The 54601-nt window shown below is 59.5% G+C and carries 58 protein-coding genes and 1 tRNA gene (2 of these 59 cut by a window edge); 29 read left to right on the top strand and 30 right to left on the bottom strand.

Annotated elements, in window-relative coordinates:
• Both ACYBHZ_RS13035 and ACYBHZ_RS13030 read right to left on the bottom strand, forming a co-directional pair.
• Positions 1–1357, bottom strand: the 5' portion of a protein-coding gene (locus tag ACYBHZ_RS13035; protein WP_460274720.1) for an ABC transporter ATP-binding protein. The gene continues 569 nt to the left of window position 1, outside the view; 1357 of the gene's 1926 nt are visible here — the first part of the coding sequence; its start codon is at positions 1355–1357; the stop codon falls past the left edge of the window.
• The gene (locus tag ACYBHZ_RS13030; protein ID WP_460274719.1) at positions 1354–2043 is read right to left on the bottom strand and encodes a phosphatase domain-containing protein; all 690 of its coding nucleotides are present in this window, start codon (positions 2041–2043) and stop codon (positions 1354–1356) included. The genes ACYBHZ_RS13035 and ACYBHZ_RS13030 overlap by 4 nt, the downstream gene beginning before the upstream one ends.
• Before the next feature lie 213 nt (positions 2044–2256).
• Here ACYBHZ_RS13030 and ACYBHZ_RS13025 point away from each other — a divergent pair, with 213 nt between their 5' ends.
• Positions 2257–3456, top strand: a complete 1200-nt coding sequence (locus ACYBHZ_RS13025; RefSeq protein WP_460274718.1) for a pyridoxal-phosphate-dependent aminotransferase family protein — start codon at positions 2257–2259, stop codon at positions 3454–3456.
• A gap of 75 nt (positions 3457–3531) precedes the next feature.
• Here ACYBHZ_RS13025 and ACYBHZ_RS13020 read toward each other — a convergent pair whose 3' ends face one another.
• Positions 3532–4635, bottom strand: a complete 1104-nt coding sequence (locus tag ACYBHZ_RS13020) for a pyridoxal phosphate-dependent aminotransferase (protein ID WP_460274717.1) — start codon at positions 4633–4635, stop codon at positions 3532–3534.
• 102 nt (positions 4636–4737) lie between these two features.
• Between ACYBHZ_RS13020 and ACYBHZ_RS13015 the strand changes: the two genes are divergently transcribed.
• Positions 4738–5520, top strand: coding sequence for a crotonase/enoyl-CoA hydratase family protein (locus ACYBHZ_RS13015; RefSeq protein WP_460274716.1), 783 nt, complete (start codon positions 4738–4740; stop codon positions 5518–5520).
• A gap of 80 nt (positions 5521–5600) precedes the next feature.
• Here ACYBHZ_RS13015 and ACYBHZ_RS13010 read toward each other — a convergent pair whose 3' ends face one another.
• Positions 5601–8729, bottom strand: coding sequence for a valine--tRNA ligase (locus ACYBHZ_RS13010; protein ID WP_460274715.1), 3129 nt, complete (start codon positions 8727–8729; stop codon positions 5601–5603).
• A gap of 232 nt (positions 8730–8961) precedes the next feature.
• Between ACYBHZ_RS13010 and ACYBHZ_RS13005 the strand changes: the two genes are divergently transcribed.
• Positions 8962–10110, top strand: a complete 1149-nt coding sequence (locus ACYBHZ_RS13005) for a serine hydrolase domain-containing protein (RefSeq protein ID WP_460274714.1) — start codon at positions 8962–8964, stop codon at positions 10108–10110.
• A gap of 18 nt (positions 10111–10128) precedes the next feature.
• On the opposite strand, the gene ACYBHZ_RS13000 is transcribed toward ACYBHZ_RS13005, so the two are convergent.
• Positions 10129–10560, bottom strand: coding sequence for an Lrp/AsnC family transcriptional regulator (locus ACYBHZ_RS13000; RefSeq protein WP_460274713.1), 432 nt, complete (start codon positions 10558–10560; stop codon positions 10129–10131).
• A 297-nt stretch (positions 10561–10857) separates the two neighbouring features.
• Here ACYBHZ_RS13000 and ACYBHZ_RS12995 point away from each other — a divergent pair, with 297 nt between their 5' ends.
• Both ACYBHZ_RS12995 and ACYBHZ_RS12990 read left to right on the top strand, forming a co-directional pair.
• Positions 10858–12000, top strand: a complete 1143-nt coding sequence (locus ACYBHZ_RS12995; RefSeq protein WP_460274712.1) for a type III PLP-dependent enzyme — start codon at positions 10858–10860, stop codon at positions 11998–12000.
• 144 nt (positions 12001–12144) lie between these two features.
• Complete coding sequence (locus ACYBHZ_RS12990; RefSeq protein WP_460274711.1) at positions 12145–13179, top strand: DUF2235 domain-containing protein; 1035 nt, start codon at positions 12145–12147, stop codon at positions 13177–13179.
• A gap of 5 nt (positions 13180–13184) precedes the next feature.
• Here ACYBHZ_RS12990 and metF read toward each other — a convergent pair whose 3' ends face one another.
• Entirely contained in the window at positions 13185–14018 is an 834-nt protein-coding gene (gene metF / locus ACYBHZ_RS12985; protein WP_460274710.1) for a methylenetetrahydrofolate reductase [NAD(P)H], read from the bottom strand.
• A 93-nt stretch (positions 14019–14111) separates the two neighbouring features.
• Between metF and ACYBHZ_RS12980 the strand changes: the two genes are divergently transcribed.
• A complete protein-coding gene (locus ACYBHZ_RS12980) occupies positions 14112–15017 on the top strand; it encodes a LysR family transcriptional regulator (RefSeq protein ID WP_460274768.1) in 906 nt (301 codons plus the stop codon).
• A 27-nt stretch (positions 15018–15044) separates the two neighbouring features.
• Here the strand turns inward: ACYBHZ_RS12980 and ACYBHZ_RS12975 are convergent, their stop codons facing one another.
• Positions 15045–15398: a DUF1428 domain-containing protein gene (locus ACYBHZ_RS12975; protein ID WP_460274709.1), complete on the bottom strand. Its 354-nt coding sequence runs from the start codon at positions 15396–15398 to the stop codon at positions 15045–15047.
• Positions 15399–15550: 152 nt separating this feature from the next.
• Between ACYBHZ_RS12975 and ACYBHZ_RS12970 the strand changes: the two genes are divergently transcribed.
• A complete protein-coding gene (locus ACYBHZ_RS12970; RefSeq protein WP_460274708.1) occupies positions 15551–16339 on the top strand; it encodes an inositol monophosphatase family protein in 789 nt (262 codons plus the stop codon).
• Between the two features lie 148 nt (positions 16340–16487).
• Positions 16488–16700, top strand: coding sequence for a hypothetical protein (locus ACYBHZ_RS12965; protein WP_460274707.1), 213 nt, complete (start codon positions 16488–16490; stop codon positions 16698–16700).
• Between the two features lie 95 nt (positions 16701–16795).
• On the opposite strand, the gene ACYBHZ_RS12960 is transcribed toward ACYBHZ_RS12965, so the two are convergent.
• A complete protein-coding gene (locus ACYBHZ_RS12960) occupies positions 16796–17542 on the bottom strand; it encodes a rhomboid family intramembrane serine protease (protein ID WP_460274706.1) in 747 nt (248 codons plus the stop codon).
• Between the two features lie 247 nt (positions 17543–17789).
• Here ACYBHZ_RS12960 and ACYBHZ_RS12955 point away from each other — a divergent pair, with 247 nt between their 5' ends.
• Positions 17790–18644: a glycosyl hydrolase gene (locus ACYBHZ_RS12955; RefSeq protein WP_460274705.1), complete on the top strand. Its 855-nt coding sequence runs from the start codon at positions 17790–17792 to the stop codon at positions 18642–18644.
• Positions 18645–18859: 215 nt separating this feature from the next.
• Positions 18860–18947 (top strand) — tRNA-Leu (locus ACYBHZ_RS12950).
• A 104-nt stretch (positions 18948–19051) separates the two neighbouring features.
• Here the strand turns inward: ACYBHZ_RS12950 and metG are convergent.
• Together metG and ACYBHZ_RS12940 are read right to left on the bottom strand one after the other, a co-directional pair.
• A complete protein-coding gene (gene metG / locus ACYBHZ_RS12945; protein WP_460274704.1) occupies positions 19052–20770 on the bottom strand; it encodes a methionine--tRNA ligase in 1719 nt (572 codons plus the stop codon).
• Positions 20771–20924: 154 nt separating this feature from the next.
• Entirely contained in the window at positions 20925–21680 is a 756-nt protein-coding gene (locus ACYBHZ_RS12940) for an SDR family NAD(P)-dependent oxidoreductase (protein ID WP_460274703.1), read from the bottom strand.
• 221 nt (positions 21681–21901) lie between these two features.
• On the opposite strand from ACYBHZ_RS12940, the gene ACYBHZ_RS12935 reads away from it, so the two are divergent.
• From ACYBHZ_RS12935 to ACYBHZ_RS12920, 4 genes are all read left to right on the top strand, one after another.
• Entirely contained in the window at positions 21902–22942 is a 1041-nt protein-coding gene (locus ACYBHZ_RS12935) for an aldo/keto reductase (RefSeq protein WP_460274702.1), read from the top strand.
• A 10-nt stretch (positions 22943–22952) separates the two neighbouring features.
• Positions 22953–23306 carry a hypothetical protein gene (locus ACYBHZ_RS12930; protein WP_460274701.1) on the top strand — a complete coding sequence of 118 codons (354 nt, stop codon included), beginning with the start codon at positions 22953–22955 and terminating at the stop codon, positions 23304–23306.
• Positions 23294–23791: a lipocalin family protein gene (locus ACYBHZ_RS12925; RefSeq protein ID WP_460274700.1), complete on the top strand. Its 498-nt coding sequence runs from the start codon at positions 23294–23296 to the stop codon at positions 23789–23791. Before ACYBHZ_RS12930 ends, ACYBHZ_RS12925 begins: the two co-directional genes overlap by 13 nt.
• Before the next feature lie 132 nt (positions 23792–23923).
• Entirely contained in the window at positions 23924–25285 is a 1362-nt protein-coding gene (locus tag ACYBHZ_RS12920) for an MATE family efflux transporter (protein WP_460274699.1), read from the top strand.
• Here ACYBHZ_RS12920 and ACYBHZ_RS12915 read toward each other — a convergent pair.
• Genes ACYBHZ_RS12915 through ACYBHZ_RS12905 form a run of 3 tightly spaced genes read right to left on the bottom strand, consistent with a single transcriptional unit; the run spans position 25282 to position 27256 of the window.
• Positions 25282–25686: a hypothetical protein gene (locus ACYBHZ_RS12915; RefSeq protein WP_460274698.1), complete on the bottom strand. Its 405-nt coding sequence runs from the start codon at positions 25684–25686 to the stop codon at positions 25282–25284. The two genes, ACYBHZ_RS12920 and ACYBHZ_RS12915, sit on opposite strands and share 4 nt — an antisense overlap.
• Positions 25683–26057: a VOC family protein gene (locus ACYBHZ_RS12910; protein WP_460274697.1), complete on the bottom strand. Its 375-nt coding sequence runs from the start codon at positions 26055–26057 to the stop codon at positions 25683–25685. Before ACYBHZ_RS12910 ends, ACYBHZ_RS12915 begins: the two co-directional genes overlap by 4 nt.
• Positions 26054–27256, bottom strand: coding sequence for a pyridoxal phosphate-dependent aminotransferase (locus tag ACYBHZ_RS12905; protein ID WP_460274696.1), 1203 nt, complete (start codon positions 27254–27256; stop codon positions 26054–26056). Before ACYBHZ_RS12905 ends, ACYBHZ_RS12910 begins: the two co-directional genes overlap by 4 nt.
• A 123-nt stretch (positions 27257–27379) precedes the next feature.
• On the opposite strand from ACYBHZ_RS12905, the gene ACYBHZ_RS12900 reads away from it, so the two are divergent.
• Both ACYBHZ_RS12900 and ACYBHZ_RS12895 read left to right on the top strand, forming a co-directional pair.
• Entirely contained in the window at positions 27380–27658 is a 279-nt protein-coding gene (locus ACYBHZ_RS12900) for a succinate dehydrogenase assembly factor 2 (RefSeq protein WP_460274695.1), read from the top strand.
• 152 nt (positions 27659–27810) lie between these two features.
• Complete coding sequence (locus ACYBHZ_RS12895) at positions 27811–28308, top strand: MarR family winged helix-turn-helix transcriptional regulator (RefSeq protein WP_460274694.1); 498 nt, start codon at positions 27811–27813, stop codon at positions 28306–28308.
• Positions 28309–28425: 117 nt separating this feature from the next.
• On the opposite strand, the gene ACYBHZ_RS12890 is transcribed toward ACYBHZ_RS12895, so the two are convergent.
• Positions 28426–28848, bottom strand: coding sequence for a VOC family protein (locus ACYBHZ_RS12890; RefSeq protein ID WP_460274693.1), 423 nt, complete (start codon positions 28846–28848; stop codon positions 28426–28428).
• Positions 28849–28992: 144 nt separating this feature from the next.
• Between ACYBHZ_RS12890 and ACYBHZ_RS12885 the strand changes: the two genes are divergently transcribed.
• The 4 genes from ACYBHZ_RS12885 to ACYBHZ_RS12870 all read left to right on the top strand — a co-directional run bounded on the left by ACYBHZ_RS12885 (position 28993) and on the right by ACYBHZ_RS12870 (position 30974).
• On the top strand, positions 28993–29787 hold the full coding sequence (locus tag ACYBHZ_RS12885) for a thymidylate synthase (protein ID WP_460274692.1): 795 nt from the start codon (positions 28993–28995) through the stop codon (positions 29785–29787).
• 10 nt (positions 29788–29797) lie between these two features.
• Entirely contained in the window at positions 29798–30271 is a 474-nt protein-coding gene (locus ACYBHZ_RS12880) for a dihydrofolate reductase (RefSeq protein ID WP_460274691.1), read from the top strand.
• Positions 30272–30379: 108 nt separating this feature from the next.
• A complete protein-coding gene (locus tag ACYBHZ_RS12875; protein WP_460274690.1) occupies positions 30380–30571 on the top strand; it encodes a hypothetical protein in 192 nt (63 codons plus the stop codon).
• Positions 30572–30641: 70 nt separating this feature from the next.
• Positions 30642–30974: a hypothetical protein gene (locus ACYBHZ_RS12870; RefSeq protein WP_460274689.1), complete on the top strand. Its 333-nt coding sequence runs from the start codon at positions 30642–30644 to the stop codon at positions 30972–30974.
• On the opposite strand, the gene ACYBHZ_RS12865 is transcribed toward ACYBHZ_RS12870, so the two are convergent.
• Both ACYBHZ_RS12865 and ACYBHZ_RS12860 read right to left on the bottom strand, forming a co-directional pair.
• A complete protein-coding gene (locus ACYBHZ_RS12865) occupies positions 30971–31606 on the bottom strand; it encodes a GDSL-type esterase/lipase family protein (protein ID WP_460274688.1) in 636 nt (211 codons plus the stop codon). The genes ACYBHZ_RS12870 and ACYBHZ_RS12865 overlap by 4 nt on opposite strands.
• An 82-nt stretch (positions 31607–31688) precedes the next feature.
• Positions 31689–31895: a cold-shock protein gene (locus tag ACYBHZ_RS12860; RefSeq protein WP_066704420.1), complete on the bottom strand. Its 207-nt coding sequence runs from the start codon at positions 31893–31895 to the stop codon at positions 31689–31691.
• Between the two features lie 243 nt (positions 31896–32138).
• On the opposite strand from ACYBHZ_RS12860, the gene ACYBHZ_RS12855 reads away from it, so the two are divergent.
• On the top strand, positions 32139–32450 hold the full coding sequence (locus ACYBHZ_RS12855; protein WP_460274687.1) for an arsenate reductase family protein: 312 nt from the start codon (positions 32139–32141) through the stop codon (positions 32448–32450).
• 51 nt (positions 32451–32501) lie between these two features.
• The gene (locus ACYBHZ_RS12850; RefSeq protein ID WP_460274686.1) at positions 32502–32870 is read left to right on the top strand and encodes a hypothetical protein; all 369 of its coding nucleotides are present in this window, start codon (positions 32502–32504) and stop codon (positions 32868–32870) included.
• An 89-nt stretch (positions 32871–32959) separates the two neighbouring features.
• Here ACYBHZ_RS12850 and thrS read toward each other — a convergent pair whose 3' ends face one another.
• Entirely contained in the window at positions 32960–34906 is a 1947-nt protein-coding gene (gene thrS, locus ACYBHZ_RS12845; protein WP_460274685.1) for a threonine--tRNA ligase, read from the bottom strand.
• Positions 34907–35096: 190 nt separating this feature from the next.
• Between thrS and ACYBHZ_RS12840 the strand changes: the two genes are divergently transcribed.
• The 3 genes from ACYBHZ_RS12840 (at position 35097) to ACYBHZ_RS12830 (ending at position 37369) form a co-directional block, all read left to right on the top strand.
• Positions 35097–35768 (top strand): DNA-3-methyladenine glycosylase I, encoded by a 672-nt coding sequence (locus ACYBHZ_RS12840; protein ID WP_460274684.1) that lies wholly within the window; start codon positions 35097–35099, stop codon positions 35766–35768.
• A gap of 74 nt (positions 35769–35842) precedes the next feature.
• Positions 35843–36586: an alpha/beta hydrolase gene (locus ACYBHZ_RS12835; RefSeq protein WP_460274683.1), complete on the top strand. Its 744-nt coding sequence runs from the start codon at positions 35843–35845 to the stop codon at positions 36584–36586.
• A gap of 69 nt (positions 36587–36655) precedes the next feature.
• Complete coding sequence (locus tag ACYBHZ_RS12830; protein WP_460274682.1) at positions 36656–37369, top strand: alpha/beta fold hydrolase; 714 nt, start codon at positions 36656–36658, stop codon at positions 37367–37369.
• 55 nt (positions 37370–37424) lie between these two features.
• On the opposite strand, the gene phaZ is transcribed toward ACYBHZ_RS12830, so the two are convergent.
• Positions 37425–38699, bottom strand: a complete 1275-nt coding sequence (phaZ, locus tag ACYBHZ_RS12825) for a polyhydroxyalkanoate depolymerase (RefSeq protein ID WP_460274681.1) — start codon at positions 38697–38699, stop codon at positions 37425–37427.
• Positions 38700–38876: 177 nt separating this feature from the next.
• Here phaZ and phaC point away from each other — a divergent pair, with 177 nt between their 5' ends.
• The 4 genes from phaC (at position 38877) to ACYBHZ_RS12805 (ending at position 43228) form a co-directional block, all read left to right on the top strand.
• Positions 38877–40694 carry a class I poly(R)-hydroxyalkanoic acid synthase gene (gene phaC, locus ACYBHZ_RS12820; protein ID WP_460274680.1) on the top strand — a complete coding sequence of 606 codons (1818 nt, stop codon included), beginning with the start codon at positions 38877–38879 and terminating at the stop codon, positions 40692–40694.
• A 175-nt stretch (positions 40695–40869) separates the two neighbouring features.
• Positions 40870–41313, top strand: a complete 444-nt coding sequence (locus ACYBHZ_RS12815; protein WP_460274679.1) for a phasin family protein — start codon at positions 40870–40872, stop codon at positions 41311–41313.
• Positions 41314–41630: 317 nt separating this feature from the next.
• A complete protein-coding gene (gene phaR / locus ACYBHZ_RS12810) occupies positions 41631–42170 on the top strand; it encodes a polyhydroxyalkanoate synthesis repressor PhaR (protein WP_460274678.1) in 540 nt (179 codons plus the stop codon).
• A 113-nt stretch (positions 42171–42283) separates the two neighbouring features.
• Entirely contained in the window at positions 42284–43228 is a 945-nt protein-coding gene (locus tag ACYBHZ_RS12805) for a LysR family transcriptional regulator (protein WP_460274677.1), read from the top strand.
• Positions 43229–43299: 71 nt separating this feature from the next.
• Here ACYBHZ_RS12805 and ACYBHZ_RS12800 read toward each other — a convergent pair whose 3' ends face one another.
• From ACYBHZ_RS12800 to ACYBHZ_RS12745, 12 genes are all read right to left on the bottom strand, one after another.
• On the bottom strand, positions 43300–44502 hold the full coding sequence (locus ACYBHZ_RS12800) for a DegT/DnrJ/EryC1/StrS family aminotransferase (RefSeq protein ID WP_460274676.1): 1203 nt from the start codon (positions 44500–44502) through the stop codon (positions 43300–43302).
• Positions 44503–44666: 164 nt separating this feature from the next.
• On the bottom strand, positions 44667–46022 hold the full coding sequence (locus ACYBHZ_RS12795) for a glutamine synthetase family protein (protein ID WP_460274767.1): 1356 nt from the start codon (positions 46020–46022) through the stop codon (positions 44667–44669).
• A complete protein-coding gene (locus ACYBHZ_RS12790; RefSeq protein WP_460274675.1) occupies positions 46022–46642 on the bottom strand; it encodes a type 1 glutamine amidotransferase in 621 nt (206 codons plus the stop codon). The genes ACYBHZ_RS12795 and ACYBHZ_RS12790 overlap by 1 nt, the downstream gene beginning before the upstream one ends.
• A gap of 179 nt (positions 46643–46821) precedes the next feature.
• Positions 46822–48165, bottom strand: a complete 1344-nt coding sequence (locus ACYBHZ_RS12785) for a glutamine synthetase family protein (RefSeq protein ID WP_460274674.1) — start codon at positions 48163–48165, stop codon at positions 46822–46824.
• 9 nt (positions 48166–48174) lie between these two features.
• Positions 48175–48981 carry an ABC transporter permease gene (locus ACYBHZ_RS12780; protein ID WP_460274673.1) on the bottom strand — a complete coding sequence of 269 codons (807 nt, stop codon included), beginning with the start codon at positions 48979–48981 and terminating at the stop codon, positions 48175–48177.
• A complete protein-coding gene (locus ACYBHZ_RS12775; protein WP_460274766.1) occupies positions 48978–49868 on the bottom strand; it encodes an ABC transporter permease in 891 nt (296 codons plus the stop codon). The genes ACYBHZ_RS12780 and ACYBHZ_RS12775 overlap by 4 nt, the downstream gene beginning before the upstream one ends.
• A gap of 83 nt (positions 49869–49951) precedes the next feature.
• Positions 49952–50668: a transporter substrate-binding domain-containing protein gene (locus ACYBHZ_RS12770; RefSeq protein WP_460274672.1), complete on the bottom strand. Its 717-nt coding sequence runs from the start codon at positions 50666–50668 to the stop codon at positions 49952–49954.
• Positions 50669–50700: 32 nt separating this feature from the next.
• On the bottom strand, positions 50701–51492 hold the full coding sequence (locus tag ACYBHZ_RS12765) for an ABC transporter ATP-binding protein (protein ID WP_460274671.1): 792 nt from the start codon (positions 51490–51492) through the stop codon (positions 50701–50703).
• A gap of 133 nt (positions 51493–51625) precedes the next feature.
• Positions 51626–52417, bottom strand: a complete 792-nt coding sequence (locus ACYBHZ_RS12760; RefSeq protein ID WP_460274670.1) for a phosphate/phosphite/phosphonate ABC transporter substrate-binding protein — start codon at positions 52415–52417, stop codon at positions 51626–51628.
• 12 nt (positions 52418–52429) lie between these two features.
• On the bottom strand, positions 52430–52870 hold the full coding sequence (locus ACYBHZ_RS12755; RefSeq protein ID WP_460274669.1) for a tellurite resistance TerB family protein: 441 nt from the start codon (positions 52868–52870) through the stop codon (positions 52430–52432).
• Positions 52871–53144: 274 nt separating this feature from the next.
• On the bottom strand, positions 53145–54056 hold the full coding sequence (gene ppk2 / locus ACYBHZ_RS12750) for a polyphosphate kinase 2 (RefSeq protein WP_460274668.1): 912 nt from the start codon (positions 54054–54056) through the stop codon (positions 53145–53147).
• A 92-nt stretch (positions 54057–54148) separates the two neighbouring features.
• Positions 54149–54601 carry the 3' portion of a LysE family translocator gene (locus ACYBHZ_RS12745; RefSeq protein ID WP_460274667.1) on the bottom strand. It continues 141 nt past the right edge of the window, so only the last 453 of its 594 coding nucleotides appear in the window; its start codon lies off the right edge, out of view — the gene reads right to left on this strand; its stop codon occupies positions 54149–54151.

Genomic DNA, 54601 nt, shown 5'->3' with positions numbered 1-54601 from the left:
TGGAGCCCATCAACACGTTGTCGCGCAGGCTTTCGTCAAACAGCAGAGCGTCTTGCGAAACGACGGAGAAAAGGGCGCGCAGCTTCTTGAGATCAAGGGACGTCGTGGGAACGCCGCCGATGCTGATCTTGCCATTCACAGGGTCCGCGAGACGGGTCATCAGATTGAAAACGGTGGATTTCCCGGCGCCAGACGCACCAACAAGCGCGGTGGTTTTGCCGGCCTCTGCGGTGAAGGTCGTGCCGCGCAGGACAGGGCTGTCGGCATAGGCAAATTCGACATTCTCAAACCGGACGTCCGCGTGAGAAGGCGCGACAGGCAGGGCGACGGGATGAGCCGGGGAGGTGATGGCCGGACGTTCTGCGAAAACGGCAAAGATACGTTCGAGAGAGGCGCGGGCAGCCTGCCAGACGCCGGATACGTTGCCGAGACGGCGCAGCGGTTCGAAGACGAGGGCCATCGCGGTGAAGAAGGACATGAATTCACCAACGGTCTTGGTGCCTTCGATGATCTGATGGCCGCCATAGAGCAGCACGCCGAAAAAGCCGAGGCCCGCGACGATATCCATGAGTGCGGGAATGCCGGCTTGACCTGCGGTGGATTTGATTTGGGCGTTGATGAGGGCGTGCATCTCATTTTGGAAGCGAGCGGCTTCGCGCTTTTCGGTGCCCGAGAGTTTGATCGTGGTGACGCCGTGGAAGATTTCATCGAGCCGGGTCGAGACCTTGGCCGAGGTGGCGCGGGCGATGCGCGTGGTGCGGCGTACCAGATTTTGCAGCAGGGTGATTGGCACGGCCAGAAGCGGCGCGCCTGCGACGGCGATCAATGTCCAGCGCCAATCGACCGAGATGGCCACGGCGAGAAGGGAAACCAGCGAGATTGTGTCTCGGGCGATGACCGCAAGAACCGTGCCCCAGACGGTCGATGCGGCCGAACTGTCGCCACGGGTCCGCTCGATCAGCGTTCCCGGTGAATTGTCTTGATAGAATTTGCCGTCGAGGGTCAGCATATGTGCGACAAGATCGCCCTGAAGCGCGGCGGCGACCTTTTGGCTGATGCGAGCCATGATCACACGCTGGCCAAAAGAGGCGATCGCACGAAGACTGAAGACGCCGAACACCGCGAGCGCGACCCAGAGCACCGCCTCCGCCTGTCCTGCAACCAGCACCTTGTCGAACATCGGTTTGATCAAATAGGAGAGCGCGCCGAGCATCGACCCTTCGAGGGACATGAGTACGAGGGCGACGACCACCAATGGAATATGGCGGTTGAGATAGGTGCTCCAAAGCCAGCCGATCAGTTTCCGGGATGGAATCTCCGGAATCTCAGGTGTTGGGAGTGCTGTGTGTTTTGTCATGGGAACGACCGGAACGTCTTGAATTCTTTGGCGGACTTGCGATCATAGCGGGTGGCGAACCAATCCCGGATCGGCATTGGACCATGCGCTTTGACGTCCTCTTCATACATTTTGAGAATGTAGTCGAGAATGCCGGTCTTGGTGCTTTTCAAATGCATGAAACGCAGGGACAGCATTTTTTTCGCCTCCACGATGCTCGCGCCCTCACAATGCATCAAATAAAGTGCTGAGGCCATCCCCGCCCGATCGGCGCCGGATTTGCAGTGAATGAGAAACGGCTTTTCAAGCGAGGCCAGAATATCGATCTGTTCGACGTAATCTTCCGGCTTAAGCGCATTTCGCGCCCCGGCTTTTTTCGTGGTGATCAGACGAATGCCGTATTTCTCGCAGGCCTGCCGTTCCAGCAGGGTGTAGGACACATCTTTGTCGCCGCGCAGCGACAGGATCGTCTTGATGCCCATCTTGGCATAGCGCTCGATCCGTTTCGGCGAGGGCTGGTTCGAACGCCACGCGCCGGGCGCGAATTCATAGAGATTGGTCCAGATGCCGCGCAGAAAGGCATGGTCGAACAAGTGGAAATGCCACATCGCCAGACGCCGTGTGCGCGGCGTGGAGATATCATTGCCAAACGCACCGACCTCGGCCCGTTCGAGTTTCTTGAACCCTTTTTTCAGCTTCTTGAACATGCGGACCGATCCATAATTATCGCGCCTCTTTATCGTCCTTTGCACTATGGGGCAAGCGATGGGCCTGAGCATCGGCGGGGCTATGATCATCGGCGCTGGTGTCATCCTCGGGCCGTGTTGCAAAGCCGCGCACCCCGATGTGACAGCCCGCGCAATTGACCTGTAGGCGGGAGAGCGTTACCGCTTGAGCCACTTTTCTTTTCGAGGTTTCCCATGACACTTGCAAATGGTCGCCACTATCTTGCTATCCCCGGTCCGTCCGTGATCCCTGATCCGGTTTTGCAGGCGATGCATCGCCCCGCGCCGAATATCTACACCGGTGAGCTGGTTGAGCTGACCCATGCGCTTGTCCCTGATCTGAAAACCATCGCGGGCACCACAGAGCATGTGGCGATGTATATCACCAACGGGCATGGGCTTTGGGAAGCCTCTCTCACCAACATGATCTCGCGCGGCGATAAGGTGCTGGTCTGTCTGACCGGCAATTTCGGCCACGGCTGGGCCGATGTCGCCCGGCGTCTGGGCGCGGATGTGGAAACTATCGAATTCGGCAAACATGCCCCGGTCGATCCCACGCGTCTCGAAGAGGCGCTGAAAGCCGACACGGAGCACAAGATCAAAGCCGTGATGACCGTTCATGTCGACACAGCCACCTCCGTGCGCAACGACATCGCCGCCATGCGAAAGGCGATCGACGCCGCGGGTCACCCGGCGGTTTTCGCGGTGGACTGTATTGCTTCGCTCGGCTGTGATCGGTTCGAGATGGACAATTGGGGCGTCGATGTGATGATCGCCGCCTCTCAGAAAGGTCTGATGACGCCGCCGGGCATGGGCTTTGTCTGGTTCTCCGAGAAAGCGCGTCAGGCCGGAAACGGCAACGATATGCGTACGCCATATTGGGACTGGGAAACGCGCGCCAATCCGGTGCATCTCTATGAATATTTCGATGGCACGCCGCCGACGCATCACCTTTATGGTCTGCGTCAGGCGGTTTCCATGATCCTCGACGAAGGGCTGGAAAATGTCTGGGCGCGCCATGAAACGCTCGCGCGCGCCTATTGGGCCGCTGTCGATACTTGGGGGCAGGGCGGCAACCTGCGCTTTAATATCGCGGAGCCGGAATACCGTTCCCATGCCGTGACCACTCTGAGCCTCGGTGGCCCGGACGGCACGCGTCTCCGGGAATGGATGACCGAGCATCTCGGCATCACGCTCGGCATTTCGCTTGGTTTTGGCGAGATCGGCTCGGATGAGGCCGCAGGTTACTTCCGCATCGGGCACATGGGCCACATCAACGCGCATATGGTGCTTGGCATCATCGGTGCGATGGAAACCGCGTTCACCGCTCTGCAAATTCCGCATGGCGCTGGCGCGTCTCGCGCGGCCGCGGCGGTTCTGGCGGAACGCTCCTGATCTTAGGTTGATCGAGCTAAAACGACAAAGGCGCCCTCGGGCGCCTTTTCTTTTGATGTCGGGCCGGGGAGGGCGTCAGGCCAGATCGGCCAGTGCGAGAGGCAGGCGCTCACCGAAGACCGCGATCTCTTCCGGCAGGCCAACGGACACCCGGATGCAGCGATCCATCGGCGCGACGCCGGGCATGCGCACAAAGACGCCGCGCGCCTCAAGCGCTTTGAGCAAGGCCCGCGCATAATCGCCATCCCGGCCACAATCCATCGTGACGAAATTGGTGGCGGAGGGTAGGGGCGTCAAACCGTTCAATTGCGCGATCCGTGCAAGTTCAAGGCGTCCTGCCGCCACGCGCTCTACGGTTGCGGCGAGGTAGTCCTGATCTTGCAGGGCCGCCAAAGCTCCCGCTTGCGCGATGCGGTTCACACCGAAGTGGTTGCGGATCTTGTCAAAAGCCGTGGCGATGTCGCGATGTGCGAGACCATAACCGATCCGGGCGCCCGCCATGCCGTAAGCTTTTGAAAAAGTGCGGAAACGGATGACACGCTTGTCTTGGGTATTGAGCTTGGGGCGCGTGCTTTCTGGCGCAAATTCCGTATAGGCCTCGTCCAGGATCATCAGACAGCCCTCGGGCACGGCATCGATCATCGCCTGCACGGTTTCGGCCGAATGCACCGTTGCCATCGGATTGTTCGGATTGGACAAGTACACCAGTTTCGCACCGACCTCTTTCGCCTTCGCGATCAGCGCCTCGGGGTCTTCGTGATCGTCCTTGTAGGGCACGGTGTGGAGTACTCCGCCAAAGCCCGCCACATGGTAATTGAACGTCGGGTAGGAGCCAGCAGAGGTCACCACAGCATCGCCGGGGCTAACATAAAGCCGCACCAGATTGCCCAAGAGCCCGTCGATGCCTTCGCCAACCGTCACTTCTTCCGGGGCGATGCCAAGCTGCTCGGCAATGGTGAAGCGCAAATCGCGGTTCTCCGGCTCTCCGTATTTCCACACGCCCGCAAGGCTTTCGGCCATCGCACTCAGCGCCTTGGGAGAGGGTCCAAAGGACAGCTCATTCGCGCCGAGACGGGCGTCAAATCCTGCGCCGCGCAATTCTTCCATGCGTTCAGGGGCCACGAAGGGCACGGTGGAGGGGAGCGTTTGGGCGAGCGGGGTGAGGCGGGTATCGGTCATGCGCTTCTCCTGCCTCAAACCGCGGCCCTGCGCAAGCGCCGTAACGTCAGACCTGACCGCGCATTTTTGCGCTGCTAGCGTTGCGCAAGAGGAGGACACATCATGACCGTCACGCTTGAGATCAAAGACCATATTGCCCATCTGACCCTGAACCGCCCGGACAAGATGAACGCGGTGACCGAAGAGTTGATCGCCGATCTACTCGCCCGTGTGGCGGAGATCAAAGCTTCTGACGCGCGTGTCGTGATCCTTTCGGGGGCGGGGAAGGCGTTCTGTGCCGGGCTGGACACGTCGAATTTCCAACGCTTCTTAACGGAAGACCTCGACAAGCTTGTGATGGAGCGCACCCATGGCGATTGCAACGCGTTTCAAGCTTTCTCGCTTGCGCTCTATGACCTGCCGATCCCGGTGATTGCCGCGATCCAAGGCCCCTGTTTCGGCGCGGGGATGCAGCTCGCGATTGCCGCCGACATCCGCGTCGCCTCCCCGGAGGCGCAGCTGTCGATCATGGAAATGAAATGGGGCCTTGTGCCGGATATGGGCGGCATGGTGCTTTTCCCGCGTGTGCTGCGTTCCGACGTCTTGCGCTATCTGACCTATACGAACGAGATCGTGCCCGCCGCGCGTGCTGTAGAGCTTGGCCTTGTCTCCGAACTGGCCGAGAACGCGCATGCCCGCGCACTTGAGATCGCCAAAACAATTGCAAGCAAAAGCCCCTCCGCTATGCGCGCCGTCAAACGGCTGATCGGCACGGCGGAAAGCTCCGATGACCGGGCGCATGTCCTGATGGAGGAAAGTCGGGAACAGCGCGCGCTGATCGGGACGAAAGACCAGATGGAAACGGTCATGGCGCAGATGCAAAAGCGCGCGCCGGTCTATGACTGACGGTGTTTCCTTTGCTGCTGCAAATACTCAAAACAAAAGGCCCGCCAAATTGGCGGGCCTTTTTCATGATGTAAACCTGATCAGCCGATCTCGGCGAGACGCGCCAGAGCGGCTTTGAGTTTGGTCTCTTCCTCTTCGCGGGCAGCAAGGTTTTCCTGCGCCTCAGCGACCACCTCTTCCGGGGCGGAGGCCATGAATTTCGGGTTTTTCAACCGGCCGCGCAGACCGCCGAGTTCCTTCGCGAGCTTGCCAAGCGTTTTCTCAAGCCGCGCTTTTTCCTCCGCGATGTCGATCACGCCTTCGAGCGGCAGGGCGAACGTGCCGCCCGCGACCGAAATGGTGATCGCGCCTTTCGGCATTGCGCCTTCCGACACCGTGTCGAGCCGTGCGAGCTTCATGATCAGGGCTTCATTGTTGGCGAAGGCGGTTTTGCCTGCGTCGTCCAACTCGACCTGAACCATCGGGATTTTGAGGCCCGCAGGGACGTGCACCTCGGCGCGCGAGGAGCGGATTTGTTCCACGAGATCAATGACCCAGTTCATTTCCGCGCCAGCGTCCGCGTCGATCAGATCGTCGGACAGCTCCGGCCAGTCGGAGACCGCGAGCAGATCGCGTGCGCCGTTGACGGTGCCCCAAAGCTCTTCGGTGATGAAGGGCATGATCGGGTGCATCATGGCGAGCGACTGATCGAGTACCCAGCCCATCGTTTGACGCGTCTCGGCCAAGGTCGCCTCGTCCCCATCGTAGAACAGGGGTTTCGAGAATTCGACATACCAGTCGCAGAACTTGCCCCAGACAAAGGCGTAAAGCGCGTTGGCGGCGTCGTTGAAACGGTATTCTTCAAAGGCTTTGTTGACCTCGGCCAGCACCTTCACCGTCTCGCCCATGATCCATTTGTTCACCGTTGCGGTCGGGGTCGGGGTGACGCCCGGCGTGTAACCTTCGAACACGCCGTTCATCTCGGCAAAGCGCGCGGCGTTCCAGATTTTGGTGCCGAAGTTGCGATAGCCTTTGATCCGGTCGACGGAGAGTTTCAGCACCCCGCCGATGGAGGCCATCGAGGCGTTGGTGAAGCGCAGCGCATCGGCGCCGTATTCGTCGATGATCTCCAGCGGGTCGATGACGTTGCCCGTGGTTTTCGACATTTTCTTGCCCTTCTCGTCGCGAACGAGCTGGTGCAGGTAAACGGTGTGGAACGGCACTTCGTCCACCACGGCCAATTGCATCATCATCATCCGGGCGACCCAGAAGAACAGGATGTCGAAACCGGTCACAAGCACATCGGTCGGGAAGTATTTCGAGGTGCTCTCATCCCAGTTCGGCCAGCCGAGCGTGCCGATCGGCCAGAGGCCCGAAGAGAACCAAGTGTCGAGCACATCGGCGTCGCGCCAGACCGGGTAGACCAGTTTGGTCGGGTCTTGCGTGACGTTGTATTCGGCCAAGGACGTGGCGAAGACCTCGTTGGCTTCCTGACGGCTGGCGACCTCGACCACGCGGGCATGGTTGAGCGGGGTCGGCAGATTGTCCATATCGGCGAAGAATTTGCCATGGACGCCCTCGAAATCGGCCGCGCAGTGATGCACGGTGCCGCGATGGAGCATGCCACCCTCGGTCAGAAGGCGCATGAGTTCCACCTCGTCAAGCGCGCCGTCGCCTTCGTCATCGGTGAAGTTCGGCGCGGAGAGGTCGAGCCCGTACCAGACCGGGATCTGGTGACCCCACCAAAGCTGGCGCGAGATGCACCACGGTTCGATGTTCTCAAGCCAATGGAAATAGGTTTTCTCACCGCTTTCCGGCATGATCTTCGTCTTGCCGGTGCGCACGGCGTCGAGCGCCTTGCCGACGATTTTTTCCGCGTCCACATACCATTGGTCGGTCAGCATCGGCTCGATGACGACTTTGGAACGGTCGCCAAAGGGCTGCATGATCGGCTTGTCTTCGACGTAAGGCACGGTCTCGCTCACCTCGGACTCGTTGCCGTCCTCGTCTTTGACCTTCTTGGTGACGGTGGTCATCACCGCCAGACCTTCGTCGTTGATCTCAGAAACCACCGATTTGCGGGCGTCGAACCGGTCGAGGCCACGCAGGTGATCGGGCACGAGGTTGATTGTGTCAACTTCGGCCTCGGTGAAGGGTTTTCCGGCGAGAATCTCGGCGGCCAGAAGCGCGCTTTCCTCATAGGACAGGCCATCCGCGCGCATTGCGCCCTTGGTGTCCATCAGACGATACATCGGCAGACCACCGCGTTTGGCGACCTGATAGTCGTTGAAGTCATGCGCACCGGTGATTTTCACCGCACCGGAGCCGAAGGTCATGTCGGGGTATTCGTCGGTGATGATCGGGATCAGACGGCGGTGCTCTTTCGGGCCGACCGGGATTTCACAGAGCTTGCCCACAATCGGCGCATAGCGTGCGTCATCCGGGTGCACGGCCACCGCGCCATCGCCGAGCATGGTCTCGGGGCGGGTCGTCGCGATGGAGATATAGTCGCGCTCCTCGGAGAAGGTGACGTTGCCGTCCTCGTCCTTCTCGACATAGGTGTAGGTCTCGCCGCCCGCGAGCGGGTATTTGAAGTGCCACATGTGGCCCGCAACTTCGATGTTCTCGACTTCCAGATCGGAAATCGCGGTTTCGAAATGCGGGTCCCAGTTCACCAGACGCTTGCCGCGATAGATGAGACCTTTCTCATACATATCGACGAAGACCTTGATCACGGCGTCATGGAAGTTGCCTTCCTCGCCTTCGGGCGCACCCGGCGCGCCGGACATGGTGAAAGCGTTGCGGGACCAGTCACAAGAGGAGCCGAGGCGCTTGAGCTGGTTGATGATGGTCGAGCCGTATTTGCCTTTCCATTCCCAGACTTTCTCAAGGAAGGCTTCGCGGCCAAGCTCGGCGCGGGACGGTTGCTGCGTCTTTGCCAGTTCCTTTTCGACCATCAACTGGGTCGCAATGCCCGCATGGTCCTGACCGGGCTGCCAGAGCGTGTCAAAGCCGCGCATCCGGTGCCAGCGGACAAGGATGTCCTGAATGGTGTTGTTGAACGCGTGGCCCACGTGCAGAGCGCCGGTCACGTTGGGCGGCGGGATCATGATGGTGAAGGTTTCGTCGCGCTTCTTATGGGCGCCGGCTTTGAAAGCCCCGGCCTTTTCCCATTCCGCGTAGATGCGCGCTTCTGAATCCTGCGCGTCGAAAGTCTTTTCCATGGCCATCTTGGTCTCGCTCGCTTCGTCTTTTCCGGTCTGAACGCCGCGATTGGACCGGGGCGCTCTTGGGTCTCGCGCTTTTACCGTGCGGGACGTGAGAGGGAAAGGGAGAAACTCCCCACATTTGTGCGATGGGGGCGCGATAAAAACAGCGGAAACCCTCGGGCGGGCGATGAAATTGACGCGGTGTTAAAGCTTGATGTGGCATCACCCCTTTCGGAGCCGAAAGGAGCATGCCATGGCCGCCGCCCCCGCGCATTTACAGAAACTGGCCGAGAAGATGATCCGCAGCGGGTGGCACAGCGGTGTGGCCCTGTCGATGTTCGACATGGAAACCGGGCGCGAATGTCACCTTGGGGCGGGCAATCTGGACACGCGCACGCCCTATTTTGCCACCGGCGTGACGAAGCTATTCGTCACCGCAATCCTGTTGCAGTTGCTGGAGGAGGGGAAGATCGATTTCGACCTGCCTTTTGTTCACTATCTTGGCGATTGCGCGCAGTGCTCGGAACTCCATGTCAAAGATGGCGTGGACCGCACCGCAGAGGTGACGGTGCGCCATTTGATGTCGCATACCTCCGGCTTCGGGGATTACTTTATCTACAAATACCACGCGCGCAGGCTACGGCATGAACTTGTCGAAGGTGTCGATGGCGGATGGGGCTTTGAGGATGTGATCCAGCGCACGCGCTCTCATGGCGCTGTCGCGGCCCCCGGAAGTGCAGGGCGGGCGATCTATACCGATACGAATTATCACCTTTTGGGGCGTGTGATCGAAGAGATCGAGGGGCAGAGCTTTGCACATCTCGTGCAGCGTCGTGTGGCCGAACGCCTGGGTTTGCGCTCCACCTATATCTACTGTGATCCGGCGGATCGTCATCCCGTGCCACCGATGTCGCGCCGGATGATCGTACATGTGCCGCGCACGATGACCTCGCTACAGGCCGATGGCGGGCTCGTCACCACCTCGCGCGACTCTCTGATTTTCCTGCGCGGATTTTTTGAGGGCTATCTCTTTGATCGCCGCATCCTGCCGAAGCTCTATACATGGCGCACAATGTTCTATCCGGCGGAGTTTGGCACTGGCATCATGCGGATCGCGGCGCCTTGGTGGCTGCACGCGCCGCGGCGGTTGGGATTTCGGCCGAAGCGGGTTCTTCGCAAGCCGCCGAGCTTGATCGGCCATTTCGGCTTTGGTGGAAGCTCCTGTTTTTTCTCCCCCGATCTCGGGGTTTACGTGACGGGGACGGTCAACCAATTGGCCGATCCTGTGCGCGGTATTGTCTTTGCGACGCGTGGTGCGGAGGAAATGGCGGGGGCGATCCGGCGCAGCCATATGTCGGGGCTTTTGCCGGAACCGCGGGGGCGGGCGCACCCCGCGGAATGAGGCGAGGGGCCGTTCGGGTCAGATCGAACGGTCGAACTTCACCGAGAGGTGGATCAGGCTCTCAATGTCCTGCACGCCGGTGATGCCATTGATCTGATCGAGCGTCTGGTCGATCTCTTCCGTCGTGTCACAGGCGATCTGCGCGATCAGGTCCACGCGCCCCGTTGAGGTCGCGACCATTTCCACCTCCGGGATTGCTTTGAGTTTCGTCACGACAGAGGCGGAGGTGCGGGGTTCCACCTGAATGAGCACAGTTGCCTTGATCCGCCGCGCAAGCGCCACATCGCCGAGCTTGATGGTGTACCCTGCGATGGTTCCGTTTGTTTCCATCCGTTCCAGCCGGGCCTGCACGGTCGAGCGCGCGACCTTGAAGCGGCGGGCGAGGCGGGAGACCGAGGTGGAGGAATCGGCGGCCAGCGCCGTCAGAATTTTTTGATCAAGTTCGTCCATTTAGCCGTTCCTGAAACCGCAGCGGCCCGAAGATTTGAACCGGCTGATCAAGCATTGTAAATTTGACCGACCATTTCGTCAATTTGACCGGCATTCCGCACGATTTTACTATTTCTATCGACCAAATCAACACGCATATAGCGCTTATTGAAAGACAGGATCGAAGGACGGTCGCCCGAACGAAAAACGAGGCGGTCCCGCACCTGGCCTGGTTAGGATTAACCGCGTAAGCGCTATCCCAACCGGACTTTTCCCGGGCAAGATGTGGCTGCGCTCTGTTGGTAAAGGACATGACCAATGGGGCTCTCTAAAACCATCTGGGCAACGCCCAGCGAATACCTGCGCACGCATGCTCCCGAGCATCCCGTGCTGTTCTTCTCTCCGGCCATCCTGCAAGCGACCGCGCGTCGTTTCCTCAAAGGATTTCCGGGACTTGTCACCTATGCGGTGAAGTCCAACCCGGACGAAGAAGTGCTCGCCAACCTCGTTGCCGCTGGCATCAAAGGCTTTGACGTGGCCTCTCCTGTGGAGATGGACACCATTGCCCGCATCGCCCCCGGCGCGGCCATGCATTACAACAACCCGGTGCGGTCGCGCACCGAGATCCTGCACGCTGTCAAAATGGGCGTGAAATCCTACTCCGTGGACAGCCACTCCGAGCTCGTGAAACTCGGCGAACTGGTGCCTGCCGATGGTGTCGAGATTTCCGTGCGCTTCAAACTGCCGGTTGAAGGCGCTGCCTACAACTTCGGTGCGAAATTCGGTGCGACCGTTGAATCCGCTGCTGAGCTTCTGCTTCTCGCATCTCAGCTCGGCTTCACGCCGTCCCTGACCTTCCACCCGGGCACGCAGTGCACCGATCCGCATGCATGGGACAAATACATCCGTGCCGCTGCCGACATCGCGCGCATGGCCGACGTCAAAATCGCCCGTCTGAACGTGGGTGGCGGTTTCCCGTCGCACCGTCTGAACGAGGTGGTGCCGCAGCTTGAGCCGACCTTCGACCTGATCGGTCGTGTCGCGGCTGAGGCTTTTGGCGCGGACATGCCGGCGCTCGTGTGCGAGCCGGGCCGTGGTCTTGTGGCGGAAAGCTACTCGCTCGTGACCCGCGTCAAAGCGATCCGCGACGATGCGCATGTGTTCCTGAACGACGGCGTCTATGGCGGCCTTTCCGAGCTGCATCTCGTCGGCGTGATCGACCGTATCGGCGTGTTCGGCCCGCAAGGCGTCAAACGTGAAGGCGACAAAGTGCTTCGCACCGTGTTCGGCCCGACCTGCGATAGTCTCGACAAACTGCCGTCTGAGCTGGGCTTCCCGGTGACGATGGAAGAGGAAGATCACGTGATCTTCTACGGTCTGGGCGCCTATTCCGTGGCGACCGCGACCAAATTCAACGGCTTTGGCCAGATCACCGTGGAAACGGTGCAGCGCCACATCTGATCGTCGCGTTTTGTCGCCTGAAGGGCCGTCCGGGCCGAATGTCCCGGCCCGACTGTCCAGAATGACGCGACAAGCCTGTGACGCAACGTCCCCTCCCTCGTGAAAGGGAGGGGATTTTTCATTTTTTCATGCTAACTGTTTCGTATGGATCAGAAAAAAGGCCTCTTTGGTCGCGTTTCGCACCTGTTCAAATTCCGTCAGAGAGTGCGCACCTCCGGCGGCCATCATTCGCGTGGCCCGCTGACCCATGTGATCATCATGGATGGCACGCTGTCCTCGCTGTCGCCGGGCTTTGAAACCAATGCGGGGCTGACCTACAAGCTCTGCTCAGAAGCGGCGCAGGGGGCGAACATGCTGGTGCGCTACGAGGCGGGGATTCAGTGGCGCGGCTGGCGCGACACGATGGATGTGATCGAGGGGCGGGGCATTCACAAGCAAATCCAACGCGTCTATGGCGCGCTGGCCTCCCGTTACCGTCCCGGCGACCGGATTTTCCTGTTCGGCTATTCGCGCGGGGCCTATGCGGTGCGTTCGCTGTCGGGGTTGATCGATATGATCGGACTGCTGCGACCTGAGGAAGCGACAGTGCGCAATATTCTCGTGGCCTACCGCCATTACCAAATGGCGCCGCACACCCATGCCTCCGCCGAATTTACCGCGACATACTGTCACCCGAAGGTGGAGATCGACTTTTTGGGGGTCTGGGATACGGTCTCGGCGCTGGGGCTGCATATGCCCATCGTCTGGCGATACTCGACCGTGTTTCATGAGTTTTACGACAGGAAGCCCGCACGCTGTGTCAAGCGCGCCTATCATGCGCTTGCCCATGACGAAGCGCGCAGCGCCTACGCGCCGTTCCTGTTCGAGACGAACCCAGAGTCCAAAGGGCAGGTGCTGCAACAAATGTGGTTTCCCGGCACGCATGGCGATGTCGGCGGGCAATTGTCCGGGGCCAACCCGGAGCGCCGCCTGTCGAACGCGACGCTGGTCTGGATGCTCGATAAGGCGGAACTTGCGGGGCTGGCCCTGCCGAAAGACTGGCGCTCGCGCTATCTGGCCGATCCTCACGGACCGTCCATCGGCATGAACCGGGGCTGGGGGAAATTATTTCTGTTGCGCGAAAAACGTGTGGTCGGGTCGGACCCGTCAGAGATCCGCCACCCGGCTTTGAACGGCTGAGCCGATCAGTTCACGCCCAGATTGGCGCAGACCGCCTTGGTCAGTGTCGGACGGTTCAGCGTGTAGAAATGCAGGTCTTCGACGCCTTCTTGGAGAAGCTTTTCACAGAGTTTGGTGCAGAGGTCGACCGAAAGCTTGTGGTGGTCCGTTGAGTGTTCGAACGCGGCTTCGTAGCTGATCGGGATCGGCGTGCCGCAACTTGCAGCGAATCTCTGAATGCCTTTCCAACTCGTGATCGGAAGAATGCCGGGAATGATATGCCCCTCGATGCCTGCGCGCGCGCAGCGATCCCGAAAGCGAAAGAAATTCTCGGGCTCAAAGAAGAACTGCGTGATCGCCGAATCGGCTCCGGCTTCGAATTTGTGTTTGAGCCAAGTGATGTCCGAGGTTTCGTCCTCCGCATCCGGGTGCGGATCGGGATAGGCGCCAACGCGGATTTTGAAATCGCCGGTTTCTTTGAGGGCCGAAATCAACTCGGCGGAATTGGCAAAACCGCCCTCCGCCGGGGTGAATTTGCCCTGACCTTTCGGCGGGTCGCCCCGCAGCGCCACGATCTCTGAAACGCCCACCGCTTTGTAGCCTTCTGCGATCGCAAGGGTTTCTTCGCGCGTCGCGTTCACACAGGTGAGATGCGCCGCGACGTTCCAGCCGTATTTCCGGTGTAGCAGAGCCACCGCGTCATGGGTCAGCTCGCGCGTCGTGCCGCCCGCGCCATAGGTCACGGACACGAATTCCGGAGACATATCGCCCAGAACCTGAAGCGTTTCGAACAGGCTGAAACAGGCTTCGATATCCTTCGGCGGGAAGAATTCGAAGGAGATTGTTGGCGCTTTTGTCATGGTCTTGTCCTCTTGGGCTGACGGCTCTTGTGTCACGCAGCGCCCTGTGGGACAAATTCATAATTCTCAAGATCAACATGAGTGTCATTCAAGGTGCATCTCGAATTCCGCCATCTGCGCACGATCAAGGCCATCCATGAGGAGGGCGGGCTTGCCCGCGCTGCGGATCGGCTCAACATCACCCAGTCCGCGCTGTCCCATCAGGTCAAAGGGCTTGAGGATCAGGCCGGGGTCGAGCTGTTCGTGCGTCGCTCGAAGCCGATGAAGCTGTCGCCTGCGGGGATGAAGCTTTTGGCGCTGGCCGAAGACGTGCTGCCCAAGGTGCAGGCGCTCGAAGCCGAGTTTCGCGGCATCGAAGAAGGCACCTCCGGTCGGTTGCACATCGCGATGGAATGCCATGCCTGTTTTGACTGGCTCTTTCCTGTGCTCAATCACTTCCGCAAGGCATGGCCCGAGATCGACGTCGATATTCGCCAGCGGCTCGCCTTCGGAGCCTTGCCCGCGCTGGAGCGCGAAGAGGTGGATTTCGTCATCTCCTCAGATCCCGAAGACATTCCCGGCATCACCTTTGTGCCGCTGTTCGATTATGCGCCGATGTGCGTGATGTCGTCGAAATCGTCTTTGGCTGCGAAACCTTTTTTGGAAGCCGAGGATTTCCGCGACCAAACCCTGATCACCTATCCGATGGACCGCGCGCGGCTTGATGTGTTCAAGGATTTGCTGACGCCCGCCGGGGTCGAACCTGCGCAGCAGCGGCAGGTCGAATTGACCGACGTCATCCTGATGCTGGTCGGGGCAGGGCGCGGGGTTGCGGTGCTGCCGGATTGGGTTATGCGTGATATTCGAAGCCACTCCGATTACGCCATCCGCCCGCTTACCGCGACAGGCGTCACGCGCCGGATGTTTGCCGCCGTGCGCGACGATGATCTGACCAAACCCTACATGGCGCATGTGCTGCGGATCGCGAAAACCGAGGCGGTAAAGCTCCAGCGGGGGTGAAAGATGCGGGGCAGGGCCGCGACGGGGTCACTGTTTGAGCAGGGTCTCAAAACTGCCAAAGATCATTCGCGATCCGTCGAACGGCATGTCTTTATAAAGTTCGGTGAACTGTGGGTCCGTTTCCATGGCCCGCATGCAGGCCATCGCCGTATCTGCATCTGGCCATTCGATGAAGCTGACCACAACCGTCTCATTGGTCTCGAGCTTTACCGCCATGGGCAAAGATGTGATTTCCCCGTCGGGCACCATGTCGCCCCAGCCTTCGAACACCTGTAGCGCGCCGTAGCCTTTGAACAGGGGTGCCATGGCCTGTGCCATATGTTGATAAGCGGCTTTGTTGACACTTGGAACGGGCAGGACGGCGATCTGAAAATAGGACATGGGCTCACTCTTCTGTAAATGCATCCCCATCTTACACGGATTCGTATGAATTTGCCGGATTCTTTGTCCACACACCCTTGGCAGGACGGGTTTCGCGGCGTATACGCGCGGTCTGAATATCCCAGATCTTTTATCTTTTCGGAGCCTCGACCATGCAAGGCAGCGCAAATCTCAACGTCATGATCAAAGCCGCCCGTTCGGCAGGTCGTTCTCTGGTCAAGGATTTCCGCGAAGTCGAGAACCTTCAGGTCTCCTCGAAAGGCGCGGGGGATTTCGTGTCGCGCGCTGACATCCGGGCCGAAGAGATCATCCGCGAGACGCTGATGGAAGCGCGCCCGAATTACGGTTGGACCGGCGAGGAAAGCAAACCCGTCGAGGGCAAAGACCCGACGCGCCGCTGGATCGTCGATCCGCTCGATGGCACCACCAACTTCCTGCACGGCCTGCCGCACTGGGCGGTCTCCATCGCGCTTGAGCATAAGGGCGAAGTCGTGTCTGGCGTTGTGTTCGACCCGGCCAAGGGGGAGCTGTTCTGGGCCGAAAAAGGCGCAGGGGCATGGATGAACGACACCCGTATCCGTGTGTCGGGCCGCACCAAGATGATCGAGTCGATCTTCGCCACGGGTCTGCCGTTCGGTGGGCGCGGCGATCTGCCGGAAACGCTTCGCGATCTGGCCCGCCTGCTGCCCGCGACCGCTGGCGTGCGCCGCTGGGGCTCTGCGGCTCTCGATTTGGCTTACGTGGCTGCGGGGCGTTACGACGGGTTCTGGGAGCGCCGTCTGAACGCTTGGGACATGGCTGCCGGTGTGCTTCTTGTGAAAGAAGCGGGTGGCTTCGTCGAAGGGATCAACCCCGAAGACAACCCGGTTGAGAGCGGTGAGGTGATCAGCGGCAACGAAGCGCTGTTCGAGCGTTTTGCCAAGGTGATCCGTTCGGCCTAAAGGCGCTTTCCTATAATGTGATTCGACGCATAGGGCGCATTCCGAGCGTCTCTGAATAGCCTAGCCGATATCAATCTATCGTGCCGATCTTGTCAAAGTTTGGCCGTTTTCTCTTGTGATTATGATCGTAATCATCGGAGGGATACACGTGATTTTTGCATTGAACGGGCATTGGCGGCGTTATCGCGCCCAAGACGACGGGGCTGTTACTGTCGATTGGGTGGTGTTGGTGTCTGCAATCGTTGGCTTAAGCCTCATGGTCATCGCGATCATCTGGGAAGGCGCTTATGATTTCACATTGAGGCTCAATTCTGAGGTCGAAAGCATTGATGTTGCGGATTACCTGACCGAAGAGGATTGAGTGTAGCTCCATCTCAAGGCTTCACTTCTTGCTTCGAGATTGTATCTTCCCCCTTAGGGTCCAAGCATTTTTAGGTGAATGTCGTGATGTCGCATTTAGCGACGTCGCCGCACCACAGGAATTGAGCTGCGTGCCAGATTGTATTTGGCCTCCGCATGCATGGGGCGTCCCGCGCTCTGCTGCCAATAGCGCACCCCACCCAGCCGCAACCAAAGCGGCAGCGTCGCCACGACCCCAGCAACAAATCCACCGACATGGGCCATATGGGCAACGCCTCCCGTGCTGGCTGCCGAGCCGAGTTCGGCCACAACCTGAAGCGCGAACCACAGTCCGAGCATGACCCATGCGGGGAGCGGGAATATCTTGAAAAAGATAATGAAAATGAAGAGCACATCGACACGCGCCTTCGGGAACAACAAGAGATAGCCGCCCATCACGCCCGCGATTGCGCCGGAAGCTCCGACCATGGGAACCCGAGATGTCGGCGCGGCGAGGTACTGCGCCAGACCCGCCGCCAGCCCGCAGAGCAGATAGAAGCCCAGATAACGGCCATGCCCCATCTCGTCTTCGAGATTGTCTCCGAAAATCCAGAGGAACAGCATATTGCCCGCGATATGCATGATGCCGCCATGCATGAACATAGAGGTGAAGAAGGTGTAATACCCCTCGCCATAATTGATCCGCGCGGGAAGCAGCGCCCATTCCGAATAGATCGACATAAGCGCACGCTCGTTGCCGTAGCTCGGCAGCATGGCGAGAAACACCGCGAGATTTATCGCGATCAGGGCGTAGGTCACCAGAGCAGGGCGGCGGGACGGATTATGATCGCGGATCGGAAACATGTGCTCAATGTGACCGGCGGGGACGGAAGGTCAAGAGCAACCGCAGGCGCCCTCGTTTCGCTCGGAAGCGCTTCGGAGGCGGATTCTCGCCGGACGATAAAAAGCATGTTCGCTGTTTCTGGACAAACCTGCGGGGCGCAGGCTACTTGCCCGCTCTTTGCCACAATCTAGCCCCAGTCACGGCATCTCTCCTCCCTATGACTCTCAGACATTCTCCCGTCCTTTCCTCGCGAATGATGAGGCAGTTATGATCCGAAGACTCATACTGACAGGCCTAACGCTCATGACCCTGCTCATGCCTTCGGCGCTTTTTGCCGACAAGGCGGGGATCGGCGCGTGGGAAACCTCTGGCAAAAGCATGTTGCGCTGGATCGAGGAGGCGCCCGCACTTGGCTGGTACTACAATTGGCGTCCCGATCAGATGTGGTCTCAGGACAAGCGTCGGCGCTCCGTCGAATTTGTGCCGATGATCCGTGACGCCTCGGATGTGAACAAGAAAATCGTTTCCGCTCTGCCTGTCCGTGCTTTGCTCGGCTTCAATGAACCGGACAATCGTTCGACGAACGAAGGCAGCAATCTCTCGGTGGAAAAGGCCATCCAACTCTGGCCGCGTCTTGAAGCGCGCGGTCTGCGGCTCGGAAGCCCTGCAACGACCCAAGGTCAAACGCTCGGGAAAAATTCCTGGCAGCGCCGTTTTATGACGCAAGCCGAAGCCAAAGGATTGCGCGTCGATTTCATGGCGGTTCACTACTACTCGACGAATGGCAATGTGAAAGCCTTCGAGAACTGGCTGCGGGCGGTCTATGCCGAATACAAGCGGCCGATCTGGGTCACGGAATTTGCTTTCGTCGATTGGAGCAACGTCAAGACTTCCAGCTACGCCCAAAACGCCGCTTTCGCGGAGGCTGCGATCACGATGATGGAGAAGCTGCCTTTCGTGGAGCGCCACGCGTGGTTCGCGGCGAACCCATATCCGTATTACGGGGCTCAGCCGAAGATCAATCTCGTCACGAACTCGCTGCAACCGACCCCGGTCGGCGTGGCGTTCGACCGTACGCTCAGCCGTCTTGGCGCCCGCCGTGTGGCGTCCAATACGGACTGACGTTTGGCGCTTGAAAATCAGCATCACATGAGCGGGCCTCTTGGGTCCGTTTTTTATGAATTCGACTTGCCTCTGGAGTGTCATCCTGTAACTGTCTGGACGACATTTTTGCGTCTGGTTTTCTGTGCCTGACATGGCTGGGCAATCGACCGGCAAGATGTTAGGAGGCCTGAGCTGAGTGATCCGCTTGGCCCTTAGCCCGGCAGGCCGGGCATGCCCGCGTGGTGGAATGGTAGACACAGAGGACTTAAAATCCTTAGGCCGTAACTGGCCGTGCCGGTTCGAGTCCGGCCGCGGGTACCACTGAACTCTCAAAATCAAATGAAATGCGATGTGCCGAGTGCTCGGCTGCGCAAAAAAAATACCCTCCGCAGGGAGGGTATTTTGTATATTTCGTCGCGCCGTGATCAGCTCCGCGTGCCGGAAAATTTCTCCTGCCATTCCTCACGCTGCTCATCGGCAATCTTGGCGAAAAGATTGTCCGGCACGGTGAAGACATGGCCCGGTTTCAGAGCGTCGAGCGTCGCCGCCACATCTTCGGGCCAGTCGAGATCGGGCAGCACCAGAGCGGTCTGGAGCTTCCCGGTCGTGTCCGGGATGAAGGGGCTGGAGAGACGGGCGTAGAGGCCGATCAGGTTGAGGCCGAGACGGACCTGCGCGGCGGCTTTCTCCGGGTCTTCCTTGAACGTGGCCCAAGGCGCGGCAGATTGCAGGTACTCGTTGCCCGCGACCCAGATCGCGCGCAGGGCGTTGGCGCCTTTGCGCACGTCGATCGCATCCATATGGGACTGATATTCCGAGACTTTCTCGGTCAGGTCTTTGATGAGAGCCAGTTCCTGCTCGCCATATTCACCGCCTTCCGGCACCGTCTCGGAGAATTTCGAGCGACAGAATTTGGTGATGCGAGAGACGAAGTTGCCGAGCACGTCCGCGAGGTCTTTGTTCACGGATTGCTGGAAATTTTCCCAGGTGAACTCGGAATCGGAGCTTTCCGGGGCGTGGGACAGGAGCCACCAGCGCCAGTAGTCAGACGGCAGGATCGAGAGCGCCTGATCCATGAACACACCACGCCCGCGCGAGGTGGAGAACTGACCACCATCATAGTTCAGGTAGTTGAACGATTTGATGTAATCGACCATCTTCCACGGCTCGCCGCAGCCGATCATCGTGACCGGGAAGCCGATGGTGTGGAAAGGCACGTTGTCCTTGCCCATGAATTCCACATAGCGCACGTCATCGGCCCCCTTGTCGGTCCGCCACCAGCGCTCCCAAGCCTCATCGCTCAGCCCTTGCTTTTCGGCCCATTCGGCACCGCAGGCGAGGTATTCGATGGGGGCGTCGAACCAGACGTAGAAGACTTTGCCGTCCATGCCTTCCCACGGCGCGCCGTCGAACTGAACGGGCACGCCCCAGCTCAGGTCACGGGTGATGCCGCGGTCTTGCAGGCCATCGCCATCGTTCAGCCATTTCTTGGCGATCGAGGTGGTGAGCACCGGCCAGTCGGTCTTGCTGTCGATCCACTCGTTCAGAGCATCGCGCATTTTGGATTGTTTGAGGTAGAGGTGTTTCGTCACCTTTTCCTCAAGGTCCGTCGCGCCGGAGATCGTCGAATGCGGATTGATCAGATCGGTCGGATCGAGCTGTTTGGTGCAGTTGTCACATTGATCGCCGCGCGCCGAGTCATAGCCACAGTTCGGGCAGGTGCCCTCGATATAGCGGTCGGGCAGAAAGCGTCCGTCAGTGGCGGAATAGATCTGCGTTTCTTCCACGACCTCGATCAGTCCGGCCTCATGTAGGCGCTTGGCGAGATGCTGGGTCAGCTTGTGGTTCTGCGCGGAGGAGGAGCGCCCGAAATGGTCGAAGGACAGGCGGAACCCGGCGGCGATTTCGGCCTGCACGTCATGAAGCTCGGCGCAATATTCCTCGACCGGCTTGCCCGCTTTCTGGGCCGCGATTTCGGCGGGGGTGCCGTGTTCGTCGGTGGCGCAGAGGAACAGAACCTCATCGCCGCGCGCCCGGCGGTAGCGGGCGTAAAGATCGGCGGGGAGCTGTGAGCCCACGAGGTTGCCGAGGTGCTTGATGCCATTGATATAGGGCAGAGCGGAAGTGATGAGCGTGCGTGCCATGTGGGTCGTCCGGTCGTCGATTGGAATAGGTGGTCCCGCCTCTCTATCGCGCTTGCGGGCAAAGAGCCAGAGGGCAGGGCGCGGGAGCCCCAAAAGCAACGAAAAAAGACGCGCAGGACAGCCCGCGCGCCAGTCTCCAACAGGGAGGGGGGATTTATTGCGCCGTGTAGCCGGAATCCACGAGGTGATAGGAGCCGGTGATAAAACTCGCCCGATCCGACAACAGGAAGGCCACCAGCGCGGCGACTTCTTCGGGTTTGCCGAGACGTTTGCTGGCGTGTAGCCCTTCCAGCGCTTCGATCGTTTCAGTGGGCAGGGTGCCCACAACCAAAGGCGTTGAGATGTAGCCTGGCCCGACCGAGTTCACACGGATGTTGTCCGCAGCCATTTCAAGGGCAGCGGATTTCGTCATGCCCACGACGCCATGTTTGGCCGTGACATAGGCCGAGATGTTTGCGCTGGCGACTGAGCCGAGGATCGACGCCATATTGACGATTGCGCCACCGCCGGAGGCTTTCATCGCCTGAGCGCCGTAATGCATGCCGTAGAACACGCCCATAAGGTTGATGTCGATGACCTTTTTCCACTGGATCGGATCCACATCGGTGACCGGAAGGAGCGGCCCTCCAATGCCGGCATTGTTGACCAAAAGATCGAGCTTGCCGGTTTTCTCGACGGCAAAATCGACCATGGCTTTCACAGCGTCAGGATCGGAGACGTCGGCGGTGATGGCGATGGCTTTGCCGCCTTGGCTTTCGATCTTTTCGACTTCGGATCGGGCGGCGTCTGTGTTCAGGTCGGCGACGACGACCGTTGCGCCACCGCTGGCGAGTTCTTCCGCAATGGCTGCTCCGATCCCAGAGGCCGCGCCCGTAACAATGGCGGTTTTACCGTCAAAACGAATGTCCATTCTTCAATCCTCCACAAATAGTCTGATATCTATCAGAACATGAGTTATGATCGCTTGTGGCTTTGAGGAGGCCTAAAACTGCACCCCGCATATGCGTGAATGTGGCTTGTGCGGAAAAACCTGCCGGAGGCGGGTTGTCCTGCCGTGCAGCAAGGCTACTGTGAGCCGCAAAATCGCACTGATGCAAACGCACTGACACAAACGCTCACAGGACTGACCTTATGAAAATGCGCAAAATTGGCCGTAGCGATCTTCTTGTTTCCGAGATTTGTCTCGGCTCTATGACTTGGGGCAGCCAGAACACCGAGGCCGAGGGCCATGCCCAGATCGATCGAGCTCAGGAGGTCGGGGTCAATTTCATCGACACCGCGGAAATGTACCCGGTGAATCCGGTACGCAAAGAGACCGCGGGCGATACCGAAGAGATCATCGGCCAGTATTTCGCGGCACGCGGCGGGCGTGAGAACTGGGTGATCGCGTCGAAAATAGCGGGTCCGGGCAATATCAACGAAGAAGGCATCCTTGCCTCCAACCTCGAAGCGCGCCTCGACGCGAGCCTCAAGCGCCTGAAAACCGATTATATCGACCTCTATCAATTCCACTGGCCGAACCGTGGGTCTTACCATTTCCGCCAGAACTGGAAATTCGATCCGTCGAAACAGCCGTCCAAGACCGAGATCGAAGACAATATGCGTGGCGTGCTTGAGGTCATGGGCGAGCTGCAGAAGAAGGGCAAAGTCCGCGAATTTGGCACGTCCAATGAAAGTGCCTGGGGCATGTCCGAATGGCTGCGACTGGCGAATGAGATGGGCGCGCCGCGGATGCAGTCGATCCAGAACGAATACTCCCTGATGTGCCGTCTCTACGACACCGATCTTGGTGAGCTCGCGGTGCATGAGGACATTTCTCTGTTGGCCTATTCGCCGCTGGCTGCGGGGCTTCTGACCGGGAAATACGAGGGCGGCACGGTTGTGCCGAAAGGCTCGCGCCTTGATCTCAACGGCGACCTTGGCGGGCGTGTGGCCGAACGGACCTGGCCGGCAGAACGCGCCTATGTCGAACTGGCGAAAAAACACGGTCTCGATCCGACCACGATGGCGGTGGCTTGGACCCTGACGCGGCCCTTCGATACGATGCCGATCATCGGGGCAACCTCGGTTGAACAGCTTGAGAAATCTCTAGATGCAGAGCATCTTGCGCTGAATGCGGACCTGCTCAAAGAGATCGAAGCGCTCCACAAGGCACACCCGCTGCCCTACTGAGGACACCCCAATGCGCAAAACAGTCGCGATGGCGCTCACCGTTTTAAGCCTGACGGCCTGTCAGGCGGAGGCGCCCGAAGAAAGTCCGGGCTATGGACTTGCGGGCTATAATCCGAAGGCGACGGAGACCGAGAAATCGGCCTGTGAGGCTCGCGGCGGCGATTATCGCACCGCTGGCCTCATCGGGGGGATGGTCTGTTTCACGACCCCGAAGGACGCGGATAAGTCCTGTTCGAAATCGACGGATTGTTCGAGCAACACCTGCCTCGCGCGCTCGCGTACCTGTACCCCGGTGACGCCGCTGTTTGGCTGTAACGATCTTCTGGACGCCGAAGGGCGGCAGGTGAGCCTGTGCGTGGATTGATCGCGGCGCTTTCTCTGGCTTTGCTTTCCGGCTGCCTTGCGCCGACGGAGACGAGCGGGCTGCGCGATCCGGAGGCGAACATGTCCTCCATCGTCGCGCTGGATGCGTTGAAGTTCTCCGGGCGCTGGTATGAGGTTGCAGCCTTCGTGCCGGAAGGCGCGTCCTGTGTGATCGGGGCGGTGACCTTTACGGTGCAAAAGAACGGCGATCTTACGGTGACGGAAGGCCCCTGTGCCGACGGAGCGCCACGCCGGGGGCTGGCGCGCAAGGTGGGGCCGGGGCGCTATGCCTTTGCGAGCGATGAATTCTGGGTGCTCTGGGTCGATGCAGAATACCACACGGCGGTGATCGGATACCCCTCCGGTCAGGCGCATGTGCTGTCCCGCGATATGATCTTGCCTGCGGACCGGAAGCAGGCTGTCGAGGGTATTCTCGAATGGAACGGTTATGACATCAGCCGTTTGCGCCCAGCGCGGAGGCGCTAAGTTCACTCTGTGCGGAGGTGTTAACTCCATGCGACGTCCAATGAGCGGGTTTGCGCATCTTCACGTTGCGTGATGCAGAGCAGAAGAATTTTTGACTAGGCGGTCCGGAAAATCCCGCCTATAGGCCGTGACATGCATATGGAACGCACATATTTCGAACACGCGAAAAAGATCCTCGCGCTGGGCCTGCCTTTGGCGGGCAGTCAGCTTGCACAGTTTGCGGTGCACATGACCGATGTGATCATGATGGGCTGGTATGGGCTTGATGAGCTGGCCGCGCTCGTGCTGGCCTCGGGATTCTGGTTCATCCTGTTCATCTTGCTGGCGGGTTTTGCCTTTGCCGTCATGCCGTTGGTCGCAACGGCGGCGGGACGGGGCGACAGCACCACGGTGCGCCGGGCCACGCGGATGGCGATCTGGCTCTCGGTTCTGTCTGCGGCGGTGATCTATCCGATCTTCGGTTTCTCCGACGACATTCTTGTCCTGCTCGGACAACAGCCCCACATCGCCGCTCAGGCGCGGCCCTATCTTGCGGTCGCAGGGATCGAGATGTTCCCGGCGCTGATCGTTGCGGTGTTTAGGAGCTATTTCTCCGCCCTTGAGCGCACCCGCGTTGTGTTGTTCGCCGTGATCGGGGCCGTTCTGCTCAACGCCGGGCTGAACTACCTGCTTATCTTCGGCAATTTCGGCGTGCCGGAATTGGGCGTTCTGGGGTCCGCCATCGCCTCGCTGATCGTCAACATCTGTATGCTTATCGTGCTGGCGCTTTATGCCGCCAAGGCGACGCCGGAAAACGATCTCTTTCGCAACCCGTTCAACCCGGATTGGGCGATGTTTGCCACGGTGTTCAAAATGGGCGTGCCGATCGGTTTGACCTCGCTCGCCGAGGTTGGTCTGTTCAATGCCGCCGCGCTCATGATGGGCTGGATCGGCACCGCGACGCTCGCCGCCCACGGCATCGTGCTACAGCTCACGGCCATTGTTTTCATGGCCCAGATCGGCCTGTCGCAGGCGGGGACCATTCGCGCGGGCAACGCCTTGGGGCGCGGTGATGAGGCCGATCTGCGCAAGGGGGCTTTGGTGGTCGTCGTAATGTCGCTGATCATGGCGGGCATCGCTTCGCTGATCTTCGTGCTCGTCCCGGATTTCCTGATCGGGCTGTTCATCGCCCCGAACGAACCCGCCCGCGATCAAGTGCTTGCCATCGGGGGCACTCTGATCCTCATCGCAGCGGCGCAACAGTTCTCCGACGGGGGGCAGGTCGTCGCCCTGTCGCTGCTGCGTGGTCTGCATGACACGGCGGTGCCGATGTGGCTCGCCTCGTTCAGCTATTGGATTTTGGGTCTGCCTGCCGCGTATATCTTTGGCTTCGTGCTGGATTGGGGCGCGACAGGGATCTGGATGGGCTTTGTCTTCGGGCTCACAGCCGCTTGGGTGACGATGAGCATCCGGTTCTGGAAGTTTAAGTCCCGCATCGCAGAGCGCGCGGCTTAATCCTTCTTCATCATCCGGTCGGCTTTTTTGCGCACCAGAACCGTACGCAGGTCGTGCATCGCCAGCAAAAGCGCGTCTGTTACGTTCTCAAGCTGCGCATCGGTGGCGCGGGTCTGCGCCCAATGGGCCGTCTGGTTCAGGTGATCCACGGTGCGGTGAATGTCGTCGATATCCCGCTGGGCGAGCAGAGCGATACGCTCTGCCATCCAGTTTTCGATCACCTGCTGGTCTTCGGCGGTGAGATCACGTCCACCATGGGGTTTGATCTCGCCATTCTTGACGTTGACGACTGCAATCTGCTCCATCTCGATCCGGCGTTGCCGGTTCTCCGTGTCCACACGAAAGACGAAAGCGCCATTGTCGCGGACACGGAAGTAATATTCGGGGAGATCGACGCTCATGTGGGCAGGTCCGTTTCATCCAGCACCCGCCAGAGCGACCCGTCCTCATCGACGAGGGCGAACATGCGCGGGGCGTTGTCGAGTTTGAAAATCCCGGTCAGGCGGGGTGTGGCTTGGCGATCCGTCGGCAGTCCAACCTTGGAAAACTGCGTGTGCAGCGCCTCGATGTCATCCGACCGCAGGCAGGCCGAGAACCAGCTCGCTTTCGAATCCACCTCCGGGTGCGGGAAAAACTCCACCTGCGTGTCGCCAAAGCCCATGATCATCCAGCCTTCATTCCTGAAACGCGTCTCGAAGCCGAGGCGGGTGTAAAACGCCTCGGTCTTGTCGAAGTCGGATGCGGGCAGATTGGCTGTGATCACCTCGGTCATTTGAGCCCTTTGCAGAAGGTCTGAATGCGGGTGCAGGCCTCTTTGAGAGCCTCGTCCGATGTCGCGTAGGACACGCGGAAGTTCGGGGACAGGCCAAAGGCTGCGCCGAAGACGACGGCCACGCCGTTCTCTTCCAGAAGGGCAGAGGCAAAGTCTTCGTCATTCTCGATCTTCGCGCCGCCGGCAGAAGTTTTGCCGAGGCAGCCAGCGATATCCGGGTAGACGTAGAACGCGCCTTCCGGGGTCGGGCAATGGATGCCCTCTGCGGCGTTCAGCATTTCCACCACCAAATTGCGGCGACGCACGAAGGCCGCGTTGTTGGAGGCGATGAAATCTTGCGGGCCGTTCAGAGCTTCGACAGCGGCATATTGCGAGATCGAACAGGGGTTCGAGGTCGATTGCGACTGCACTTTGCGCATCGCAGCGATCAGCTCCACCGGACCTGCCGCATAGCCGATCCGCCAGCCGGTCATCGCATAGGCTTTGGAAACGCCGTTCACCGTCAGGGTACGCTCGTAGAGACCCGGCTCGATCTCGGCGGGGGTGCAGAATTCGAACCCGTCAAAGGCGAGGTGCTCGTACATGTCGTCAGACATCACCCAGACATGCGGATGTTTCATCAGCACGTCGGTCAGTTCTTTCAACTCTTCCTTGGAATAGCCTGCCCCGGTGGGGTTGGACGGCGAGTTGAAGATGAACCATTTCGTTTTCGGCGTGATCGCGGCTTCAAGCTGCTCGGCGGTGATTTTGAAATCATTCTCCAGCTTGCCTTCGATGGCGACGGGTGTGCCGCCTGCGAGCAGAACCATATCCGGGTAGGACACCCAGTAGGGGGCCGGGATGATCACCTCATCGCCCTCGTTCAACGTCGCCACAAGCGCGTTATAGAGCACCTGTTTGCCGCCGCCGGACACGGAGACCTGCGCGGGCGTGTAGTCGAGATTGTTGTCGCGTTTGAACTTGGCGCAGATCGCGTCTTTCAGCTCCGGCAACCCGTCTACGGCGGTGTATTTGGTTTTGCCTTCCTCGATGGCGCGGATGCCCGCCGCCTTGATGTTCTCCGGCGTGTCGAAATCCGGTTCACCGGCCCCGAGACCGATCACATCCTTGCCCGCAGCCTTAAGCTCGCGCGCCTTGTTGGTCACGGCGATGGTCGGCGAAGGTTTTACACGGGAGAGCGTTTCAGAGAGGAAAGGCATGGTCTTGAGTCCATTTGCATAAGGTCGCCGTAGTGATAACGTCAAAAACCGTCCGCCGCCAAGACGTCCCCTTGCGATAATGCGCCATTGCGTGCAAAAAGCCTGCGATCACGGGAGAGCACCATGACTGAGACCATCGACATTCGCCGCAAACGTCTGAAAATCCGGGCCTGGCGCCGAGGCATCAAAGAAATGGACCTTCTGATCGGAGGCTATGCCGACGCGCATCTGGCCACGATGACGGAGGCCGATCTCGATGAATTTGAGCAGCTGATGGACGAACATGATCAGGATCTTCTGGCCTACACGACCGGCCTGAAACCGACGCCGGATCATCTCAAGCCGATGTTGGCCAAACTGATCGCCGACGCGGATCAGTCCACTTGGGCCGTCAAAGGCTAACCCATCTACGTTGTTGCGGGCTCTCATTGGCCAAAGAGGCGACACACCGCGGGCGACGCGGTTGGCCGCTTTCGGGGAAATGTCGCGGTTTAACGATATTTTGGGGAATTGAGGCCAATCTGCACGTCGACAAGCCTATGGCGGAGTGACAGATGAGCATGCATTCGACCTTTGTAAAACCGACCGACCCCCCCTTCATGTCGCAATATCTGGAGGCTCTTTCGCTCGTCGAACGCCTGCATCGTCTTTTGCTTGATGTGATCAAGGATGAGTTCGAGCGGGTCGGTATCCTCGAAATCAATGCGGTGCAGGCGCTTCTCCTGTTCAATGTCGGCGAGAATGAGGTGACGGCGGGCGAACTCAAATCCCGTGGCTATTACCAGGGCTCGAACGTCTCCTACAATCTCAAGAAACTGGTCGAGATGGGTTATATGCACCATCAGCGCTGCGAGATTGATCGTCGTTCGGTGCGGGTGAAACTCACGGACAAGGGCAACCATGTGCGCAAAACCGTGGCGGACCTGTTTGCCCGCCATGCGGAGGGGTTGCAGGGCAGGGGCGTGATCTCCTCGGAAGGGATCGAAGACATCAACATGTCTCTGCGCCGGGTCGAGCGGTACTGGGCGGATCAGATTCGCTATATCTATTGAGGGTGCCGCAGGGGGGGCGTTGCTGATCCGCTCTGCATGAAAAGACGCCTTCCGTGTTTTGGGAAGGCGTCTTGTATCAGGTCGCATGGGAGACGGCGCGAAAAAGCGCCGAGCGATTTACCAATGCCCGGTGTTTTCCATCGAGGCCCAAGGCTCGGCCGGGGCAAGGCGTTCGCCTTTTTGCAGCAATTCGATCGAGATATTGTCGGGCGAGCGCACAAAGGCCATATGCCCATCGCGGGGTGGGCGGTTGATCACCACACCCGCGTCCATCAGTGTTTGGCAGAGCGCGTAGATGTCTTCGACCTCATAGGCCAGATGGCCGAAATGGCGGCTATCTGAGGGCAGGCCTTCGTCGCCATCCCAGTTGTAGGTCAGCTCGACCGGACATTCGGGCTGGCCCTCGGGGGCCATGAAGATCAGCGAAAAGCGACCCGCCTCGCTGTCCATGCGGCGAATTTCCTTCAGGCCGAGAAGTTCGAAAAAGGCCATGGATTTTTCCAAATCCTTGACCCGGACCATAGTGTGCAAATAGCGCATGCGGCGTTCTCCTGTCTGTGTTTGTCTGAACTCTAGCCTTTCGCTCAGTGAATTCCATGTTTTTGCGCTCTTCCGACTTGGCGAACCCCCTTTGCGTTTGTATGACTGGACTCCCAAAACCCACAACATCTTGGGGGACGCGCCGTGCAGCAATACCACGACCAGCTCAAAACTATTCTGGCCCATGGGGTCGACACCACCGACCGCACCGGCACCGGCACGCGATCCTATTTTGGCTTGCAGGCGCGCTATGATCTGGCCGACGGCTTTCCCTTGGTCACGACCAAGAAACTGCACCTGCGCTCCATCATTCATGAGCTTTTGTGGTTCCTCTCAGGCGATACCAACATTCGCTATCTGAAAGAGAACGGCGTCTCGATCTGGGACGAATGGGCGGATGAGAACGGCGATCTCGGGCCGGTTTACGGCGCGCAATGGCGCAAATGGCCGGGGGGCGAGCGCGGCGGCATCGACCAGATCGAAAATCTTCTGGCAGCGATCCGCAAAAGCCCCGATTCCCGCCGCCTCATCGTGTCCGCATGGAACCCGGCGGAAGTGGACAATATGGCGCTGCCGCCGTGCCACACGTTGTGGCAGGTGAAAATCCTCGGCGGCAAGCTGCATCTCCAGCTTTACCAACGCTCCGCCGACATGTTCCTCGGTGTGCCGTTCAACATCGCGTCTTATGCGCTGCTGCTGCAAATGCTGGCGCAGGTGACGGGTTATGAGCCGGGCAGTTTCGTGCATTCCATCGGGGACGCGCATATCTATTCGAACCACATGGAGCAGGTGGAACTGCAACTTTCGCGCACGCCGAAAGCCCTGCCGAAGCTGCGGCTCAACCCGGATGTGAAAGACCTCTTTGCCTTCAAATTCGAGGATATCGAGATTCTTGATTACGATCCCGATCCGGCGATCAAAGCGCCGGTGGCGGTTTGAGGGCAGGCTTATGATTACGCTTATCTCCGCCCGTGACCGCAACGGGGCCATTGGCAAGGACAACACCATCCCATGGGATGCGCCGGAAGACATGCGGTTCTTCATGCGCGAGACCATGGGTGGCGCGGTCATCATGGGCCGGCACACCTGGAATAGTCTGCCGTTCAAGCCTTTGAAAAATCGTCTCAATCTCGTCGTCTCCAGTCAGGGCGTCGATCACGAGCATGTTTTTGCGACGGTGGAAGAGGCCATTGCTTTCGCCCGCGCCGAAGGGCGCGCGCGGATTTACGCGATGGGTGGTTTCGGGATTTACAAAGCCATGTTGCCTCTGGCCGACCGTCTGGTGATCACGGAGGTGGACACAGAGGTCGAAGGCGCCGACACATGGTTCCCTGAGTTCGACCCGAGCGAATGGCGCGAACTGTCCCGCATTGTGCTGCGCGACGAGGAACCGCGCTGCGAAGTTGTGGAGTGGGTGAGGTAAGCGATTTGCTCCGCACGTTTCGCGGGTTCGTCAGGCAGAACTTGCCGCTGACACCGATAAGGGGCTAGGCTTTCGAACGTGTTCGCCACCCTTCTGGGAGACCTGCGTATGAAACTGTCCGTGTTGTCCGCCATCGCCATGCTTGTCGCCGCGCCTGTACTCGCGCAAGGCACACAGCCTTACACCCCCTCTGTCCAGACCTTCGTCTACTCCGGGACGACTGAAAACTATTGCCCGGCGGGATTGCAGCCGATTGTTGAGCTGGATGGAGTCGCCTGCGGTCGCCCGAGCGCCTCTTGATCTGAGCGCCGCCTGAGCAACTGCGCGCATTTCTTGCCGCAGGCTGTCATTTTTGTGTTACATTTTATGCATGAACACATGGAGGACAGGGCTGCTCTCCGCCGCCGTGATCGGCCTCGGGGCTGGTGCCCAAGCGCAAAACCTGATCGGTGAAATCCTGTGCGGAGCGCAGGATGAAATCCACGCGAAGCTCACGCGTCAATTCGGCGTGGTGAAATCGGGCGCGGGGCTGCGCGGGCCGGAAGCTGTCATGGAAATCTGGACCAACCCTGAAAACGGCGACTGGACGCTTGTGCAAAGCTATGCCGAAGGGCGAGCCTGTATTCTTGCCATGGGGGAGTATTGGGAGCCGGTTGCGCCAGCTCCCGTGGCGGAGATCGAAGCCTCAGAAAATGCGGGTTAACTTTCGATTTCGGACAGGATGAAGGCGGCAATTGCACGTCCGAGCGTCTCATGCGCGGCTGCATCGAAATGCACACCGTCGAGATCGGACACGGAAATCACGTCGTTCGCATCGAACACAGCCACGTCGCGCTTTTCGGCCTCTGACCGCATGGCGGCCTGAACAGCCTCGGCCTTTTCCGCCGCGCCGATATAGGTTTCCGCGAGACAGCCCGCTGCATGGGGGCGGGGTGGCAGGATCAGGATCGGCTCAAAGCCGCCGTGACGGGTCTGCATCTCCTCGGACAGCGCGACATCGAGATGAAAGGCGCAGGCTTCGGCGATGTCTTCGGGCGCGGCGTCGAAATGCGTTTTGAGATCATTGGTGCCCAGCATGATGGTCATCGCGTCAATCGGGCCATGGCTTTCCAGAGCGATGAACAGTCCCAGACGCCCGTCCATATGCGGACCCATTTCCGGGTCGGGAAAGGCAAAGGTACGCCCCGGCAGGCCCTCTTCGACAAGATCCCAGCCCAGTGCCTCGGCCATGATGACAGGCCAGCGCCGGGTGAGGCGTGGGAGATCGGTGGGCCGGGTGCGCATCGGCTGAGTGCCATGCGTGTTGCTGTCGCCAAAGGTGAGGATGGTGGGCATTTAGGTCTCCGCATAGGAAAACGGTCCCGCACTTTGTGCGCGGAACCGCTGACGTTTCAGTCTGTCTCGGCTGTTCTGTGGCTCAGAGAGCCTGAAGCTCGGTGGCCGAGGCGCGGCCGTCACGGCCTTCGCGCAGCTCATAGCCGATCTTCATGTTGTCCGCGAGGCCGGTCATCCCGGCGCGCTCAACCGCGGAAATGTGGACAAAAACGTCCTTGCCGCCATCATCGGGGGCAATAAAGCCGTAGCCTTTGGTGGTGTTGAACCATTTTACGGTGCCGGTGGGCATATCCCGTCTCTCCTTTAGTTTCATCCGCCGCAACGTGCGACGGGCCGGTGCAGCCAGGTCTTCCAAGTCTTCCTGCTGCCCCATAGAAAAGGAGCGGTCGTTCGAAAGTCAGCAGTCACGCTTTCGAGTGTGAAGAAAGTGCGTATAAAGGCAAGCGACAAAATCGTAACAGTCGGGGCTAACTGGCGAATTTGCCCGAAAAGCCGCCAAAGCGCCACAAAATGGGCCATTGAGGAGAGCGAAATGACGCAAATTTACGGGATTAAGACCTGTGACACCTGCCGAAAAGCGGTCAAAGCGCTGGATGTCGCGTTAACAGATATCCGTGCAGAGCCGCTTTCGCGGTCTGATTTGGAGCGATTCCATGCCGCGTTCGGAGAGAAATTGCTCAACACCCGCTCAACCACATGGCGCGGTTTGTCAGAGGAAGACCGCGCCCGCGACCCGCTTGATTTGCTCATGGATCACCCGACCTTGATGAAACGTCCGGTCATTGAGCGCGACGGTACGCTCTATCTCGGCTGGGGCAAAGACGTGCAAGAGGCGCTTCTTTAATCCACATAGGCAAAGGCTTATGTAGAACGGCAGGCAGTTAAGGAGAGGCAGATGCGCAACGCAGCGCTTGTACTTGGTATTTTGGGCGGCGTGCTCGCCATGTTCGTCGGCTTTTTCAGCTACGGCTACACCGAAGCGATCGAGAACTGGGGCGAGGTCGAGGGGATGTTCGAGCAGGTCTCAAACGTCGATTTGATTCGCATGACGAGCTTTTTCGCTCCGATCCTCGCGATTGCCGGCGGCGCGATGGCGCGGGTTCGGGCGCTCTGGGGCGGCATTTTGATGCTGGTGGCGGCTGCGTTGATGTACAACGGGTTCGGCTTCAACGTGTTCACCATGTTCCCGCTGGGCTTCTGTGTGCTGGGCGGTCTTCTGGCACTTGCAGCCGGCAAGCCGGATGAGCCGAAAGAACATTTCTGATCGCGCTGAGCGTCGGATTAAGAGCTGAGCGCAGGATAAAGAAAAGGCCCCGAAACCGGGGCCTTTTTTTGTGTCTTCTGACGGTGCCGTTATTTGAGGTCCGGCGGGCAGGCTTCTGCCTTGAGTTCCGCCACAACCTCGTCCAGCGCTTTGACAGCTGTCTGTTTCTGGCCGAGACGGCGCACGGTCACGGTCTTTTCTTCGACCTCACGCGCACCGACGGCGAGGATCACCGGCACTTTGCCAAGGCTGTGTTCGCGGACCTTGTAGTTGATCTTCTCGTTGCGAATATCGGCCTCGGCGCGCACGCCTGCGGCTTTCAACGCATTGACCACTTCAAGCACGTAATCATCGGCCTCGGACACGATGGAGGCCACGACGACCTGACGCGGAGCGAGCCAATAGGGCAGGTGCCCCGCCGAGTTCTCGATCAGGATACCGATGAAACGCTCGAAGGAGCCGAGCACGGCGCGGTGCAACATGATCGGGCGGTGTTTGTTGCCGTCCTGACCGATGTAATTCGCGTCGAGACGTTCCGGCAGGTTCGGGTCCACCTGAAGCGTACCACATTGCCATTCACGGCCGATGGCATCGGTCAGAACGAACTCAAGTTTCGGCCCGTAGAACGCGCCTTCGCCTTCCTGAATTTCGAAATCATAACCGGCGGCCTTACAGGCGTTGCCAAGAGATTCCTCGGCGTGATCCCAGCTTTCTTCCGAGCCGATGCGCTTTTCGGGACGGGTGGAAAGCTTGATCTCCCACTGGTCGAACCCGAGATCGGAGTAGATTTTCGCAAGGAATTCGATGAATTTCTTGGTTTCCGCCTCGATGTCTTTTTCTTCACAGAAGATATGCGCATCGTCTTGGGTAAAGCCGCGCACGCGCATGATCCCGTGCAGCGCGCCCGACGGTTCATAGCGGTTGCACGAGCCGAACTCCGCGATGCGCAGCGGCAGATCGCGGTAGGATTTCAAGCCTTGGTTGAACACCTGAACGTGGCACGGGCAGTTCATCGGCTTGAGCGCGTTGATGGTTTTCTCGCGCGCATGTTCCTCGTCCACTTCGACGATGAACATGTTTTCCTGATAGTTGTCCCAGTGGCCGGAAGCTTCCCAGAGCTTGCGGTTCACAACCTGCGGCGTGTTCACCTCGACATAGCCGTCCAGCTCCTGCTGGCGGCGCATGTAATCTTGCAGCGTGGTGTAGATTTTCCAGCCGTTCGGGTGCCAGAACACCTGACCCGGAGCCTCTTCCTGCATGTGGTAGAGGTCCATTTCCTTGCCCAGCTTGCGGTGATCGCGCTTGGCAGCCTCTTCCATCATGATTTCCCATGCTTTCAAGTCCTTACGGTTCTTGAAGGCCACGCCGTAGATGCGTTGAAGCATCGGACGGGAGCTGTCGCCAAGCCAATAGGCGCCCGCGACATGAGTCAGTTTGAATGCATCCGCCGGAACCTGTCCGGTGTGCTGGAGGTGCGGACCGCGGCAGAGATCCTGCCAGTCGCCATGCCAATACATCCGAAGATCTTCGCCTTCGGGAATGCGGTTCACCAGCTCGACTTTGAACGGCTCATTGCGGGCGTTGTAGTAGTCAATCGCCTCATCGCGGCCCCAGATTTCGGTCTTCACCGGCTCGCGGGCGTTTATGATGTCCTTCATCTTCGCTTCAATCGCGCCGAGGTCTTCGGGGGTGAAGGGCTCTTCGCGGTCGAAGTCATAGAACCAACCGTTGTCGCGCACCGGACCGATGGTCACTTTGACATCGGGCCAAAGCTCCTGCACCGCACGCGCCATGATATGCGCGAGATCGTGACGGATCAGTTCGAGCGCGGGGGCGTCGTCCTGCATGGTGTGAATGGCGATCTTTGCATCCTCAGTGATCGGCCATTGGAGATCCCAGTGCTGATCGTTGACGGACGCGGAGATCGCTTTCTTTGCAAGGCTGTTGGAAATGCTTGCGGCCACATCGGCAGCGGTCACGCCAGCTTCAAACTCGCGCGAATTGCCATCGGGGAATGTGAGAGAAATCGGTGCCATGTTCGGCTCTCCTCGTCGGTTTGGCGCCTACCAAGCGCCCGGTTGCGGGTATATGTGTGTCGCGCTTTTCGCGCGCACATGTGCCTATGTCAATTGCAAACAGGCATTTAACATCCACTTGTTACATAAGTTTTCTTGATTGAAGCCATTCAGGACAGCACTGTTTTTATGTCCGAGACAGGAGATTCACATGCATACTTATGACGAAATTCTTGCCATTGCCGCAGAGCGCAAAGGTGGCGTGGATGAGGTTCTTCGCGAAGTTTATATTCCCAAACTCCCCCATGAAATGGCCGAGACACCAGACAACCTTTGGCTTGAACAAATGGCCCGTTTCATTTTCCAAACCGGCATGTCCTGGAAGGTGGTCGATGGCAAATGGCCCGGCATTTCAGAGGCTTTTCACGGCTTTGACGTCGGCTATGTCGCGGGCCTTTCGGAAGTGGACGTCAAGGCCCTGACCAAAGATGAGCGGATGATCAAATCCGCGCCGAAGATCAAAGCCATTGTCGACAACGCGAAATTTATCGCGGCGGTCAGCGCAGAGAATGGCGGTTTCGGCAACAAAATCGCCTATTGGCCTGCTGAAGAGTATTTCGATCTTCTCGACTGGCTCAAAAAAGAAGGCGCGCGTCTCGGCGGTAATACCGGCGCGATGGCGATGCGCTGGAGTGGGCGCGACGGGTTTGTCCTGTCCGACAGTGTGGTGGCGCGGCTGATCGCCGAGGGCGTGATCGAGAAGGCCCCGACCACGAAAGCCGCGAAAAAGGCCGTGCAGGAGGCCTTCAACACATGGCGTGAACAATCCGGCCAGACGCTCAACACGATCTCGCGCGTTTTGGCGCAGAGCATCGATGCCTGACCTGTGACCCTGTGCCGACTTGGCATTGCCGCGTCCGGCTCTATGCTGGGCGCGACAGTTTAGGGGAGTGAGCCATGACCGATTTTCTCGACACGCCTTCGGGGCGCAAGATTGCCTATCACCGTTTGCCGGGCGTCGGGCCGGGGATCGTCTTTCTAGGTGGCTTCATGTCTGACATGGAAGGCACCAAGGCCATCGCGCTTGAGGCATGGGCGCGGATCGAGGGGCGTCCTTTCCTGCGGTTCGATTATTCAGGCCATGGCGAAAGTTCTGAACGATTTGAGGACGGCTGCATCGGCGATTGGGCCGAGGATGCGCAAACCGCGATCGAGACCCTCACCGAAGGCCCGCAAATCCTCGTCGGCTCCTCCATGGGCGGCTGGATTTCGCTGTTGATGTGCAAACGCATCCCGGAGCGTGTCGCAGCCCTTGTCACCATCGCCGCCGCGCCGGATTTCACCGAGGACGGCTTTTGGGCCGGGTTCGACGCCGATCAGCGCGCTACACTGGAGAGCGAAGGTGTGGTCATGATGCCCTCGGGCTATGACAGCGATTATCCGATCACCAAGCGGCTGATCGAGGACGGGCGCGATCAACTCGTGCTGCGCGATCCTTTGCCCCTGCCGTTCCCCGTGAGGTTCTTGCAGGGCACAGAAGACCAATCCGTCAGCACAGACACCGCGATCCAGCTTTTGGGGCATGTCGAAGGCGAGGATATTCGCCTGACGATGGTCAAGGGCGCGGACCATTCCTTTTCGACGCCGGAATGCCTTCGGACGATTGAGGCGGCGATTGTCGAGGTGACTGCGCGTCTGTGAGGGTGACTTGACCTCTGGGCTGGCGCGCGCCATGTGAAGAGAGACACGTTTTCTCAGGAACCGTATTTCATGACCGAAAGCCTTGTGCTCCTGCCCGGGTTTCTCGCCGACGGGCGCGTCTTTGCCGATCAGATCGGAGACCTCAGTCGCGATCACGCGCTGATGGTCGCGCCGCTCAAGGGCGAGAGCCTGACCGAGATGGCCGATACGGTCTTGGCCGTCGCGCCGCCGAAATTCGCTATCGCCGGGCACGATCTCGGCGCGTCGGTCGCGACGGAGATTTTGCGCCGGGCACCGGGGCGGGTCACGCGCATCGCGCTGATCTCCGGCTCTGCTCAGGCCGAACCGCCCAACGCCGCTGCCGCACGCGAGCCGCGTATGGTCAAGGCGCGCACCGGACGGTTTGGCGAGGTGCTGTTGGAAGAGCTGCCCTCCACGACGCTCTATGACGGGCCGCATCGCAACGCGATCCGCGATCACTGGCTCGATATGGCGATGGAGGCGGGGCTCGACACATATCTCACCCAGTCGCGAATCCTGCAACGCCGCCCGGATCATCAGAACGTCCTGCGCCGCGCCCGTATCCCGGCGCTGGTGATGGGGGGGGCGGCCGATACCGTCAGCCCGCCGCGCCGTCAGGATTTCATCGCTCAGCTCATGCCGCGCGCGGAATTCGTGTTGATCGAGAAAGCCGGACACCTGCCGATGTTGGAAGCGCCGCAAACCGTGTCGCGTGCGCTCAAGACATGGCTTGAGGCCGAGGCGCCCTTCGTCCTGCGCTGATTTCCTTTGCTGCGGAAATACTCAAAAAAACGGCGCCCTGTGGCGCCGTCTTGTTTTATCCTGCTTTCGCTTCCGTGTCCTTGCCAGCGACAACCCGCGGTCCGGAATTGGCGTCAATGAAATCGAGCACCAGAGGCCGGATGTTGTTGCGCCAGCTTTTGCCCGCGAAAATCCCGTAGTGACCCGCGCCGGGTTCAAGGTGATTGGCCTTCTTGCTGTCCGGCAGGCCGGTGCACAGATCGAGCGCGGCGACACATTGGCCGGGGGCGGAGATGTCGTCATTCTCGCCTTCGACGGTCTTCACGGCGACATCGGTGATCTTGCCGATATCGACTTTCTTGCCGGCGACCACGAATTCGTTCTTCGCAATCTCCAGCCCTTTGAAGATGCGCTCAACGGTGGAGAGGTAGAACTCTGCGGTCATGTCCATCACGGCGAGATATTCGTCGTAGAACTTGTTGTGCCGATCATGCTCGCCCGCTTCGCCCTTGGCAACGCGTTGGATCTGGTCGGTGAAGGCCTTGGAGTGGTTGTCCAAGTTCATCGTGATGAAGCTGGTGAGCTGCAACAGACCGGGATAGACCTTGCGGCCCACGCCTTTGTATTTATAGCCGACGCGCTGGATCATGGAGCTTTCAAGCTGGCCCATGGTGACGCGGTTGCCGAAATCGGTGACTTCGGTCGGGGTGGCGTCCGGGTCGATCGGGCCGCCGATCAGCGTCAGGGAGCGCGGCTGCGCCTTCGGGTCTTCCTCGGCGAGATAGGCCGTGGCCGCCAGCGTCAGCGGTGCGGGCTGGCACACGGCGATGACATGGGTGTTCGGCCCGAGATGTTTCATGAAGTCGACGAGGTAGAGCGTGTAATCCTCAATGTCGAACTTGCCCTCGGAGACAGGAATGTCACGGGCGTTGTGCCAGTCAGTGACGTAAAGTTCGCAATCGGGCAGAAGCGACACGACGGTCGAGCGCAGCAGCGTGGCGTAATGTCCTGACATCGGCGCGACGAGCAGAACGCGGCGCTTCATCTCGGCGCGGCCCTGCACTTTGAAGTGGATCAGATCGCCAAAGGGGCGGGCGACTTCGGTCACCACGTCAACAAGGTGATCGCGCCCGTCCTCGCCAACGACCGAGCCAATGCCCCAGTCCGGCTTTGTGACCATGCGCGAGAAGGCGCGTTCCGTCACCTCGCCCCAGGCGCGCAGCCATTGAAAGGCCGGGTTGGGCATCATGGCGACGGCCGGGTAAGAGCCAAGAGCCTGTGCCGAAGCACCGAGCCATTGGTTCGTGTTCCGGATGGTTTCCATCAGATCGTAGGTGGCCATGTAACGCATGCGCTTCTCCTCGACGTCTGTTCCGACCGACGGAAGTGTCGATCCTCTTCTCGGCTCGGGTAGACGTCTTTGACCGCGATCGGCCTTCCCACGAGCTTACTCTGTCGTTATCGTGCTGGATATAGTCTTACAGCAAACTGCAATGCTGCAAGTGCAAAATTGAGGGGAGATCGCGTGATGGCAGGGGATGGAGATGTCAAAACGCCGGAGAGCAAGCCCGATTTGGACAAACTCAACGCCAATATCGCGAAGATAGAGGCCTTGTCGTCGCGGCTCGTTGCCGCGCTTGCACAGAAGAAACCGATTCCACAATCGCTACAGGGGCCGGGGCAGGAATTGTTCGTGAAGGCCGCCGCCGCCTATATGGCGGAGATGATGAACAACCCGGCGCGGATCATCGAGCATCAGGTGGGCTATTGGGGCAAGACGCTCAAACATTACGTCGAGGCGCAGCAAAAGCTGTCCCATGGCGATCTGACCCCGCCGCCGGACGAGACACCGAAGGACCGCCGCTTCGCCAACCCGCTCTGGGAGACCAACCCGTTCTTCAATTTCCTCAAACAGCAATACATGATGAACGCGGATGCGATGCAAACCGCTGTCGGCGATCTGGAGGCGCTGGATGGGCGTGATCGCAAGCGGGTGGATTATTTCACCCAGCAGATGATCAACATGATGGCGCCGACGAATTTCCTCGCCACCAACCCGGACGCCTTGCAGCAGGCGGTGGAGACGGAAGGGGACAGCCTCGTGAAAGGGCTGGAGAACCTTGTGCGCGATCTTGAGGATCACCACGGTGAAATGGTCGTCAATCTCGCCAACAAGGACGCCTTCAAACTCGGCGAGAATATCGCCACGACCGAGGGTTCGGTGGTGTTCCGAAACCGGATGTTCGAGCTGATCCAATATGCGCCGAGCACGGAGCAGGTGCATAAGATCCCGCTGCTGCTCTTCCCGCCCTGGATCAACAAATTCTATATTCTCGACCTGCGCGAGCAGAACTCGCTGATCAAATGGATCGTCGATCAAGGCTATACCGTTTTCGTCGTGTCTTGGGTCAACCCGAACGAAGGCTACGCCGATGTCGGGATGGACGACTATGTCGAAGAGGGCTTCCTCACCGCGATTGAGCAGGTGAAACAGATCACGGCCGAGCCGAAGATCAATGTCATCGGCTATTGCATCGCGGGCACGACGCTGTCGCTGACGCTGGCTCTGATGAAACAGCGCAAGGACACCTCGATCAAATCCGCGACCTTCTTTACGACGCTTACGGACTTCTCCGATCAAGGCGAGGTCGGCGTGTTCCTCGATGATGACTTTGTGGACGGGATCGAGGCGGAGGCGAAACGTACCGGCCTCATGAAGTCGCTCTACATGAACCGTACCTTCTCTTACCTGCGCTCGAACGATCTGATCTATCAGCCCGCGATCCGCAGCTACATGATGGGGGAGGCACCGCCCGCGTTCGACCTTCTGTATTGGAACGGCGATGCGACCAACCTTCCGGGGAAAATGGCGGTGGAATATCTGCGCGGCCTGACCCAGCGGGACGAGTTCGCCACCGTGGGCTTTTCGATCTGCGGCACGAAGGTGCATCTCTCCGAGGTCAATGTGCCGCTCTGCGCCATCGGCTGTGAAACCGATCACATTGCGGCTTGGAAAAGCTCCTACAACGGCGTCTGCCAGATGGGGGCGAAGAACAAGACGTTCATCCTCTCTGAGAGCGGTCATATCGCCGGGATCGTCAATCCGCCGTCGAAGAAGAAATACGGGCACTACACAAATCCGGACCTGACCCTGTCGCCGGAAGACTGGCAAGCCGGGGCCGAATTCCACGAAGGCTCTTGGTGGCCGCGCTGGGAGGCTTGGCTCAAGCCGAAGTCCGGAAAAATGGTGCCCGCGCGGGTTCCGGGAGAAGGAGGGGGCGATTCGTCTCGTAAGATTCTTGCGCCCGCTCCGGGAACATATGTGAAAATGACAGCAACGCCCTGAATTGGCGCAACTTTCGTCAATATGCTGCGGCGCAGCACAAATACCTTGATTTTCTGCGCCGCAGCATGCATATTCTTTTTGCAAGCGCAGCAACGGCAAACCCGCCGAAGCGCGCGGAACCAGCGAAAACCCGGGACGGGCCGATTTCGCACCCAAAGCCAGAAGGATATGTGACATGGCCAAGACCGATGATTTCACCAAGATGATGAAAGACATGATGGGCAACTTCCCGCTCGACATGTCCGCGATGCAGGAAAGCTTCAAAACCCAGGCGTCGCTCACCGAGAAACTTTCCAAAGTGGCTATTGAGGCCGCCGAGAAATCCACAGAGCTGTCTTCCAAATGGACCAAGGACACCCTGTCCAAAGTCTCCGAGATGACCTCCGTGAAGGAAGAGCCGGCCGATTACACCAAAGCGCTGACCGAGTTCGCGTCCGTACAGGCTGAAATGGCTGCCGAGAACATGGCCGCTTTCGCCGAAGTTGCCAAAAAAGTTCAGATGGAAACCATCGAACTGGTTCTGGCCGCTGGCAAAGACATGGGCGAAGACATGACCGCCGCTGCTAAAAAAGCGACCGACGAAATGACCAAAGCCGCCAAAAAGGCGACCTCCAAGTAAGATCAATATCTCTCCTCTCCCTCTCCTCCCTAGGGATGTGGATATCTGCGGGCCTCTTCGGAGGCCCGTTTTTTCTGCGCTGCGGCCAAGGCGACTGATGCGCTTGCCCTCGCGTGGTTGCGATAACTCCCCGCGCCGGAATTGTTTTGCTTTTGCAAAATCGCTCGCTTAGGCTTGCCGAGAGGCGTTTTCCGTTGCACCTGACCGGGTGTGCCGCAATACGTTGCTGCACTGGTTTGCTATTGCAGCATTTCGCAAAAAGTGAGCTTCTCTCTTTTTACGAAACGACTTCTTGCCACTCAGGGAGGGGAGCCCAAATGGCCGATAAGAAAGATCCATTGCTGATCAAACGCTACGCGTCGCGGCGTCTCTACAATACAGAGACCTCTGATTACGTGACACTCGAAGACATTGCGGGATTTATCCGCGAAGGCAGGGATGTGCAGATCGTCGATCTGAAATCCGGCGACGATCTGACACGCCAATACCTTTTGCAAATCATTGCCGAACACGAAAGCCGGGGCGAGAGCGTCCTGCCGCTCGGTGTTCTGACCGATCTTGTGCGCAGCTACACCACCGACATCCAATCCGTCGTGCCGCAGTTTCTGGCGCAGAGCTTCGACATGCTGCGTCAGGGCCAAGAGCAGATGATGCAGAATTTCGGCACGCAGATCCCCGGTTTCGAGGCGCTTCAGGCCCAGCAGGAAGCGTTCCTGAAGGCCATGACCGGAGGCATGGGGAGCGTTGGACAGAACTGGTCCGGCCCGCAGCAGGAGCCGCGCGAAGAGGCGGAGGATTTGGGCGAGATCAAGAAACAGCTTGCTGAATTGCAGGAAAAACTCGCCAAGCTGTCGTGAACGCGCCACATGCCAAGAGGACAAACCCCGCAACGCGCGGGGTTTTCTTTTTTCTGTCAGAATTTTTGAGTATTTAAAGCAACAAAGGAAATCGGGGCGGGGCAGGGAACGGTATGAGTGACAAGGTCGGGCGTCTGACGCTTTGGGGCGTCGAAGTGTTTCTCGCAGTCTCTGAGGAAGGTTCGGTTTCTGCGGCGGCCAAACGTCTTGGTGCATCGCCCTCTGCGATTTCGCAGCAAATCTCCAATCTTGAAACCGCGCTCGGCACGGATTTGATCAACCGGCGCGAGAGGCCGATGACCCTGACCCCGGCGGGGCGGGTGTTTCGGCGTCGGGCGCAGACCATCCTGCTCGAAGCCGCGCGGGCGCGTTCTGAGATCGCAGGGCTGGATCTGAGTCACCTCGGGCAATTGCGCCTCGGGATGGTCGAGGATTTCGAAAGCTCGGTCACGCCGATGCTGATCACCCAGATGGCGGATCGGCTGACCGAAACACGGTTTGAATTGGAAACTGGCCCATCTCATCGCCTTTTGGACCGGTTGGAGCATCGTGCGCTCGATGTGATTGTCGCCGCCGACCTGCATGACGGGGCCGATTGGGCGGAGCGTCATCCGCTGTTGCAAGACCCGTTTGTTGCCGTGGTGCCGAAAGGGCGGCATGAGGCGATCAAGGACTTGCCGCTGATCCAATACACCCGCCGCCATGCGATGGGCCGGCTCTTGGGCGAGCATCTGTCCGAGGAGGGGATGACGCTGACCCAGCGTTTCGAGTTGGACAGTTACCGCGCGATGATCGCGATGGTGGCGGGCGGAACCGGCTGGACCATCCTGTCGTCTCTGGGGGTGCTCAATGCCGGGCGCTATGCCGATGAGATCGAGGCGATCCCTCTGCCCGTGAAGCCCTTGTCGCGGCAAATCTCGCTCACCGTCCGGCGCGACGGCATGTCGGAAATGGCGCATGCGGTGGCCGATGAGCTGGGGCCGCTGTTGCAGGCACAGGTGGTTGATCCGGTCGTTGCCGACTATCCGTGGCTCGGGGGCTATCTCAAGCTTCTCTAATCGTTGGATATGAAACGCAAAACGCCTCCCGTGGGGGAGGCGTTCCGTGTTTTTGAATGCGGAGGCTGGCCTTATTCGGCAGCGGCGCGCACACCTTTCACATCTTCCGCCGCGCCAAGCAGCGCATCGGCGATGAAATCGCAATCTTCCTCGGTCAGGCGGGCCGGAAGCCGCGTGTCGCAGGCTTTCGACAGCATCTCGCGCGTTTTCGGCAGGTCCGGGGTCTCACCAAGGAACTGCCAGTTCCAGAAGGCGCGGGCGTTGTCGGTCGAGAGACCGAAGACCTGCACCGACACACCGCGGGCTTTGGCGGCAGATTGGAAGGCGAGGGCTTCTTCGCGGGAGAAATCCACGAGGTTGAATTGCAGGCTGTCGGGCGCGCGCACTTCCTTGTCGAGCTTCGCGGGCACGGTGAGATGCGGCGAGGTCTCAAGACGTGCAGCGGTGTAATCGTGATTGCGGCGACCATCGGCGACGCGGCGCGGCACTTCCTTGATCTGCGGGCGCACCAGAACGGCGGACATGTTCGACAGGCGCGTGTTGTAGAGCGGCAGCTGGTTCTGCCATTTGGCGAATTCCGCAGAGAGCGCATTGTCGCGCTGCGGGTTGTGCTTCGCCCAGTTGTGCTCATAGGCGCCGGACATGATCACGGCGCGGGCCATGATTTCCGGATCGTCGGTGATCATGATGCCACCTTCGCCGGCGTTCAGAAGTTTATAGGACTGGAAGGAGAAACAGCCGATCTTGCCGATCGTGCCGATGTTCTGCCCGTCCCAGACCGTGCCGAGCGAGTGGGCCGCGTCTTCGATCAGCGGAATGCCTTTGGCGTCGCAGGCGGTCTTGATCGCGTCCATGTCGGAGGTATGGCCCCGCATGTGAGAGATCATCACCACGTCGGCGTCTTCCATCTTGGCGTGGAAGTCATCGAGGTCGATACGATAGTTGTCGTTGCATTCCACGAGCACCGGTTTGCAATCGGCATGCACGATGGAGGAGGGGACAGCGGCAAAGGTGAAGGCGGGGATCAGAACCTTGGCGTCGCGCGGCAGGTTCAGTGCCTTGAGCGACAGGAACAGGGCGGCGGAGCAGGACGCCACGGCGAGGGCGTATTTTGCGCCCAGCATCTCCGCGAATTCGCGCTCCAGAAGGGTCACGGGTGCATTGCCCGGCGCGGTGTAGCGGAACAGATCACCGGATTTCAGCAGCTGTTCGACGATTTCGCGCGCTTCTTCCGGGATCGGTTCTGCATCGTAGACATTGGGCCCGAGACTCATTGTTTCACCTTTTTGAAATTCTTCTTTCGAAATAACTGTAAGTATTGAGGGCGCAAAAATCTACTCTTGTGCGCGCAGACCGGCAAAATTTCGCAAAATCGTCATGGAAATTCGTGCAAAAAAGGGGGCGCTTGGCCCCCTTTTGAACGGTGTTGTGTTTTGGCTCACACGTTGAGCAAAAGATGCTCCCGTTCCCACGGCGAGATGACCTGAAGATAGGCCTCATTCTCGGCGCGTTTGACGGTGCTGTAGACCCGTACGAAATCCTTGCCCAAAACCTCCTGCATCTGCGTCGCGCTTTCGAGAAGGTCGAGCGCGGAGCCGAGCGTTTCCGGGATGCCCTCGGCGGAGGCATAGGCGTCGCCGACATATTCCTCGCGCGGTTCGCGCCGCTCGATGAGGCCGAGATAGCCACAGGCCAGAGAGGCCGCGATGGACAGGTAGGGGTTCACATCCATGCCCGGCAGGCGGTTCTCGATCCGGCGCGCTTCCGGTCCGGAGATCGGCACGCGCAGTCCGGTGGTGCGGTTGTCGCGACCCCATTCAAGGTTGATGGGCGCGGCAAAGTCGCGGACGTAGCGACGGTAGCTGTTCACATAGGGCGCATGGATCGCAATCGTCGAGGCGAGGTGGTTTTGCAGCCCCGCGATGAAATGCATAAAGGCCTCAGACTCGCTGCCATCCGGGTTGGAGAAGATGTTCTCACCCGTGTTGATGTCCACGACCGAGTGGTGAATGTGCATCGCTGAACCCGGCTCGTCCTGAATGGGTTTGGCCATGAAGGTCGCGAAGCAATCGTGACGCAGCGCGGCCTCGCGGATCAGACGTTTGAAATAGAACATCTCATCGGCGAGTTTCACCGGATCGCCATGCCGCAGGTTCATTTCGATCTGACCGGCGCCACCCTCTTGCAGGATGCCGTCGATCTCAAGGCCCTGTGCTTCGGCAAAGTCGTAGATGTCGTCAATGATCGGGCCATATTCATCCACCGCCGACATGGAATAGGCCTGACGCTGTGCCGCGCGGCGGCCGGTGCGGCCAATCGGCGGCTCGACGGGCTGGTTCGGGTCGGTGTTGCGGGCGACGAGGAAGAATTCCATCTCCGGCGCAACAATCGGATCCCAGCCCTGATCGCGGTAAAGCTGCACCACGCGCTTGAGCACGTTGCGTGGTGCGACTGGCACCATCTCGCCGTTTTGGTCCAGCACGTCATGGATCACCTGAAGCGTCCAGTCTCCGGTCCAAGGCGCGGCCGTGGCGGTCTCGAAATCGGGGACCAGAACCATATCCGGCTCGGTGAAGGGCGCGTCGGCGTCCTCGACCCAGTCGCCGTTGATGGACTGGAGAAAGATCGAGTTCGGCAGGTAGAAGTGTTTCTGCTTCTCGAATTTGGCGGCGGGCATGGCCTTGCCGCGCGCGATGCCTGAGAGGTCCGCGACGATGCATTCCACCTCGTCGAGCCTGCGGCCCTCAAGGAAATCCAGCGCGGGTTGCGGCAGCTTGTCGAAAAACTCCATGATCAAAGCGCCTCCCGGCCGCGTTCGAGGAAATCCACCATCAGATCGGCAACGCGTTTGTCGTCGGTGGGCTTCGTGTTGTCTTCTTTGGCCTTGTTCAACAGTTCCGCCGGATAGGCCGGATTGCCCGTGCGGGATTTCAGATAGTCAGCGATGATCGGATTGCTGAGTTCCGGGTGGGGCTGAATGGTCAGAATGCTGTCACCATAAACCAGCGCCGCGTTTTGGCAAAAATCATTGCCGCCCAGAACTTCGGCACCCTCGGGCAGGGCGAGCACCTGATCCTGATGCCAAGCGTTCAGGTGCAACGCACCAAGAGGGGCGATGTCATAGGCCTGACGCCCGACGGCCCAGCCGCCCGCGTATTTCTCGACCGTGCCGCCAAGCGCGGTGGCGATGATCTGATGCCCGAAACAGATGCCGGTCATGCGGCGGCCGGAGGCATGGATCGCGCGGATCAGCTCTTCGAGCGGCTTGATGAACGGGTGATCTTCATAGGCGCCGTGTTTCGAGCCGGTCAAAAGCCAGGCGTCGGCGTCTTCGGGGCCTTTGGGAAAGTCCATATGCTCGACGTCCCAGGCTTCATAGGAAAAGTCGGGACGGTCAAAGAGCCGCTTGAACATGAGTGGAAAGTCCCCGTGAATTTGCGCGACGGGGTCAGGCGCGTGTCCGCATTGCAGAATGCCGAGTTTCATAAGTCACCAAGAGGTTTGGAACAGGCCGACGCTAGCGCCTTGTCCCGGCCCCGACAAGAGGGGCGGGGGCATTGCGCGAAAATTTGATCAAAAATATTTGGACGCGCTTAAACTGTGTCCAAATACAGCTCAACTTGCTCTTCTGGGCTCAGTTCCATCCAGTCCCGAAGTTCCTGCCGTTTGGTCTGGGTGAAGTTGCGGACAAGCTCGGCGGGGAAGATGCGGCGCATCATTTCCGAGGTTTCGAACTCGGCAATCGCGGTGCCCCAGTCGCCCGGCATTTCCGGCAGATCCTGCGCATAGGCATTGCCCGTCATCGCGGGCGGTGCGACCATCTTGTCTTCCATGCCGATCAGAGCTGCGCCGAGAATGGCGGCGATCATCAGGTGCGGGTTGACGTCCCCGCCGGAGACACGGTGCTCGATCCGGCGGGCTTTATGCGAGCCGCCGGGAACACGCACGGCGGCGGTGCGGTTGTCATAGCCCCAACAAATCCGTGTCGGCGCATGCGAGCCGGGCACAAGACGGTCATAGGAATTGCCATGCGGGGCAAACATCAGGGTCGAAGCCGGAATGCCAGCCAGACACCCGGCGATAGCGTGGCGCATCATGTCTGTGCCCGCGGCGGTGCCGTCATCGAAAATATTGTCGCCATCTTCGTTGAGCATCGAGAAATGGGTGTGCATGCCGTTGCCGGCGTATTCATCGTAGGGTTTCGCCATGAAGGAGGCCGCGAACCCGTGCTTGCGGGCAAGGCCTTTGACCATCAGCTTGAAGAGCCACGCGTCATCGGCGGCTTTCAGGGCGTCGGGGGAGTAGACGAGGTTGATCTCGAATTGCCCCAGACCCGCCTCGGAAATTGCGGTGTCTGCCGGGATGTCCATGGCTTCACAGGCCTCGTAGAGATCGGTGAAGAAACGGTCAAAGGAGTCGAGCGCGCGCAGTGCGAGCGTTTCGGCCCCGAGACGGCGTTTGCCGGAGCGCGGGGAGCGCGGCACGCGAAGCTGTCGGGAACTGTCGTCGATCAGGTAGAATTCCAGCTCTGTCGCCACCACCGGCGTCAGCCCTTTGGCTTTGTAGCGTTCGAGAACACGAGCCAGCACCTGACGCGGGTCACCGTCAAAGGGGCGGCCGTCTTCGTGGAACATCCACATCGGCAAAAGCGCCGTCGGACCGTCGAGCCAAGGCATCGGAAGGAACCCGCGCTCCGTGGGCAGCAGCACGCCGTCCTTGTCGCCGCTCTCGAAGACAAGCGGGCTGTCTTCGATGTCTTCGCCCCAGATGTCGAGGTTCAGAACAGAGAGCGGGAAACGTGTCCCTTCGGTTTCAACCTTGTCGGCAAAGCGCGCGGACATGCGTTTGCCACGGGCCTGACCGTTCAGGTCAGCGGCCGCGATGCGGATGGTTTTGACGTCGGGGTTCTGGGCAAGCCAGCTGTGGGGCGTGGTCATAGGTCACCGTTAACGGAAAATTTGCGCCATCATCCGCGGGCGTTTTTGCGGCGCTTGCGGGAGGTGACGGTTCAACCGCTTTCCGATCAGGCCGAAGATGGTGATGATGCAAAGCGTCACCAGTACGAAACAGCCCGCGAGGATCGGGTAGGGGATGAACGGGTTAAAGGTCTTGTCGGCAAAATAAGACGCGTAGTAGAGGGCATCGCCTTTTTGCTGCAAGGCCGGGAAGCCTGAGAAAAACACCAGAGTGGTGGAGTGGAAAATGAAAATCGCTTCGTTTGTGTAAGCGGGCCACGCCAGACGCAGCATGGTCGGCCAGACGATCCGGCGGAATCGCTTGAACCCGGTGAACCCATAGGCATCAGCGGCTTCGAGATCGCCCTTCGGGATCGCCATGAGCGCGCCATAGAAAATCTCGGCGGCATAGGCCGTGGTATTGAACCACAAGACAATGGCCGCGCCGAGCCAGGCGTTCGTGAGATTGCTCAAGCCCGGGACTGATTGCTTGATCGACAGGAACAGGAAATAGGCGAAGAAGAACTGGATGAAGAGCGGCGAGCCGCGGAACACGAAGATGAACCATTCCGCCGGTTTGCGGATCGCCTTGTTCGGGGAGGCTTTGGCCAGTGCCAGCGTTTGCGAGGTGAAGAACCCCAGCAGGATCGCGAGCGCCCCGAAGTAGATGTTCCACAACATGCCCGAGCCGATCAGCGTGACCTGATCGCAAAGTGTGATGTCGGCAGTCGGCAGGCGCCGTTCGCCAATGCCGAGCGAGCGGAATGCGTAGCTTGCGATGGTCTCTGAACAGGTCATGCACTCGCTCCCGCTTTGCGCATCGCTTCACCGGCGGCGGTGGCCTGACCGTGAGAGAGCTTGCGGGTGAACCGGGCGAGGACGATTTCCGACACTTTCGTGAAAACGAGATAGAAGATCAGAAGCCCGAAGAAATAATACATCCGCCAATCGCCATGCGGGTAATCGGTGAAGCGCGCGGTCTTCGTGCTGCCCAGCTCCTTGGCCCAATACACCACGTCCTCGACGCCCAGAAGGAACAGCAGCGGAGTGGCCTTGATCAGAACCATCCAAAGGTTGGCGAGGCCGGGCAGGGCGTAGGTCCACATCTGTGGCACCATGATCCGCCAGAAGGTCTGGCGCTTGGTCATGCCGTAGGCTTCGGCGGTCTCGATCTGGCCGAAAGGCACGGCCTTGAACGCCCCGGCGAGCACGTTGCCCGCAAAGGCCCCGAACACGATGGCAAAGGTCAGAACGGCCAGCGCGAAGCCATAGATCTGGTGAATGATTTCGGGCGCAGAGTTCTGCGGCAGTTTGGCGGCCTGACAGACGATAAAGTCATTGCCCTGACGGATCGGCTGATCCCAGCCGGGACAGAGCGCTTGATGGCGCACCCATTCAAGCCCCTGATCGAGCGCAATGACGAAGAACAGGAAGAACGCGATGTCCGGCACCCCGCGCACGATGGCCATGTAAAGATTGGCCAGCCATTTGAGCGGGAAGAAATGCGAGCGAGACCCGGTCGCTGCTGCGAAGCCGAAGGCAAGCGCAAGAGGCGCTGTTACGGCGAGCAGCAAAAGCACCGTCCCGAAGGAGGTGTAGAAAGCCATGTGCTTTCCGGTTGTCAGATAACAACTCAGCCAATGCAGGCGGTCGAGCGTGTCAGGTTCGGCGCAATAGGAAAAGATGGGACACCTGTGGGGTGGCGACGGGGCATCTCAGGACGCCCCGTCTGGTCAGTTTTATCCGAGACTGAGGAACAGTTTGCGGATTATTCGAAGGTCGGGCTGTCTTCGAGCCACTCTTTGATCAGCGCGTTCAGCGTGCCGTCGTCCTTCATGGACTGGATCGCAGCGTCGAACTTGGCGCGCAGTTCCGGGTCGGATTTGCGGAAGGCCATGCCGATGCCGCCGCCGAGCGGAACGTCATCGCCCACGAAGTTCAGCGCGCCTTCTCCGACGACCGGCATCAGGGTGTCCTTGTCGGCCAGAACCGCATCGGCCTCGCCGGAGGCTACGGCCGCGACGCTGTCCTCGAAGTTCGGGAATTCAAGCAGGGTCGCGCCGGTTTCCACGACATGCGCGGATTGGATGGTGGAGGCCTGAGCCGCCACGATGCCGTTGTCCACATCCACGCCGTCGGTCAGAGCCGCATAAGCGGACACCGAGGGCGGGGTGTAGTTTTGGGAGAAATCAACTTTCTCTTTGCGCTCGTCGGTGATCGACATGCCTGCGATGATGGCGTCGTAGTTGCCGGAGAGAAGGTTCGGGATGATGCTGTCCCAATCGTTCGTCACCCAGGTGCACTCAAGCTCGGCACGAGCGCACAGTTCGTCGCCCAGCACGCGTTCGAAACCGGCGACTTCGCCGTTGTCGTCAATGTAGTTGTACGGAGGGTAGGCGCCCTCCGTGCCCAGACGAACGGTTTCTGCCGAAGCGGCACCGGCCAGAAGGGCCAGAGCGGCGGCGGAAAGAAGGATCTTCTTCATGTGGTACTCCCCAAAAGTCAGCGCAGATATAGTTAGGCCGGAACAGTCGCGCTCAGGAACTGTTTCAGGCGTTCGGATTTCGGGGCGCTGAACAGATCGGAGGGATGACCCTCCTCCTCGATCAGGCCCTGATGAAGGAAAATCACATGGTCCGAAATATCGGCCGCCATGCGCATGTCGTGGGTCACGATGATCATCGTCCGGCCTTCTTCGGCCAGCGCCTTGATCACCTTGATCACCTCTTGTTCAAGCTCCGGGTCGAGCGCAGAGGTCGGCTCGTCGAACAACAGAGCCCGCGGCTCCATGCAGAGCGCGCGCGCAATCGCCGCCCGTTGTTGCTGCCCGCCGGACATCTGCGCCGGGTAAACGTCGCATTTGTCACCGATCCCGACCTTGTCGAGATACATCCGGGCCTTTTCTTCGACCTCTTTGCGGTCGCGGCCCAGAACGGTAACCGGCGCTTCCATGACGTTTTCGAGCACCGTCATGTGGGACCAGAGATTGAATTGCTGAAACACCATCGACAGGTTGGTGCGGATGCGCGTCACCTGTTTGGGATCGCTCGGACGGCGATGCGCCCCTTCCCCCTTCCAGGTGATCGGCTCGCCTTCGAACAGGACCTCGCCGCGCTGGCTGTCTTCCAACAGGTTGGCGCAGCGCAGCAGCGTGGATTTGCCGGAGCCCGAAGACCCGATGAGCGAGGTCACATGGCCGCGCGGGGCGGTCATGGAGACGCCTTTGAGAACTTCGAGATCGCCATAAGCCTTGTGCAGGTTACGGATCTCGATAACGGGCGTCGCGGGATTTGAGTCATTGGTCAACATTGCCAAGAGTTAGGGCTAAACTTTCATCAGATGCAACAATGAACGGCAGTTTACCGTAGCGTTTTGCCCGAGTTTTGATCAAATCCCTCTGCCGCGCAGAGGGGGCTGCGCGAAAAATCGGCAGTTTGCGCTGTTATGCGGCGGAGAGGGGGCCTTGCGAGCGGGACAGGCGGAGCGGATCAGGTGGCAGCGGCAGGTCATAGGCGTCATCGGGCAGGGCAACGATTCCCCGCAAGCCAAGCTGCGCGCGATGCGGTTCCGACAGACGGGCTATGGCCTCTGAGATCGCCGCAAAATAGGGCGCGGGATCGCGATCTCGTGCGGTACAAAAGGTCTGTCCGGGGGAGGCTTCCGTCGCGCCGATCACTCGCAGCCGTGTCATCTCTGGCCGTTCCGCTTGCAGGATACGGAAGCTCTGCGCGTCGATCGCGGCAAAATCGACCTCGCGGCGCAACACGGCGCTCACGGACGCTGCATGTGCTCCGGTGGCGAGGACGGGGCGAAACGAAATCCCGCGTCGATGCGCCCAAAGCCAGGGCGCGCCCCAGCCGGAGTGCGACATCGCATCGTTATAGGCCATGCTCAAACCGTCGAGCGCGTCGGCGTCTTGCGCCGGATGGTCCTCGTGTACAACGAAAAAACTGCGGTAATAGCCGGGCGCGCAGCCCTCTAGCCCGTAATCAGATGCGCCAATCCGCGTGACCTTGTCCTTGAGCGATCCGCGCAGCGGCAGGTTACAGATCTGCGAAAGACACAAGTCTTCGCGCGCCCAAGCCACGTCATAGGTTTCGTTGTCATCAAGCTTTTCTGGGGCCGGGATGTCGCGCGCCCGCAACCCATGCCGGATCAACTCCCAAAGCGCTTCATGCGCGGCGAGATTGGCCGGGTTTCCGGGCCGCAGATACATCGGGAGCTGCGCGATCATTGAGAGGCGCCGTTACATCCGCGCTTCGACACGCTGGCGCGCCAGCGCGCTGTCGCGGTCGTTGATGCCCAGAAGATTGGAAACCAGTCGCAAAAGCGCATCTTCGCCCTGATCCCGCTGACCGTCGGCCAGCACCACGGACCAAAGCCCTTCCAAGACGCCGATACGATCCTCGAACGGCACCGCGTCCTTGATGGCACGGGTGAAGCGCACCGTGTCGGGGGCCTCTGCCTCAAGAAGTTCCGCCTCGCCGCGCAGTTTCGCGGCCTCAAAAGGCGAAAGCTGATAGCGTTGCGTGAGCACTTTCTCGATCCGCGCGGCTTCCTCGGGATCATAGCGCCCATCGGCACGGGCAACCCGCACCAAGAGCGCGGCCAAAGCGAGGCGCGCATCCGCATCGGGAAGCTGAACGGGCTGCGGTTGCAGCAGGGTTTTGAGAAAATCACCAAACATGAGACGGATATAGGGCAGGGCGCAAGTCAGGGGAAGGCTTTGCAGTGTTCACGTTCGCGCGTGTGCCGCGAGCCGCGTCGCTTTGCGCGACTGCGCGGGGGATACGGAGCGATGTGAGCCCCGGATTTAGCCCGTGTGTTACCGGGCATTAAGGTTAATCAGATTAAGGTTAATATTAAGGTTAATGCCAGAGACAGGACTGGCCCCATCAAAGTGAGGAACAGAGGGGGCGGAAAACAGCTTGAAGGCGGCGGTGAGAACCGTCCCCGGCCCCTCAATATTTCTTCGGGACGTAAAGCTCCGGCGGCAGCACGGCGCGCTCATAGTCTTTCTTGTAAATCCGCTCCGGCAAATGCACCTCGTCATGTTCGATCTCATAATAGTCGAACAGCGACAGAAGGTGATCAATGCAGTTCAGCCGCGCGCGTTTCTTGTCATTGCCCTCGACGATATACCACGGCGCTTCCGGGATATTGGTGCGGAAGAACGTGTCTTCCTTGGCCTTGGTGTAATCCTCCCAACGGATGCGCGATTGCAGGTCCATCGGCGAAAGTTTCCATTGTTTCATCGGGTCGTGAATGCGCATCAGGAAGCGCATCTGCTGTTCCTCATCGGTGATCGAGAACCAGTATTTCACCACCTTGATGCCGGACCGCACCAGCATCCGTTCGAATTCTGGAACGTCTTGGAAGAACTGTTCGACCTGATCTTCATCGGCAAAGCCCATGACACGTTCGACGCCCGAGCGGTTGTACCAGGAGCGGTCAAACAGAACCATTTCGCCCGCCGCCGGAAGGTGCGGCACGTAGCGCTGGAAATACCATTGCGATTTCTCGCGATCTGACGGAGCCGGAAGAGCGACGACGCGGACGACGCGCGGGTTGAGACGTTGGGTGATCCGCTTGATCACGCCGCCTTTGCCCGCCGAGTCGCGGCCTTCGAACAGAACGACGATCTTTTGACCGGTCTGTTCGACCCAGTCGTGCAGCTTGATCAACTCGGCCTGAAGCCGCAGCAATTCGCGGAAATAGACCGAGCGTTCGAGCATGTCGGGATGCTCCTTCTGGTAGATCTTCTTGATCTCGCGCGACAGGATCGAATCCTCAAGTTCGATCTCCCACTCCTCGTCCAGCGTGTCCGCGAGTTCCGCTTCAAGCCAGTCTTGGGCGTCCTTGTCAAAGCTCATGATGCGCTCCGTCTTCCGTTCTTTGCCGTTCTGCAACCCTGATGGGGCAGCTCATATAGAGCCGCCTTAAACCACGCATACATGACGGTTTCTTAATGGAAAAGGATCGGGAGCAAAGACGCGACCAAAAGACCGGCCATTGTCCAGTTAAACGCCACCAAACGGCGCGGATTGGTTAGAAAACGACGGATTTCCTGACCGAGCCACGCCCAGAGCGAGATCGCGGGCAGGTTCATCAACAGAAAGCCGAAGCCGACGAGAGCTGCGGCCAGCCATGTTGTGTCCTGCGCGTAATTCGTCTGCGCGCCGATGGCCATGATCCAGGCTTTCGGATTGACCCATTGAAAGGCGGCGGCCTGCAAGAAGCTCAGCGGCTTGCCTGTCGCTTCTTTCTCGCCGGGTGCGGAGGCATGAGCGATCTTCCACGCCAGCCAGAGCATATAGAGCACGGCCACCACGATCATGACCTGCCTGAGCATTGGAAAGGTCTCGAACGCCTCCGCAAGCCCGAGCCCGACGATGAACACCATGAGCGTGAACCCGAA

Source organism: Celeribacter sp. ULVN23_4, assembly GCF_054788345.1.
This window is presented reverse-complemented; position numbering and strand designations above follow the sequence as displayed.

Coding starts and splice junctions, on each gene's coding strand:
- ACYBHZ_RS13030 (WP_460274719.1), bottom strand. CDS start 2,043: ATGTTCAAGAAGCTGAAAAAAGGGTTCAAGAAACTCGAACGGGCCGAG.
- ACYBHZ_RS13025 (WP_460274718.1), top strand. CDS start 2,257: ATGACACTTGCAAATGGTCGCCACTATCTTGCTATCCCCGGTCCGTCC.
- ACYBHZ_RS13020 (WP_460274717.1), bottom strand. CDS start 4,635: ATGACCGATACCCGCCTCACCCCGCTCGCCCAAACGCTCCCCTCCACC.
- ACYBHZ_RS13015 (WP_460274716.1), top strand. CDS start 4,738: ATGACCGTCACGCTTGAGATCAAAGACCATATTGCCCATCTGACCCTG.
- ACYBHZ_RS13010 (WP_460274715.1), bottom strand. CDS start 8,729: ATGGCCATGGAAAAGACTTTCGACGCGCAGGATTCAGAAGCGCGCATC.
- ACYBHZ_RS13005 (WP_460274714.1), top strand. CDS start 8,962: ATGGCCGCCGCCCCCGCGCATTTACAGAAACTGGCCGAGAAGATGATC.
- ACYBHZ_RS13000 (WP_460274713.1), bottom strand. CDS start 10,560: ATGGACGAACTTGATCAAAAAATTCTGACGGCGCTGGCCGCCGATTCC.
- ACYBHZ_RS12995 (WP_460274712.1), top strand. CDS start 10,858: ATGGGGCTCTCTAAAACCATCTGGGCAACGCCCAGCGAATACCTGCGC.
- ACYBHZ_RS12990 (WP_460274711.1), top strand. CDS start 12,145: ATGGATCAGAAAAAAGGCCTCTTTGGTCGCGTTTCGCACCTGTTCAAA.
- metF (WP_460274710.1), bottom strand. CDS start 14,018: ATGACAAAAGCGCCAACAATCTCCTTCGAATTCTTCCCGCCGAAGGAT.
- ACYBHZ_RS12975 (WP_460274709.1), bottom strand. CDS start 15,398: ATGTCCTATTTTCAGATCGCCGTCCTGCCCGTTCCAAGTGTCAACAAA.
- ACYBHZ_RS12970 (WP_460274708.1), top strand. CDS start 15,551: ATGCAAGGCAGCGCAAATCTCAACGTCATGATCAAAGCCGCCCGTTCG.
- ACYBHZ_RS12960 (WP_460274706.1), bottom strand. CDS start 17,542: ATGTTTCCGATCCGCGATCATAATCCGTCCCGCCGCCCTGCTCTGGTG.
- ACYBHZ_RS12955 (WP_460274705.1), top strand. CDS start 17,790: ATGATCCGAAGACTCATACTGACAGGCCTAACGCTCATGACCCTGCTC.
- metG (WP_460274704.1), bottom strand. CDS start 20,770: ATGGCACGCACGCTCATCACTTCCGCTCTGCCCTATATCAATGGCATC.
- ACYBHZ_RS12940 (WP_460274703.1), bottom strand. CDS start 21,680: ATGGACATTCGTTTTGACGGTAAAACCGCCATTGTTACGGGCGCGGCC.
- ACYBHZ_RS12935 (WP_460274702.1), top strand. CDS start 21,902: ATGAAAATGCGCAAAATTGGCCGTAGCGATCTTCTTGTTTCCGAGATT.
- ACYBHZ_RS12930 (WP_460274701.1), top strand. CDS start 22,953: ATGCGCAAAACAGTCGCGATGGCGCTCACCGTTTTAAGCCTGACGGCC.
- ACYBHZ_RS12920 (WP_460274699.1), top strand. CDS start 23,924: ATGCATATGGAACGCACATATTTCGAACACGCGAAAAAGATCCTCGCG.
- ACYBHZ_RS12915 (WP_460274698.1), bottom strand. CDS start 25,686: ATGAGCGTCGATCTCCCCGAATATTACTTCCGTGTCCGCGACAATGGC.
- ACYBHZ_RS12910 (WP_460274697.1), bottom strand. CDS start 26,057: ATGACCGAGGTGATCACAGCCAATCTGCCCGCATCCGACTTCGACAAG.
- ACYBHZ_RS12905 (WP_460274696.1), bottom strand. CDS start 27,256: ATGCCTTTCCTCTCTGAAACGCTCTCCCGTGTAAAACCTTCGCCGACC.
- ACYBHZ_RS12900 (WP_460274695.1), top strand. CDS start 27,380: ATGACTGAGACCATCGACATTCGCCGCAAACGTCTGAAAATCCGGGCC.
- ACYBHZ_RS12895 (WP_460274694.1), top strand. CDS start 27,811: ATGAGCATGCATTCGACCTTTGTAAAACCGACCGACCCCCCCTTCATG.
- ACYBHZ_RS12890 (WP_460274693.1), bottom strand. CDS start 28,848: ATGCGCTATTTGCACACTATGGTCCGGGTCAAGGATTTGGAAAAATCC.
- ACYBHZ_RS12880 (WP_460274691.1), top strand. CDS start 29,798: ATGATTACGCTTATCTCCGCCCGTGACCGCAACGGGGCCATTGGCAAG.
- ACYBHZ_RS12875 (WP_460274690.1), top strand. CDS start 30,380: ATGAAACTGTCCGTGTTGTCCGCCATCGCCATGCTTGTCGCCGCGCCT.
- ACYBHZ_RS12870 (WP_460274689.1), top strand. CDS start 30,642: ATGAACACATGGAGGACAGGGCTGCTCTCCGCCGCCGTGATCGGCCTC.
- ACYBHZ_RS12865 (WP_460274688.1), bottom strand. CDS start 31,606: ATGCCCACCATCCTCACCTTTGGCGACAGCAACACGCATGGCACTCAG.
- ACYBHZ_RS12860 (WP_066704420.1), bottom strand. CDS start 31,895: ATGCCCACCGGCACCGTAAAATGGTTCAACACCACCAAAGGCTACGGC.
- ACYBHZ_RS12855 (WP_460274687.1), top strand. CDS start 32,139: ATGACGCAAATTTACGGGATTAAGACCTGTGACACCTGCCGAAAAGCG.
- ACYBHZ_RS12850 (WP_460274686.1), top strand. CDS start 32,502: ATGCGCAACGCAGCGCTTGTACTTGGTATTTTGGGCGGCGTGCTCGCC.
- thrS (WP_460274685.1), bottom strand. CDS start 34,906: ATGGCACCGATTTCTCTCACATTCCCCGATGGCAATTCGCGCGAGTTT.
- ACYBHZ_RS12840 (WP_460274684.1), top strand. CDS start 35,097: ATGCATACTTATGACGAAATTCTTGCCATTGCCGCAGAGCGCAAAGGT.
- ACYBHZ_RS12835 (WP_460274683.1), top strand. CDS start 35,843: ATGACCGATTTTCTCGACACGCCTTCGGGGCGCAAGATTGCCTATCAC.
- ACYBHZ_RS12830 (WP_460274682.1), top strand. CDS start 36,656: ATGACCGAAAGCCTTGTGCTCCTGCCCGGGTTTCTCGCCGACGGGCGC.
- phaZ (WP_460274681.1), bottom strand. CDS start 38,699: ATGCGTTACATGGCCACCTACGATCTGATGGAAACCATCCGGAACACG.
- phaC (WP_460274680.1), top strand. CDS start 38,877: ATGGCAGGGGATGGAGATGTCAAAACGCCGGAGAGCAAGCCCGATTTG.
- ACYBHZ_RS12815 (WP_460274679.1), top strand. CDS start 40,870: ATGGCCAAGACCGATGATTTCACCAAGATGATGAAAGACATGATGGGC.
- phaR (WP_460274678.1), top strand. CDS start 41,631: ATGGCCGATAAGAAAGATCCATTGCTGATCAAACGCTACGCGTCGCGG.
- ACYBHZ_RS12805 (WP_460274677.1), top strand. CDS start 42,284: ATGAGTGACAAGGTCGGGCGTCTGACGCTTTGGGGCGTCGAAGTGTTT.
- ACYBHZ_RS12800 (WP_460274676.1), bottom strand. CDS start 44,502: ATGAGTCTCGGGCCCAATGTCTACGATGCAGAACCGATCCCGGAAGAA.
- ACYBHZ_RS12790 (WP_460274675.1), bottom strand. CDS start 46,642: ATGTTCAAGCGGCTCTTTGACCGTCCCGACTTTTCCTATGAAGCCTGG.
- ACYBHZ_RS12785 (WP_460274674.1), bottom strand. CDS start 48,165: ATGACCACGCCCCACAGCTGGCTTGCCCAGAACCCCGACGTCAAAACC.
- ACYBHZ_RS12780 (WP_460274673.1), bottom strand. CDS start 48,981: ATGACCTGTTCAGAGACCATCGCAAGCTACGCATTCCGCTCGCTCGGC.
- ACYBHZ_RS12770 (WP_460274672.1), bottom strand. CDS start 50,668: ATGAAGAAGATCCTTCTTTCCGCCGCCGCTCTGGCCCTTCTGGCCGGT.
- ACYBHZ_RS12765 (WP_460274671.1), bottom strand. CDS start 51,492: ATGTTGACCAATGACTCAAATCCCGCGACGCCCGTTATCGAGATCCGT.
- ACYBHZ_RS12760 (WP_460274670.1), bottom strand. CDS start 52,417: ATGATCGCGCAGCTCCCGATGTATCTGCGGCCCGGAAACCCGGCCAAT.
- ACYBHZ_RS12755 (WP_460274669.1), bottom strand. CDS start 52,870: ATGTTTGGTGATTTTCTCAAAACCCTGCTGCAACCGCAGCCCGTTCAG.
- ppk2 (WP_460274668.1), bottom strand. CDS start 54,056: ATGAGCTTTGACAAGGACGCCCAAGACTGGCTTGAAGCGGAACTCGCG.